Below are 51,478 nucleotides of genomic sequence, written 5' to 3' on the forward strand. Positions count from 1 at the left end.
CGGCGCTTCGTCGTTGCGGGGGGGGCGGGCGGCGCCGGGGCCGGGCGGTGGCGGCTGTGGCGGCGCCGAGCGGTGGCGCCGTCGCCGAGGTTGCACGACACGCCGCGCGTCGTGTGCCGAGAGTGCACTTCGTGCCGCTCAGGAACGCCGAGAGCGCCAGAAAGTGCGATCTCGCGAGCCCGCCCGCCCCGCGCCGCCCCCGCGCCCGTCAGCGCGCGGCGCGCCGCAACCGCCGCCGACGCAACCGGTTGATCCGGGTCGCCCAGGTCGGCCCCTCGTAGAGGAACGCCGTGTACCCCTGCACGAGCGTCGCCCCCGCGTCGATCCGGTCCTGCACGTCCTGCTCACTCGTGACGCCCCCGACCGCGATCACGCAGAAGTCCGACGGCACGGCTGCCCGCACCCGGCGCAGGACGTCGAGCGACCGCGCTGCCAGGGGTGCTCCGGAGAGACCGCCGGCACCCATCGCGGAGACCTCGTCCGGAGGGGTGGTCAGGCCGGACCGCGAGATCGTCGTGTTGTTCGCGATGATGCCCGAGAGGCCGAGCGAGACCGCGAGCTCGGCGATCGCGTCGATCTGCTCGTCGGTGAGGTCCGGGGCGATCTTCACGAGCACCGGTACCTTCCCCGCGGCGTCGCGGACGGCGGACAGCAGCGGCCGGAGTTGGTCGAGCTCCTGCAGGCCGCGCAGTCCGGGGGTGTTCGGCGAGCTGACGTTCACGGCCAGGTAGTCCGCGAAGGGCGCGAGCCGCTGGGTGGACTCAAGGTAGTCGTCCACGGCGTCGGCGACGTCGACGACCCGGCTCTTGCCGATGTTGACGCCGATGACCGGTCGGCCCGGGTTGCGCCGGGCGCGTTCCAGGCGTCGGGCTGCCGCGGCCGCACCGTGGTTGTTGAAGCCCATCCGGTTGATGAGCGCGCGGTCCGGGATGAGCCGGAAGAGCCTCGGGCGCTCGTTGCCGGGCTGCGGCTTGGCGGTGATCGTGCCGACCTCGACGTGTCCGAAGCCGAGCAGGCCGAGGCCGCCGATCCCCCGGGCGTCCTTGTCGAACCCGGCTGCGAGGCCGAACCGCGACGGGAAGTGGATGCCCATCGTGGTCACGCCGTCGAGGGCCGAGGGGCGCGAGTACCGCTCGACCAGTCGTCCGACGATCGGGACGTGCGGCAGGGCCTTGATCACCGCGAACGCGATGTGGTGCGCCCGCTCGGGTTCCATGTTCGCGAACACGGAACGGAAGACGACGGCGTACCCGCCGCGGACGATGCGCTCGGCGACCCCGCTCACGCGCCGGCCCCGGCCGGGGTGGTGGCGCCGGAGCCGTCGACCCCGTGGTGGTCGATGCGGAGCTGGGTGATGGCGTCCTCGAAGTCCTCGAGCGAGTCGAACGCCTGGTAGACGCTCGCGAAGCGCAGGAACGCGACCTCGTCCAGCTCGCGCAGGGGGTCGAGGATCGCGAGGCCGATGTCGTTCGCGTCGATCTGGCTGGAGCCCGACGACCGCACGGTCTCCTCGACGCGCTGCGCCAGGATCGCCAGGTCGCCGTCCGTCACGGGGCGCCCCTGGCACGCCTTGCGCACCCCGGACACGATCTTGTCGCGGCTGAACGGCTCGGTCACCCCGTTCCGCTTCACCACGTTGAGCGAGGCGGTCTCGGTGGTCGAGAAGCGGCGCCCGCAGTTCGGGCACTGGCGGCGGCGACGGATGGAGGTTCCGTCGTCGCTCGTCCGTGAGTCGACGACGCGGGAGTCCGGGTGGCGGCAGAAGGGGCAGAACATGGCGTCCCCAGGCTACCGGTTCGTGCGTTCCGTCACGGCGGCTCCGTGCGCGGGGAGCTGTTCCTCGGTCGAGAGCGCGACGATGTGCGGCGCGACCGCGGCGAGCGCGTCCGGCGAGTACCGGATGACCTGCTGCGGTCGCAGGAAGGTCGAGGCGGACAGCCCGGAGCCGAACCGCGCCTGTCCACCGGTGGGCAGCACGTGGTTCGACCCGGCCAGGTAGTCACCGAGGCTCACCGGCGTGCTCGGCCCGACGAACACCGCACCGGCGGCGTCGACCAGGGCGAGCACGGCGTCGTCGTCCGCGGTCTGGATCTCGAGGTGCTCGGGCCCGTACGCATTGCTCACGGTGGCCGCATCGGCGAGCGAGTCCACGAGCACGATCGCGGACTGCGGTCCGTCCAGGGCGGCCTGGAGGCGCGCAGCGGTCCCCAGGACGGCCGTCCGCTCCGGGATGGCGGCTTCCACCGCGTCGGCGAACGTCGCGGACGTGGTCACCAGGACGCTGCCGGCCTGTTCGTCGTGCTCGGCCTGGCTGATCAGGTCGGCGGCGACGTACCCGGCGTCGGCCGTGTCGTCGGCGATGACGAGGATCTCGGTGGCACCGGCCTCGGCGTCGATGCCGACGACCCCACGCACGAGGCGCTTCGCCGCGGCGACGTAGTTGTTGCCCGGCCCGGTGACGAGGTCGACCGGCTCGAGGCCGATCTCCGGGACGCCGTACGCGAGCGCACCGATCGCACCGGCGCCCCCCATGGCGTAGACCTCGTCGATGCCGAGCAGCCCGGCCGCGGCCAGGATCGTCGGGTGCACCGCTCCGCCGTGGTCCCGCTGCGGCGGTGACACGAGCGCGATCGACCCGACGCCGGCGACCTGTGCGGGCACGACGTTCATGACGACGCTCGACGGGTACACGGCCTTGCCACCCGGGACGTACAGACCGACCCGTCGCATGGGCTGCCACCGCTGGTGCACCTCGGCACCGTCCGCGAGGGTCGTGACCGATGCTGCGGGCACCTGGGCGGCGCTCGCTGCCCGGACGCGGCGGATCGCTTCGTCGAGCGCGGTCCGGAGCGCGGGGGTGAGCCCGGCGACGGCGGCGGCGATCTCGGCGGCGGGTACTCGGACGTGCTCCGGCGCTCCCCCGTCGAAGCGTTCCGCCTGGTCGTGCAGCGCCGACGTACCGTGCGTCCGGACCGCTTCGACGAGCTCGCGAGCGGCCTCGGCCGCGTGCGAGACGTCGCCGGCGGCGCGGGGCATGAGTCGGAGGAGTTCGGCGCGGGCGGGCAGTCCGCCACGGAGGTCGATTCGCTGCATCATCAGGTGCCCCAGCCTACCGAGCGAGGCCCAGCGGACGGTCGCCGTGCGCAGGGAGGCCGGCTCGACAGCGACGACGAGCACGGTCCTCCTGTGGATCGGTCGTCCCTCAGACGAGCGCCTCGACCACCGGGCGGTGACGTTCGGCGTCGCCGCTGTCCCAGGCGCCGAGCAGGTGCAGCGTCGCGATGCGGAACACGAGCGCACGGATGAGCAACTGGTGCCACTCGGAAGGGTCCGCGCCCGCGACCACGCCGAGCGCGCCGAGCCGTCGGACGGGGGTGCCGTGCCAGCACACCGCGTCGACGGCGGCGATCGCTGCTCCGGAGCCTGCGGGACGCCAGGAGGGCGGCCAGTCGATCACGGCGGGCGCGTGCCCGTCCTGGAAGAGGACGTTGCCGAGCAGGTCGCCGTGCACGAGCTGGGACGGCGAACGCACCGGGCGGAACGCGGCGCCGAGACGGTCGAGCACCCGGTCGCGCGGCAGCGGCGTCTCACCCCAGGCCATGCTGTCCGCGCGGCGCCACGGGTCGTCCTCCACACCGGAGCCGGCCCGCGCGTCGGCAGCGGGATCGAGGAACGGGGGGCGTTCGATGTGCGCGACCGCGCGGTGGAATGCTGCCCCGGCGAGGATCACGTCCTCGACGCGGGTCTCGTCGGCGGCACCGGCGACCCACTCCCACGCCTCCCACTCCCCCGCACGCCAGCTCCCGTCGGCCGCCGCGACGGGTCGGGGCGACCGGAACTCCGGGGTGTGTCGGAGCGCGGCGAGGACGTCCGCTCGCCAGTCCGTCACCGCGGGCCCGTCGTGCGGACGGAACACCACGTCGCCCGCCCGCCAGGTCAGCCCCCGGCCGCCGGGGAGGCGCTCGGCCGTCCGGTCCCCGACCCCGAAGGCCCGCAGGACCTCGGGTCCCGGTTCGCCGTCGGTCACGTGCTCCGGAGCACCTTCTTCATGGGCCGGCCCTTCGCGAGTTCGTCGACGAGCTTGTCCAGGTACCGGATCCGCTGCATGAGGGGGTCCTCGACGTCCTCCACCCGGACCCCGCACACCACCCCGGTGATGCCGGAGGCGCCGGGGTTCAGGGTCGCGGCGGCGAAGAAGTCGCGGAAGGTCGTCCCCGCGGCGAGGTGCCGGGCGAGCGTCGCGTCGTCGAACCCCGTGAGCCACGCGACGACCTCGTCCAGTTCCGCGCGGGTCCGGCCCTTGCGCTCGACCTTGGCGACGTACGCCGGGTAGACCGACGCGAACGGGGTGTCGAAGATGCGGTGTCCCACCGGGTGCTCCGTCGTCAGACCAGGCAGCGCGGCCCGAGAAGGCTCTTCAGCTCGCCGAACAGGTCGGGCGTCAGGTTCACCGGGAACGGCAGCTCGAACGTGCGCGCGACGTCGTCCTTGAGCAAGCGGAGCCGGACCTCGGTCTCGCCCTGGTGCCGGCTGAGGACGGCGGCGAGCTCGGTCACCGTCGACGTCGTCGCCTGCCGCTCGGGCAGGCTGAGCGTCAGCGGGCCCGAACCCATGGCGTCGCCGACGTTCGGCTGGAACATGCTCACGGCGTGCAGTGCCTTGCCGTCGTCGCGGACGTTGACCCGCCCACGCAGGACCACGATCGAGTCGGCCACGAGGGACGGCCCGAACTCCTGGTAGGTCTTGCCGAGGAACATGACGCCGATCTCGCCGCCGAAGTCCTCGATCTGGACGATGCCGTACGGGTTGCCGCTCGACTTCGCGACGCGGTGCTGCACGCTCGTCAGGAGCCCGGCGACCGTGACCGTCTCGCCCTCCACCGAGTCGTCGGCGGCGAGGAGGTCGGCGATGGTGATCGACTGGTGCTTCGCGAGCTCGATCTCGAGACCGGCCAGCGGGTGGTCGGACACGTACAGGCCGAGCATGTCGCGCTCGAACGCGAGCTTGTCGCGCTTCGACCACTCCGGGCGGTCCGGCACCTGCGACACCGCGGCCGCTGCTGCCGGGGACTCCTCGGCGACCTCGGCGAAGAGCGAGTCGAAGTCGAACCCGACGTTGCCGTGGGCTTCGTCGCGCTTGACCTTCACCGCACCTTCGACGGCAGATTCGTGGATCTCGACAAGTGCCCGGCGGGTGTCACCGAACTCGTCGAACGCACCGGCCTTGATGAGCGACTCCACCGTGCGCTTGTTCGCGGAGGAGATCGGGATCTTGCGGAGGAAGTCGTGGAAGGACTCGAACGCGCCCTTCTCGGTGCGGGCCTGCACGATGTCGTCGACGACGTTGAAGCCGACGTTCCGGATCGCGCCCATGCCGAAGCGGATGTCGTCCCCGACGGCCGCGAAGAACCCGATCGACTCGTTGACGTCCGGCGGCATGACCTTGATGCCCATGCGGCGGCACTCGTTGAGGTACAGGGCGAGCTTGTCGCGGGCGTCGCCGACGCTCGTCAGCAGCGCCGCCATGTACTCGGCCGGGTAGTGCGCCTTGAGGTAGGCCGTCCAGAACGACACCACGCCGTACGCGGCGGAGTGCGCCTTGTTGAACGCGTAGTCGGAGAACGGCAGCAGGATGTCCCACAGCGTCTTGATCGCCGCGTCGGAGTACCCGTTGTCCTTCATGCCCTGCTCGAAGCCGGCGTACTGCTTGTCCAGCTCGGACTTCTTCTTCTTGCCCATCGCGCGACGGAGGATGTCCGCCTGACCGAGCGAGAACCCGGCGACCTTCTGCGCGATGGCCATGACCTGCTCCTGGTAGATGATCAGACCGTAGGTCTGGTCCAGGATGTCCGCGAGCGGCTCGGCGAGCTCCGGGTGGATCGGCGTGATCGCCTGCTCGCCGTTCTTGCGGAGGGCGTAGTTCGTGTGCGAGTTCGCACCCATCGGCCCCGGTCGGTACAGGGCGATGAGCGCCGAGATGTCCTCGAAGTTGTCCGGCTTCATGAGCCGGAGCAGACCGCGCATCGGGCCGCCGTCCAGCTGGAAGACGCCGAGCGTGTCGCCGCGCTGCAGGAGCGCGTACGCCTCGGGGTCCTCGAGCCCCATGGTCTCGAGGTCGAGCTCGATCCCCCGGTTCGACTTGATGTTGTCGAGGGCGTCACTGATGATCGTGAGGTTCCGCAGGCCCAGGAAGTCCATCTTGATCAGGCCGAGCGACTCCGCTGCCGGGTAGTCGAACTGCGTGACGATCTGGCCGTCCTGCTCCCGCTTCATGATCGGGATGATGTCGATCAGCGGGTCGCTCGACATGATGACGCCGGCCGCGTGCACGCCCCACTGGCGCTTCAGCCCTTCGAGTCCGAGCGCGGTGTCGAAGACCGTCTTCGCCTCGGGGTCGGTCTCGACGACCGTGCGGACGTCGACGGCTTCCTTGTAGCGGGGGTGGTCCTTGTCGAAGATCCCGGTGAGCGGGATGTCCTTGCCCATCACGGGCGGCGGCATCGCCTTGGTGAGCTTCTCGCCCATGCCGAACGGGAAGCCGAGGACGCGCGAGGAGTCCTTGAGCGCCTGCTTCGCCTTGATCGTGCCGTACGTGACGATCTGCGCGACGCGCTCGGATCCGTACTTCTCGGTGACGTACTTGATCGCCTCACCGCGGCGCCGGTCGTCGAAGTCGACGTCGAAGTCGGGCATCGAGACGCGGTCGGGGTTGAGGAAGCGCTCGAAGATCAGGCCGTGCCGGATCGGGTCGAGGTCGGTGATGCGCATCGCGTACGCCACCATCGAGCCGGCACCGGAGCCACGGCCGGGCCCGACGCGGATCCCGTTGTTCTTCGACCAGTTGATGAAGTCCGCGACGACGAGGAAGTACCCCGGGAACCCCATCTGGTTGATGATGCCGACCTCGTAGTCGGCGCGCTCCTGCACCTCGGCGGGGATGCCGTCCGGGTAGCGGTACTGCAGCCCCTTCACGACCTCCTTCTCGAACCAGGAGTGCTCGGTCTCGCCCTCGGGGACGGGGAACTTCGGCATGTAGTTCGCCGCGGTGTCGAACTCGACGTTGCACCGTTCGGCGATGAGCAGCGTGTTGTCGCAGGCTTCCGGGTTGTCGCGGAAGACGTGCCGCATCTGCTGCGGTGTCTTGAGGTAGAACTCGTCGGCGTCGAACTTGAAGCGGTTCGGGTCGTTCAGCGTGGAGCCGGACTGGACGCAGAGCAGTGCCGCGTGCGACTTGGCGTCGTGCGAGTGCGTGTAGTGCAGGTCGTTCGTGCCGACGAGCGGGATGTCGAGGTCCTTCGCGAGGCGGATGAGGTCGCTCATGATCCGCCGCTCGATCTCGAGCCCGTGGTCCATCACCTCGGCGAAGTAGTTCTCCTTGCCGAAGATGTCGCGGTAGTCCGCCGCTGCCTGCCGGGCTTCCTCGTACTGGCCCAGGCGGAGACGGGTCTGGATCTCGCCGGAGGGACACCCGGTCGTCGCGATGATGCCCTCGTGGTACTGCTCGAGCAGTTCGATGTCCATGCGGGGCTTGAAGTAGTAGCCCTCGATCGACGCACGCGAGGACAACCGGAACAGGTTGTGCATGCCCGTGGTGTTCTCGGCGAACATCGTCATGTGGGTGTAGGCACCCGAACCGGAGACGTCGTCGCCGCCGCCGTCACCCCAGCGCACGCGGGTCTTGTCCGAGCGGTGCGTGCGGGGCGTGATGTACGCCTCTGTCCCGATGATCGGTTTCACGCCGCCGGCCTTCGCGGCCTTCCAGAACTCGAACGCGCCGAACATGTTGCCGTGGTCGGTCACCGCCACGGCCGGCATGCCCTGTGCGGCCGTCTCGGCCACGAGGTCGCCGAGCCTGGCGGCGCCGTCGAGCATCGAGTACTCGCTGTGCACGTGCAGGTGGACGAAGGAGTCGGAATCCGACACGGAACCTCCGGTTCGAAGGAGCTGCTGCAGGGTGGGAACAGCCTAACCGCGCCCACCCACATTCCCGGGCGCGTCGAGCGCGTCGTCCCGCTCAGCGCACGAGCGGCAGCCAGATGTCGTCGACGATCTCGACGATGCGCCGGTCCGGCAGCGCCTTGAGCGACATCACGAGGTCGTGCCGCACGAGGTCCGACGGGAGCGAGGCGACGCCGTCCGGCCAGTCCCGGGCGGGGATCTCCCCGCGTGCCACGGCCCGTTCGAGCATCACGCGGCCGATGGTGGAGCGCCCGCCGAGCAGGCGCTCCCGCAGGTCGGCCGGCGACAGCCCGGTCTCGGCGTTGATGCTCGCCATGTAGACGCTGATCGCGGCCATGAAGCCGGATCGGAAGGCGTTGAAGTCCCGCAGCGCCCGCAGGACGTCCCCGCGGAGCGACCCGGTGTCGACGAGCTCGCGCCGTGCGAACAGCCCTCCGTGCTGCAGCGCCGCCAGGACGAGGTCCACCTTCGCGGGCCAGCGACGGTACAGCACGGGCTTCGAGGTCCCCGCCCGGGCCGCCACCCCCTCGTACGTGAGCGCCGGGTACCCGACCTCCTGCAGCTCGGTCCAGGCGGCGTCGAGCAGCGCCTCCTCGAGTTCCGCGCCGCGTCGGCGCGTCTTCACAAGATCCACTTGCGTATCTTAACCGCTGGAGCTACGGTCGTGCTCGTTAAGAAACGAGCACGTATCCAAGGAGCACCGTGGACCGGAACACCACCAGACTCGCCATCGCCCTCGTCGTCGGCGCGATGGCGCCGCTGTTCGACTCGACCATCGTCAGCGTCGCCCTGCACACCCTCGGGCGGGACCTGCACGCCAGCGTCGACACCGTCCAGTGGATCAGCACCGGCTACCTCCTCGCGATGGGCGTCACCGTGCCGCTCGTCGGCTGGCTGCAGGACCGGATCGGCGGACGACGGCTCTGGATGGCCTCGCTCGTCGTCTTCCTCGTCGGCAGTGTCCTCTGCTCCCTCGCGTGGGACGTCACGAGCCTCATCGTCTTCCGAGTCGTCCAGGGCATCGGAGCCGGCGCGATGATGCCGTTGCTGACGACGTTGCTCATGCAGGCCGCCGGCGGACGGGACGTCGGGAAGCTCATGTCGATCGCATCGCTCCCCACCGCGCTCGGGCCGATCCTCGGGCCCGTCATCGGCGGTGTGATCCTCGGGGCCGGCAGTTGGCCGTGGCTGTTCTGGGTGAACGTGCCGTTCGCCGCGGCGGGGCTGCTGCTCGCGTGGCGGTTCATCCCCGCCGACGGGCCGACCGGCACCGCCCGCCTCGACACCGTCGGCCTGGTGCTCCTGTCCCCCGCCGTCGTCGGTGTCCTGTTCGGCCTGAGCAACGCGAGCCGCACGGACGGCTTCGCCCGGCCCGATGTCTGGGTGCCGCTCGTCGCGGGCGTCCTGCTCCTCGTCGCGTTCGCCCTCCGGGGCACACGCCGGCGTGGTGACGCCCTCGTCGACGTCGCTCTGCTCCGGCACCGTCCGCTCGCCGCTGCGGCCACCCTGATGTTCTTGATGGGCGCTGCGCTCTACGGCGGCATGCTGCTCCTCCCGCTGTCCTTCCAGGACCTGCGGGGCTCGGACGCGCTCGGCGCGGGACTCCTGCTCATCCCGCAGGGCGTCGGGTCGCTGCTGAGCCGGTCACTGGCCGGACGGCTCACCGACCGGATCGGCGCCCGCTCGGTCGCGATCGTCGGGTTCGGGGTCGTGCTCCTGGCGACCGTCCCGTTCGCCTTCGCGGACGGCTCCACGAGCCCGTGGTGGATCGGGCTCGTCCTGGTGGTCCGCGGTCTGGGTCTCGGCGCGGTGATGATCCCGGTGATGGCCGTGGGCTTCGTCGGACTGGAGCGCCGCGAGATGCCGCACGCGAGCACGATCACGCGCCTGGCGCAGCAGCTCGGCGGAGCGTTCGGCACCGCCGTCCTCGCGGTCGTGCTGGCCGGTGCAGCAGCCGGGAGCGACCCTGCCGGCGCGTTCCAGCAGGCCTTCTGGTGGGCGATCGGCATCACGGCGTTCGCGACGGCGATGGCGGCGCTCCTCCCCGGCCGACGGCCCGAGCCGTCGGCCGGCGCTCCCAGCGCTGCCGAGCCGGTGCGGGCGGCCTCCCGCTGATCGCGCGGTCGCGGACGGCGGACGGGAGGCGCGGGGCGGCGACGCACCGCGCCTCCCGTCCGCCACGAGTGGGCAGGACCCGCCGTGTGCGAGTCCGCCAACGGGCAGGACGTGCCGCTGCGCGGCCGCGAGTGTGACGTTCGCCGCACACTCGACGGACGGGGCGACGGGCACGCGCGGTGTACGGGCGCGCCCGGGGCCGGCCCTGGCCCGGCACCGCTACGCGGCGCGGATGCGGTCCAGCGCGAGCTGCAGGTCGTCCGGGTACGCGGCCCGGAACTCCACCCACTCGCCGGTGCGCGGGTGCTCGAACCCGAGCCGCACCGCGTCGAGCCACTGCCGCGTCAGACCGAGCTCGTTCGCGAGCACCGGGTCCGCGCCGTACATCGTGTCGCCTACGAGCGGGTGTCGTGTGGCCGCCATGTGCACGCGGATCTGGTGCGTGCGGCCGGTCTCGAGGTGGACCTCGAGCAGCGTCGCCGAGCGGAACGCCTCGAGCGTCTCGTAGTGCGTGACGCTCGGCTTGCCGTCCGCCGTGACCGCGAACTTCCAGTCGCTGGAGGGGTGCCGACCGATCGGCGCGTCGATCGTGCCGGAGGTCGGGTCCGGGTGGCCCTGCGCGAGGGCGTGGTAGACCTTGTCGACCGTGCGCTCCTTGAACGCGCGCTTGAGGTGCGTGTACGCGAGCTCCGTCTTCGCGACGACCATCAGCCCCGAGGTGCCCACGTCGAGCCGGTGCACGATGCCGGCGCGCTCGGCGGCGCCGGACGTGGCGATGGTGAAGCCCGCGGCCGCGAGTCCGCCCGGGACCGTCGGGCCGTCCCACCCGGGCGAGGGGTGCGCCGCGACCCCGACCGGCTTGTCCACGACGACGATGTCCTCGTCGTCGTGCACGACCGTCATGCCGGGCACCGCGACGGGGACGATGCGCGGGGCCTCCTTCGGGGTCCACTCGACCTCGAGCCACGAGTCGGCGTGCAGCCGGTCGGACTTGTCGACGACGGCGCCGTCGACCCGGACACCGCCCGCGGCCACGACGTCCGCCGCGAACGAACGGCTGAACCCGAGGAGCTTGGCGATGGCGGCGTCCACGCGCTCACCGGCGAGCCCGTCGGGGACGGGCAGGGAACGGCTCTCGGTCACGTCGCGTCGTGCCCGAGCGGGTCGCGTCCGTCCCGCGGAGCGCGCGGGTCGTCGGCCGGGGTCCGGGAGGCGCGGTGCTCGTCCGGCAGGGAGGCGCCGGTGGACGGGCCGGCCGCGGCCTCGGCGGCGCGCTGCTGCTTCGCGGACAGGGCACGCGAACCGTCGAGGTTGACGCCGAAGATCACGAGCAGGACGAAGATCACCATGCTGACGCAGATGAACGAGTCGGCGATGTTGTAGATCGCCGGCATCATCCAGGGCGTGGAGATGAAGTCCACCACGTGCCCGCGCCCGAAGCCGGGCTCACGGAAGAGCCGGTCGAGCAGGTTGCCCAGCGCGCCCCCCAGGAGCATGCCGAGCACGAGCGCCCACCACATCGAGCGGATCCGCCGTGCGAAGACGATGATCGCCACCACCACGGCCGTCGACACGATCGAGAACACCCACGTCATGTTCACCGCGAACGAGAACGCGGCGCCGGGGTTCCGGACGTAGATGAACTGCAGGGCGTCGCCGAGCACGCGGACGGGCGTGCCGTACGGCAGGTGCGCCACGACGAGGGCCTTCACACCCTGGTCGAGCGCCACCACGACGACAGCGGCGAAGGCCAGTGCCGCGATCGCGCGGACACTGACCTTCGCTCGTGATGCTGGTCGCGACAACGTCAGTTGCCGAAGCCCTGCGCCGAAGCCGGCGCCGGGGTGAGACCGGACTGCTCGGAGCCCGAGCCGTCCAGCTCAGCGAGCTGACCCTGGATGTAGCTCTTCAGCTGGGCGCGGTAGTCACGCTCGAACGTGCGGAGCTCGTCGATCTTGCCCTCGAGCTGGCGCTGCTCCTGCTCGAGCACCGCGACACGCTGACGGTTCGTGTTCTCGGTGTCGGCGATGATCTGGCGCTGCTTGGCCTCGGCCTCGGACACGAGGCGGGCGGCCTGCGCGGTGCCCTCGGCGATGAGGGCGTCGCGCTTCTCGATGCCTTCGCGCACGTGCTCCTCGTGGAGGCGACGAGCGAGCGTGAGGAGGTTCGTGGTGCCCTCGGTGTCCTCGTCCGCGGGGACCGTGGTGGCCGGCGCTGCGGCGGCGACCGGGGCGGGCTCGGGGGCCGCTGCCACGGGGGCGGGCTCCGGCTCGGGCTCGGGCGTCGGCGCGGACTGCTCGGCCTGGGCCGGCTTCGGAGCCGATTCAGCGGCCTGCAGGCGCTGACGGAGCTCGTCGTTCTCCGCGGTCAGGCGACGCAGCTCGACCACGACCTCGTCGAGGAAGTCGTCGACCTCGTCCTGGTCGTAGCCCTCGCGGAACTTCGTCGGCTGGAACCGCTTGTTGACTACGTCTTCCGGCGTCAAAGCCATTGCCGTCACCTCAATAGAACTGCTGAACGTGTGGAACCGTCTCCGTCGCGACCGAATGTACCAGTCGCGCCGGACGGTGCGGATGCCGCGCCGGAGCGGGCATCGATCCCGACCACCGTACACCGACGGCGACCGGGAACCGTGACCATGCCCTGGGCGTGGCGCGTGTCGCGGCTGACCGCGACCTAGACGAAGTACCGGACGACCGTCATCGCGATGATCACCACGAGCATCACGATCGTCCATCCGAAGTCGAGCGCGACCGGCCCCATCCGCAGCGGCGGGAGCGCCCGGCGGACGGCCCGGATCGGCGGATCGGTCACGGTGTAGACGATCTCGGACACCACGAGCAGGCCGCCGGTGGGACGCCACGACCGGTTGTACGCCTGCACGATGTCGAGCGCGAACCGGCCCCACATCACGAAGAAGTAGAGCAGCAGGAGGAAGTACAGGATCGTGAAGATCGCGGACACGTTGGGGCTCGCTCGGCTCGGGTGGACGTCGTCACGTGACGACGCTCACGGGGCGGGTGGGCCTGAGGGACTCAGGACTGGGCGAAGAAGGACGCCTCGATGTCGGACTCTACCTCAGGCGCCTCACCGCTCACGGCGACGTGGGCGGGCGAGAGCAGGAAGACCTTGTTGGTGACGCGCTCGATCTTGCCGTACAGGCCGAGCGACAGCCCCGAGGCGAAGTCGATCATGCGGCGGGCGTCCGCCTCGGTCATCTGCGAGAGGTTGATGATGACGGGGATGCCGTCGCGGAAGCTCTCGGCGATGGACTGGGCGTCCTTGTACTCGCGCGGGTGGACGGTGAGGATCTCGTTCATTTCCTGGACCGGTGCTGCCTTCTGTGCGGTCGTGTGCGAGCGGCGGAGCGGGGTGACCTGGGCGCCGCGCTGGTGGGTGTGCGTCTTGGTCTCGGTCGCGACGGGCGCCACCGGTGCCGCGGCGGGCGCGGGCGTCTCCTGCGCGGCCGGGGCCGGCGCGGGAGCAGGGGCGGGTGCCGGAGCGGACTGCTGACGAGCCGGCTGCTGCTGCGGCTGCTCGTCCTCGTACTCGAGTTCCTCGTCGGCGAGGCCCAGGTAGACCATCGTCTTCTTCAGCGGGTTGGCCATGGTTCCTCCGGAGGTGTCTGCTCGTGGATGCCCTTGGAACGAGGCTAGGGCGCGACCGGGCGATTTCCGGTGATTGCGGTCCCGATCCGGAGGTGTGTCGCACCCTCGAGCACGGCCTCGGCGTAGTCGCCGCTCATGCCGGCCGAGATGTCGGTCGCGGTCGGCTCGAGGGCCACGACCCGGTCGGAGACGGACCGGAGCCGGGCGAACGCGGCACGCGGTTCCTCGTCGAGCGGCGCGACCGCCATGACGCCCCGCAGCCGGATGGTGCCGGTCGCGAGGACGCGCTCCGCCATGGCCTCGACGTCGTCCGGGCGCACGCCGCCGCGGCCCGGGTCGTCCGTCAGGTTGACCTGCACGAAGCCGTCGATGACCGGCGGCTCCGGCTCGGCCTCCGTCGGTGCGAAGGCGTGGACCACGGACGCGCGGTCGAGCGACTGGACCACGTGCGCGTACCGGCGGACCTGCCGGGCCTTCTTCGACTGCAGCTGCCCGACGAAGTGCCAGGTCAACGACAGGTCGGCGAGTTCGGCGGCCTTGGCCTGCGCCTCCTGGTGACGGTTCTCCCCCACGTCGGTGACACCGAGTGCCGCGAGGTCCCGGACGAGCTGCGCCGGGTGGAACTTCGTGACGACGACCAGGGTCAACTCGTCCGCACCGCGCCCTGCGGCCCGCGCCGCGTCCGCGATGCCGGACCGGACGGACGCGAGACGCGCCTCCAGTCCGCCGTCCTGGGACGGGATGGACGGGAGGCGCGGATCGCTTGCCACCGGCGCGTTACTTCAGGAAGTCGGGGACGTCGAGCTCGTCGTCGTCATCGTCGAACGCCGGGTCGGCAGCACGCTGGGCAGGAGCCTCGTGTTCGTGCGACGCCCACGACGGAGCGGAGGCGTGCGAGTCCTCGATGGCACCGGTGCCCGCCGAGGCGACCGGGACCGTCGCGCCGGCCTCGGGGTCGACCCAGCTCGAGCGGCGTTCCTTCTGCTGCGAGGTCGGCTCGCCGCCGTCGAAACCCGCGGCGATGACGGTCACCCGGACCTCGTCGCCGAGGGTGTCGTCGATCACGGCACCGAAGATGATGTTGGCCTCGGGGTGGACGGCTTCCTGCACGAGGCGTGCGGCGTCGTTGATCTCGAAGATGCCGAGGTTCGACCCACCCTGGATCGAGAGCAGCACACCGTGCGCGCCGTCGATCGAGGCCTCGAGGAGCGGGCTCGCGACGGCCAGCTCGGCCGCCTTGATCGCCCGGTCCGCCCCGCGCGAGGAGCCGATGCCCATGAGCGCTGAACCCGCACCCTGCATGACGCTCTTCACGTCCGCGAAGTCGAGGTTGATCAGGCCCGGGGTGGTGATGAGGTCGGTGATGCCCTGCACGCCGGCGAGCAGCACCTGGTCGGCGGTGGCGAACGCCTCGACCATGGAGATGCCGCGGTCGCTGATCTCGAGCAGGCGGTCGTTCGGCACGACGATGAGCGTGTCGACCTCGTCCTTGAGGGACGCGACGCCGTTCTCGGCCTGGGACTGACGGCGCTTGCCCTCGAAGCTGAACGGCTTCGTGACGACGCCGATGGTGAGGGCGCCGATCGACTTCGCGATGCGCGCGACGACGGGCGCACCACCCGTGCCGGTACCGCCACCTTCACCGGCGGTGACGAAGACCATGTCGGCGCCGGCGAGGGCTTCCTCGATCTCCTCCGCGTGGTCCTCGGCGGCGCGACGACCGACCTCGGGGTCGGCTCCGGCGCCGAGCCCGCGGGTGATCTCACGACCCACGTCGAGCTTGACGTCGGCGTCGCTCAGCAGCAGTGCCTGCGCGTCGGTGTTGATGGCGATGAACTCGACACCGCGGAGTCCGAGTTCGATCATGCGGTTCACGGCGTTCACGCCGCCGCCGCCGACACCGACGACCTTGATGACGGCGAGGTAGTTGTGGTTCGTGGTCACGTCAGTCGGGCCTCCGGTCGAACCCTCAACCTCTACTTGAAGTTCAGGGGCAATGCTGGTAGATGTGGTGCTCGCATCGACGCTACGGGTGCCGTCCGTACGGTGTCGCCCCGCCACGCCGCGTGTCGCCGATCGTGTCCGGCAATTCTGCCACCGGGCGCCATCACGGAGCAGCCGCGGGACTACGACTTGGCGCGGATGATCCCGTTGTCCGGCGCGCTGACGTCGTACTCGACGACCGCACCGGGGTTCCGCGCGGCGTGGTCCTTCACGAGCGACGCCAGCAGCGCGGCCTTCGCGTCCGACTGCTCCGGGTTGCCCCAGACGACGCTCGACCCGTCCTTGAGGGTCAGCGTGACGTCGTCCGAGGTCGACGCCGCGACGCTGGTCACCTGCGCCCGCACGGTGGACGGCAACGCGAGGACCACCTCGGTCATGGTGCGGAACACCGGTGACCCGAGCTTCGTCCGCCCGATGTCCGCGAGGGGCATGTTCGCCGGCTGCTTCGGCGAGGACTGGACGACGATGCCGGCCGGGTCGACGAGGTCGAACGATGATCCGGACCGGACCGCCACCACGGGCGTGCGCTCGGTCACGGTGACGACGAGCGTGTGCGGCGGCGCCTCCTCGGTGACGTAGCTCTCGATGAGCGGGAAGCCCGCGATGTCACGCTTGATCGCGCCGAAGTCGAGCCGGGCGAGCGGCGTCCCGATCTGGTCCGAGAGCGCCTGGCGGAGCTGGGTCTCGTCGACGCGGTTCGTGCCCTTGATCTCGATCGTCTGCAGGGCCATGAGCGGCGAGAACACCGCGACGAGGATCGAGACGCCGAACACGACGACGATGCCCGCGGCGGTGATCCACGCCGCACGACGGTGTCGGCTCCGGCGGGTGAACCGTCGCACCTCCGCGCGTTCCAGCAGCCTGCGGCGGCGCTTCGCCACGCGTGCCTCGCGCGCGGTCTCCGCAGCGCGGACACCGGCGCCGATGGGCGTGGTGTGCGTGTCCGTGTCGCCGAGGCCCCCACGGGAGGCGCGGTGCGGCTCGAGCACGTCGGTGACGGTGACGTCCGGGTCCGGTCCGTACAGGTCGTCGTGGTCGGCGTCCGTCGGGGCGTCGGACCGCGTCCGCGACCCCGGGTGGTCCTCGTCGGGGGTGTACTCGCGCAGGCGGTCGGCGACCGTCGACCAGCCCGCGCCCAGACGGCGCCCGGCTGCTCGGGCGAGGGCGCCCGTGCGCTCGCGCTGGCTCGCGTTCGCGCCCTCCTGCGGACGGCGCACCCCGTCGTGCGGCGGCGCGACGTCCGTGGCGGGGTGGGCAGCGGCGGTCGACGGGAGGGCGTCGTCGTCGCGCGCCGACGAGACGGGCTCGGACCGCGCCTCCAGGCCGTCCGACGTCCGCCGCGTGGAGCGCTGGGGCAGACGCGGGCCACGACGCTGCCGCGGCGCCGGGGCGTCCTCGGCCGTGGCGTCCGGCTGGGCCGGGCGCTCGTCGAAGCCCTCGGGACGCTTCACCGGCCGAGCGCCTCGAGCACCTGCGGGATGATCCGGTACACGTCGCCGCAGCTGAGGGTCATGATGATGTCCCCCTCGCGGGCGACCGCGGCGGCCCGGGCGGAGGCCTCGGCCCAGTCGGGCAGGAACTCCACACGGGACTGGTCGGCGAACCGCTCCTGGACGAGGGCACCGGTGACGCCGGGTTCCGGGTCCTCCCGCGCGCCGTACACGTCGAGCACGACGGTGTGGTCGGCGAGCTCCTCGTAGACCTTCGCGAAGTCGCCCGCCATCATCCGGGTGCGGGAGTACAGGTGCGGCTGGTGGATGGCGATGATCCGGCCGTCGCCGACGACGTTCCGGGCCGCCTTGAGCGCGGCCGCGACCTCGGTCGGGTGGTGGGCGTAGTCGTCGTAGACGGAGACGCCCCGCTCGACGCCGTGGAGCTCGAAGCGGCGCTGCGTGCCGCCGAACGCCTCGATGCCGCGGATCGCGTCCTCGGGTGCGACGCCGAGCCCGGTCAGGACGGCGAAGGCACCGACGGCGTTGATCGCGTTGTGACGCCCGGGCACGCGGAGCGTCAGGTGGTACGCCTGGCCGCCGGACCGGAAGTCGACCTCGACGCCCGCGGACTCGGTGATCGCCTCGATGCGCACGTCGGCGTCGACGGCCTCGCCGAAGGTCACGACCTCCGGAGCGTCCGCACGCTGCCGGATGCCGGCCGTGACCGTCTTCGCGCCGGCGTCGTCGCTCGAGATGACGACCCGCTCGGAGGCCTTCGCGGCGAACTCGACGAACGCCTCGATGAAGGCCTCCTCGCTGCCGTAGTGGTCGAGGTGGTCCGCGTCGACGTTCGTGACGAGTGCCACCGCGACGTCGTAGAGCAGGAACGAGCCGTCCGACTCGTCCGCCTCGACGACGAAGAGGTCGCTCGACCCCGGAGCGGAGCTCGTGCCGAGCGACTGGATGACACCGCCGTTGACGAAGCTCGGGTCGAGCCCGAGCTCGACGAGCGCGGTGATGATCATGCCGGTCGACGTGGTCTTGCCGTGGGCGCCGGCGACCGCGACGAGGCGGTGGTCGGCGATGAGCGCGGCCAGGGCCTGGGAGCGGTGCAGGACCGGCAGGCCACGGCGTTCCGCCTCGAGCAGCTCCGGGTTGTCCGGCCAGAGCGCGCTCGTCACGACCACGGTGTCGGCGTCGCCGACGTTCGCCGCGTCGTGCCCGATGTGCACCTCGGCACCCAGCTCGCGCATGGTCCCGGTGGTGGCCGTCTCGCGCGAGTCGCTGCCCGTCACGCGGTGGCCCTCGGCGAGGAACATCCGGGCGATCCCGCTCATGCCGGAGCCACCGATGCCCACGAAGTGCACCGTGCCGAGGTCGTCCGGGATCGGCTGCGTCAGGTCCGGCTTGATGGTCATGGTTCCTCCGTGGTGCTGCTCGCGCGCTTCGCGGCGTCGAGGACGAGGTCGGTCATCCGGTCGGCGCCGTCGCGGTGGCCGACGCTGCCGGCACGGACCGTCATGTCCGCGATCCGGGCACGGTCCTGCAGGATGCTCAGGAGCTGGAACGTCACCCAGTCCTGGTCGAATTCCGCGTCCGCCACGAGGACCGCTCCCCCGGCGCCGACGACGTCCTTCGCGTTGTGCCGCTGCTCGCCGTTGCCGACAGGGTACGGCACCAGGACGCTCGGCAGCCCCACGGCGGTGAGCTCGCACACCATGCCCGCACCGGAGCGCGAGACCACGAAGTCGCTCGCGGCGTAGGCGAGGTCCATCCGGTCGCAGTAGGGCAGCACGTGGTAGCCCTCGAGGTCGCCCGGGCCGATGTCCGACTTCGCGCCCACGACGTGCAGGACCTGCCAGCCCGCGCCGACGATCGACGCCGCCGAACGGTTCACGGTGCGGTTGATGCTCCGAGCCCCCGAGGAGCCGCCGGTCACGAGGAGCACCGGGCGCTCGGGGTCGAGGCCGAACTCGGCCAGCCCCTCGGCACGGCTCGCACGGCGGTCCAGCGTCTCGATCTCGCGACGGAGCGGCATGCCGACGACCCGGCCGTGGCGCAGGCGCGTGTTCGAGAAGGTCACGCCGACGTGGTCGGTGAGGAGGGCGGCCAGGCGGTTCGCCAGCCCCGGCTTCGCGTTCTGCTCGTGCACGACGATCGGCGTGCCGGTGCGTCGGGCGGCGATGTACGCCGGCGCGGCCGCGTACCCGCCGACGCCGAGGACGACCTCGATCTCGTGCTCGCGGATGAGCTGCTCGGTGCGCTGCACCGCTCGGAGGAACGCGCCGGGGAAGCGGAGCGCGGCGGCGTTCGGCTTCCGGGGGAACGGCAGGCGCGGGATCGTCAGCAGCTCGTAGCCGCGCATCGGCACGAGCCGGGACTCCAGTCCTTCGGCGGTGCCCAGCACGAGCACCTCCGCGTCCGGCTCGCGCTCGGTCAGACGGTCCGCGACCGCGAGCAGGGGGTTGACGTGGCCGGCGGTGCCGCCACCGGCGAAGAGGTACTTGCTCACCGGAGAGATCCGTTCGTGGTGCTGCGGCCGGTCGGGCCGTTCTTGCCGGGGAGCTCACGCGCGAACGACAGCACGACGCCGATGGCGACGAGGGTCATGATGAGCGCGGAGCCACCTGCCGAGATGAGTGGGAGGGGGACGCCGAGGACCGGCAGCAGACCGAGGACCACGGCGATGTTGACGAGCGCCTGGCCGATGATCCAGGCGAGCACGCCACCGGTGACGGTCTTGACGAACGGGTCGTCCGACTGCCGGATGATCTTGACCATGCTGATCGCGAGCACCACGAAGAGCGCGAGCACGACGACGGCGCCGACGAGGCCGAGCTCCTCGCCGATGATCGCGAAGATGTAGTCGTTGTCGGCCTCGGGCAGCCAGGACCACTTGGCCTTCGAGTTGCCGAGGCCGACGCCGAACACGCCGCCCGACGCCAGCGCCCACATGCCGTGGACCGGCTGCCAGCAGAGGTCCTGGTACTGGCTCGTGTCCGAGCAGCCCGAGAGCCATGCGCTGATGCGGGACTGCCGGGAGCTCGAGGCCATGGTGACGAACGGCAGCAGCACGCCGAGGCCGACCACCCCGACGAGCAGGTGCTTCGCGCGGGCCCCGCCGACGTAGAGCGCGCCGAACACCAGGATGAGCATGATCATCGCCGTGCCCTGGTCACCGCCGACGAGCACGAGGCCGATCGACCCGAGGGCCGCGATCCCGATCGGGACGAAGACCTCTTTCCAGTCGTCGAGCTTGTCGCGCTTGACGTACATGATCGCGCCGATGCCGAGCACGAGCGCGAGCTTGAGGATCTCGGACGGCTGCGCGGTGAACGAGCCGATGCGGATCCAGTTCCGGTTGCCCTGGATCGAGTAGCCGAGCGGGGTCAGGACGACGAGTGCCTGCACGACGAGTCCGACGCCGACGATCCACATCGCCCACCTGCGCCAGAAGCGTGCGGGCAGGCGGCTCGCGAGGAGCATGAGCGGCACACCGAGGACCGCGTACAGGCCCTGGCGGGACGCGGCGCCGAAGAAGTCGTGCGTCGCCGCGTACTGCTCGACGCTCGACGACGACAGGACCATGACGACGCCGAACACGACGAGGAAGAGGGTCACGCCGAGGATCGTGTAGAACGTGCTCGACTCCGCGACGAACACGTTCTTCACCGCGACGACGGCGCCGTGGTGCCGGCGGTTCGTCCGGACGCTGCCGCCGGGCTGGCGTGCGGTCGTCGGACCGCCGCTACGGCCGTTCGCCGGGAAGTCCGTCGGTGTCGCCATCGGCGTTGCCTCCCAGGTGCTCGTGGACCGCTGCCGCGAAGCGTTCGCCCCGGTCCGCGTAGGAGCCGAACTGGTCGAACGACGCGGCGGCCGGGGCGAGGAGGACCGTGTCGCCCGGTCTCGCGACCGATGCGGCATGCCGGACCGCCTCGGGCATGACCCCATCAGTGTCCGCTGCTTCCACCTGCAGGACGGGCACCCCGGGCGCGTGTCGCGCGAATGCCTCGAGCACCGGGGCGCGATCCGTCCCGATCACCACGACGCCGCGGACGTCCGGGCCGAACCGCTCGACGAGCCCGTCGATGTCGACGCCCTTGAACAGGCCGCCGACGATCCAGACGACCTTGTCGAAGGCGCCCAGGGACGCCGTCGCCGCGTGCGGGTTCGTCGCCTTGGAGTCGTCCACCCACGTCACGCCGTCGGCGCTCGCGACGAACTCCGTCCGGTGGTGGTCCGCGCGGAACCCCTGCACCGCCGACCGGATCGCGCTCGGCGGCACCGAGGCGGCACGGGCGAGGGCCGCTGCGGCGAGGACGTTCATCGTCATGTGCGGGCTGGCGAGCCCGGAGGCCTCGAGGTCTGCGACGGTGGCGAGTTCGAGCGCGCTGCTCCGGCGGTCCTCGGTGAACGCCCGGTCGCAGAGGACGTCCTCGACCACGCCGACGTCCCCGGGCGCCGGGATGCCGGGCGTGAACCCGACGGCGCGGCAGCCCTCGACGACGTCGGCCTCCTCGACCATGTGCCGGGTGACCTCGTCGGTGACGTTGTAGACGCACGCCATGACGGTGCGCTCGTAGACCTTGGCCTTCGCCGCGCGGTACGCCTCCGCCGAACCGTGCCACTCGAGGTGGTCGTCGGCGATGTTGAGGCACGCGCTCGCGAGCGGCACCACGGCGCCGTCGCCGGTCGTCGGCATGTAGTGCAGCTGGTGGCTGGAGAGTTCGACGACGAGGACGTCGAACCCGTCCGGGTCGCGCACGACGTCGAGCACGGGGACCCCGATGTTGCCGCACGACACCGCCCGGAGGCCACCGGCCTCGAACATCGCCGTCGTGAGCTGCGTGGTCGTCGTCTTGCCGTTGGTGCCCGTGATGGTCACCCACGGCGCGGCGACCGGACCGCGCACGACCTTGTCGCGCACACGCCAGGCGAGCTCGATGTCGCCCCAGACCGTGCTGTGCTCGACCGACCAGCGGACCGAGGCGTTGTGCGGCGGCAGCCCGGGCGAGACGACGACGACGTCCGGTGCCTGCTGCTCGAGGGCCGCCGGGACGGTGTCGAGCGACGTGCGCTCGAACCGGGCGCCGATCACGTCGAGGAGTTCGACGGTGTCGGCGGGGCCGTCCGGCGCGTACACCGTCACGTCACTGCCGAGTTCCACGAGGGTGTCGGCGACCGAGAACCCCGTCGAGCCGAGCCCGAGCACCGCGACCCGCAGTCCCTTCCAGCCCTCGGCGTACCAGCTGTCCAGGGCGGCGAGACGGTCAGCCGACACGGGCGATCCACTCCAGGTAGAAGAGTCCGACGCCGGCCGCGACGCAGAGCCCCGCGATGATCCAGAACCGGACGACGACCGTCACCTCGGCCCACCCCTTCAGCTCGAAGTGGTGGTGCAGGGGGCTCATCCGGAAGATGCGCTTGCCGTGGGTGATCTTGAAGTACGCCCGCTGCAGGATGACCGAGCCGGTGACGATGAAGAACAGGCCGCCGATGACGATGAGCAGGAGCTCCGTGCGGCTGAGGATCGCGAGGCCGGCGAGGGCGCCACCGAGGCCGAGCGAGCCGGTGTCGCCGAGGAAGATCTGCGCCGGGGAGGTGTTGTACCAGAGGAACCCGATGAGGCCGCCGCAGACCGCGGCCGCGACGACGGCGAGGTCGAGCGGGTTCGTCACGGTGTAGCAGGCGTGCTCGGTGCTCGCGTCGAGGCGTGCCCCGCCGCACATCTGGTTCGACTGCCAGAAGCCGATGATCACGTACGAGCCGATCGCGAGGATGCTCGACCCGGTCGCCAGCCCGTCGAGGCCGTCCGCCACGTTCACGCCGTTCGACGTCGAGACGGTCAGCAGGACGATCCAGGCCAGGAACAGGATCGTCCCGATCACGGTGCCGAGTGCCATGAAGTCGAGCCACGGCACGTCGCGGATCGCGGAGATCATCGTCGACGCCGGCGGCTTGCCGTTCGACGTCGGGACGACGAGCGCCACCGTGGCGAAGATCACGCCGACGATGACCTGCCCGAGGACCTTCGCCCAGCCGCCGAGCCCCAGACTGCGCTGACGTCGGACCTTGAGGAAGTCGTCGATGAACCCGACGAAGCCGAGCCCGACCATGAGGAACAGCACGAGGAGGCCGGACAGGGTGACCGAGTCACGACCGACCAGGTGCCCGACGAAGTAGCCGAGCACCGCGCCGATGATGAGGACGATGCCGCCCATCGTCGCCGTGCCGCGCTTGGTGTGGTGGGACTGCGGGCCGTCATCGCGGATGAACTGTCCCCAGCCGAGGCGGTGGAACAGCTTGATGAACATGGGCGTGAGCAGCAGTGTGAACACCAGCGACACGGCGCCGGCGATCAGGAGCGCGATCATTCGGTGACACCTCCGAGGCGGTCGCCGAGGAATCGCAGTTCGGCGGACTTCGAGGACTTGACGAGGACCACGTCGCCGGGGCGGAGCATGTCCTGCAGTGAGCGGACGGCGTCGTCGACGTCCTCGATGTACACGGACTCGCCGTCCCACGATCCCTCGAGGGTGGCGGCCTGGTGGATCGGCAGGGCGCCGCGGCCGACGACCACGAGCTGTCCGATGCCGAGACGGACGACGAGCCGGCCGATGCGGTCGTGCTCCTCCGTCGAGAACTCGCCGAGCTCGGCCATCTCGCCGAGCACCGCGACGGTGCGCTCCCCCGGACGCACGATCTGCGCGAGCGTCCGCAGCGCGGCCGCGGTGGAGTCAGGCGACGCGTTGTACGCGTCGTTGATGACCGTCACGCCCTCCGGGCCGCCCTGGAGGAGCTCCATGCGCCAGCGCTCGGCCCGCGTCATCGACGCGAGCGCCTCGGCGCCGGTGGCGAGCGGCACACCCCACAGGTGTGCCACCGTGAGCGCCGCGGACGCGTTCATCGCGTGGTGCTCGCCCAGGATGGTGAGCCGCACGTCGACCTGCTCCGCGCCTCCTGGACCGTCGGGCGCGGTGAGCGTGAAGCGGGTGCCGCTCCGGTCCGTCGCGATGCCGGAGATGCGGTAGTCCGCCCCATCGGACGTGCCGAACCCGACCACGCGCGCGGCCGTGAGTGCACGCATCGACGCGACGCGGTCGTCGTCGACGTTGAGGAGCGCGGTCGCGGTCGGCGGGAGGTCCGTGACCATCTCGGACTTGGCCTTCTGCGTCGCCTCGATGCCGCCGAACTCACCGGCGTGCGCGAGGCCGACCTTGAGCACCACCCCGACGTCCGGCTCCGCGATGGAGACGAGCTTGGCGATGTGGCCCTTGCCGCTCGCACCCATCTCGACCACCAGGAAGCGGGTGTCGTGCGTGATCCGGAGCATCGAGATCGGCGCGCCGACGTGGTTGTTGAACGATCCCTGCGGCGCGACGGTCTCGCCGTGCTGCTCGAGGATCGTCCGGAGCATGTTCTTCGTGCTCGTCTTGCCGTTCGACCCCGTGATGCCGACCACCCGGAGCGGCGCCGGGCGCCCGTCGGCGTCGACCCGGTCGGCGCTCGACATGCGGACCCGGGTGACGACCTCGTGCGCGAGCGCGGCGAGGGCCGCGTACCCGTCGGCGACGACGATCTGCGGGGCCGTCGTCTCGACGCGCTCCGGCGTGATGACGAGCGCGGCACCGGCCTCGGTCGCCGCCGGGACGAACCGTCGGCCGTCGGTGACCTCGCCCGGGAGCGCGAAGAAGACGCTGCCCGGGCGGACCAGACGGGAATCCGTCTCGACCGAGCCGTCGACCACGAGGTCGGCCTGGTCCGCCACGTCCGTCGCCTGGGCACCGGCGATGAGCTCGCCGTCGACCGCGGTGGCGATCTCGGCGAGGGTCAGCGCGATCATCGGACTTCCTCGGCGGGACCGGTGTTGGGCTCCCAGCCGGCCTCGCGCAGCGCCTGACGGGCTTCGTCGCGGGCCGAGTACGGCGTGCGGACGCCCTGGATGTCGCGGTAGTCCTGGTGCCCCGGGCCGGCCCAGAGGATCGAGTCCCCCTCGCCGACCAGGCTCACGGCCTTCCGGATCGCCGCCTCGGGCGGGCTGACCTCGTAGAGCTCGTGCTCCGGGTACGCGGCGCGGGCGGCGTCCACGAGGGTCTTGCGGATGGACGCGGCGTCCTCGAAGCGGGGGTGGTGGTCGGTGATCACGAGGATGTCGGAGCCCTCGGCCGCGACCCGCGCCATGTCGCCGCGCTTGGTCTTGTCGCGGTCGCCGTCGGCGCCGAACAGCATGAGGACCCGGCCCGGGGTGAACTGGCGCACCGCGGCGAGGGTGTTCTCGAACGCGTCGGCACTGTGCCCGAAGTCGACGTAGACGCTGGGGCCACGGTCACCGGAGACGCGCTCGGTCCGACCCGGGAGGTAGCACTCGATGGCGCTGACGGGCTGGCCGTCGGTCTCGTCGGCGTACCGGCGGTGGTTCGTCTCGAGGGCCTGGGCGATCGCGCCCAGCTCGAAGCCGCCCTCGACGAGCATGACGATCGCGAGCGCGGCGTTCGCGGCCATGTGCCACCCGATGAGCGGCACACGGGTGGTGAGCTCCCGACCCTCGGGTCCGGTGAGCCGGAACTCGGTGTAGGCGGCGTGCGCCTCGACGATGTCGACGTGCCACTCCGCCTCGACGTCGGGGTGGACCGTGATGGTCGTCACCGGGATGCGGGAGTCCTGCACGACGCGGTGGCCCCAGTCGGTGTCGAGCGACACGACGCCGCGTCGGGCGTGCTCGGGCTCGAACAGCGGGAGCTTCGCGTGGTAGTACTCCTCCATGTCGGCGTAGTCGTCGAGGTGGTCGTGCGACAGGTTCGTGAACCCGGCGACGTCGAACACGATGCCGTCGACGCGGTGGCGGCTGAGCGCCTGCGCGCTGACCTCGACGGCGACGGCGCGGACCTCGCTCTCGCGCATCCGGGCGAGGAGCGCGTGCATCTCGCTGGCCTCGGGCGTGGTGAGCCGGCTGGTCACGCTGAGGGTGCCGATGTGGCGCTCCGCGGTCGAGCTGAGGCCGGACACGAGGCCGAGCTGCTTGAGGATGCCCTCGAGGATGTACGACGTGCTCGTCTTGCCGTTCGTCCCGGTGACGGCGAAGAGCTGTGGCAGGTCGGTGGCCTCGTCGGGGTGCGTGCGGTACACCCATGCCGAGACGTCGCCGAGCGCGGCCCGGGGGTCGTCCACCACGAGCACCGGGAGCCCCGCCGCGGTCGCGGCGTCGACACCGTCGGCGTCGGTCAGGACGGCGACGGCACCGCGTTCCGCGGCCTCGGCCGAGAACTCCGCGCCGTGCCGGTTCGCACCGTGCACGCCGACGAAGAGGTCACCCGGCTGCACTTCGGCGGCGCTCAGGGTGACACCGGTCGTCTCGACGGCGTCGACCGAGCCGACGACACGCAGACCGAACGCGTTGGCGAGTTCGGCCACGGGCCTCGGGGTCGGGTGTTCGGGTCGGAGGACCGGGGGGATCCGTGCGGACAAGTGCTCCTTCTTCCTCACCACGTGGACGGGTAGGTCTTCGCCTGCGTCGTGGAGGGGGCTACTCGGTACTTCTCGAGCACCTGGGACATGAGAGTGCGGAACGCCGGAGCCGCTCCACTGGACCACTTGTTGGCCTGCGGCTTCGTGAACGTCACCGTGACAACATACTGGGGGTCCTCGGCGGGTGCCATTCCGGCCACCGACGTGATGCGCTGCGAGCCGTAGCCCTTCGACCCCTCGGCAACCTCGGCGGTACCCGTCTTCGCGGCGATGTTGTAGCCCGAGATCGGCTGCATGCCGACCAACGTGCCGCCGGTGACCACGCTCTGCAGCATGTCCGTCACCTGCGTCGCCGCGTTCGCCGACACGACACGCGTGCCCTGCACGTCGGGCGCGTCGATCGTCTTGCCGTCGGCCGTCTTGCAGCCCTTGACGAAGTGCAGCGGGATCCGGACACCGTCGTTCGCCAGCGTCTGGTAGATGCTCGCGACCTGGATCGCCGTCGTCGAGATGCCCTGACCGAACATCGAGTTGATGTTCGTCTGGTCGTCCCACTTCGGGCTGGTGCCGTAGTCCATCGACGGCTGCCCCGGGTAGTCGATGGCCGACTCGGGCTCGAACAGCCCGAACTTCTTCATGTAGTCGTACCGCTGCTGCGCGGTCAGGCGGGCGCCGAGCTCGGTGATGCCGACGTTCGACGAGTCGCGGAGGATGCCGGTCAGCGTGAGGTTCTCGGTCTGGTGGAACTCGGAGTCGTGGATCGTGCCGCCCCAGGGGAAGGTGCGCGAGTACGGCACGACGGCCTGGTCCGTGGGGCTCGACCTGCCCTGGTCGATGAGCGCGGCGGCGATCGCGGCCTTGATCGTGGACCCGGGCTCGTAGGTGGCGGTCAGCGCCCGCGAGCCGAATGCACCCTTGTCCGTCGTGGCGTCCACGTTGTTCGGGTCGACGGTCGGGTAGTCCGCCACGGCGAGGAGCTCGCCGGTCTTCACGTTCGTGACGGTCGCGGTCGCGGACTCCGCCTGCAGCTGCTTCGCCGCGGACGCGATCGTCTGGTCCGCCATGTACTGCAGGTCGCTGTCGATCGTGGTCTCGAGCGTGCCGCCGTCCTTGGCCTGCTTCGTCGTCACGGTGCTGCCGGGGAGCTGGACCCCGTCGGAGCCGCGTTCGTACGTCTGGGAGCCGTTCGAGCCCGCCAGGCACTGGTCGTACGCGTACTCGAGTCCGGCCTGGGCGCCGTCCGTCCCCATGAAGCCGGTGAGGTTGCCCGTGGCCGCACCCGTCGGGTACACGCGGGAGGCCTGCTGCTCCTTGTAGATCCACGGGATGCCGAGCGCCGTCACCGCCTCGTAGTGCTGCACGTCGAGACCCTTCACCAGGTAGGCGAAGTCCGACTTCGGGTTGGCGGCGATGTTCTTCCGCATGGTGGCGACGTCACCGCCGGACGCCTTCGCCAGGGCGGTGAGCGCCTGGTCGACGGTGACGTCCTTGACGCGCGTCCCGCCGAGCTTTCCCTCGAAGTCCTTCACCAGGCGCGGGGCGGTGGTGATGTTGTACCGGGTGACGCTGTCGGCCAGTTCCGTGCCGTTGCGGTCGACGATGGAACCGCGCGTCCCGTAGATCGTGACCGGGATGCTCCGCTTCTCCTTCGAGAGCTCGTTGAGCGAGGCTGCCTGGACGACCTGGATGTCGACGAGGCGGATCACGAACACCGCCACGAGGGCGATCACGGCGATCATCACGACGCTGTAGCGCAGTCGTCGGCTGCGGGTCGACTTCGTCACGCGGTGCGGTCCTTCCCGGGTGGTGCGTCAGGGGTGTCCCGACCCGCAGGTCACCGGGTGGCGGGTGCCTGGAGCTGGTTCGGGTCGGACTCTACGTCGGCCTTCGGGGATGCCCCGTCCGACGCGCTGGCGCCTGTGGTCTTCCCAGCGTCGGCGGACTTCGCGTCACTGCCCGTCGTCGAGCCGCTCTCCTTGCTGGTGGACGTGTCGCCCTGCGAGGCGGCGAGCGGCACGCCGTCCAGCAGCGAGTTCGGCACCTGGTTCTCGGTGCTCGCCGTGGCCTGGTCCGCCACGGCGGGCTTCGGCGTGCCGTACACCCGACCGGTCTTCGGGTCGAGGTACACCGGCGTCGTGTTCGCGATCATCCCGAGCGACTGGGCGTTGCGCGCCAGGTTCTGCGGCGAGTCCAGCACCCGCAGCCGCTCCGACAGCGACTGCTGGGTCCGCGCGAGGTTCGTCTGCTCGGCGCTCAGGGAGTCGAGCGTGTACGCGCCCTGGCTGAGCACCATGCTGATGCCGAGCTGCGCCAGGAGCAGGATGCCGAGCGCGGCGACCGCCACCACCGCGTAGGCGATGCGGGGACGAGCGCGGCGCTGGGCCTTGGTCGGGGTGACCTCGACGAGCTCGGGCCGTTCCCGCGTCGGTCGCGGGGCACGGGACGGGACGACGGCGGGGTCGACGAGTGCGAGGTTCGTGCTCATGTCACTTCCGGATCCGCTCGGCCGCGCGCAGGCGCACGGGGGTTGCTCGTGGGTTGGCGGCGCGTTCGGCCTCGTCGGCCAGTTCCGCGCCCTTGACGATCAGGGCGTAGGTGGGGGCGTGCTCGGGCAGCTCGACCGGCAGCCCGGCCGGCGCACTCGACTTCGTGCGCTCGGCGAGGGCGCGCTTGACGATGCGGTCCTCGAGCGACTGGTACGACTCGACGACGATCCGGCCGCCGACCGCGATCGCGTCCAGCGCCGCCGGGATCGCCCGCTCGAGGACGCTCAGCTCGGCGTTGACCTCGATCCGGAGCGCCTGGAAGACGCGCTTGGCGGGGTGCCCCTGGCGCTGGATCGCGACGGGGGTGGCGTCGTGGAGCACCTGCACGAGGTCGCCCGACATCGCGAACGGCCGCTCGGCGCGGCGCTCGACGATGGCGCGGGCGTAGCGTCCGGCGAGCTTCTCCTCGCCGTAGCGCTGGAAGATCCGGCGCAGCTCGCCCTCGTCGTAGGTGGCGAGCACGTCGGCGGCCGTCTGCCCCTCGGTGCGGTCCATCCGCATGTCGAGCGGTGCGTCCTGGCTGTACGCGAAGCCGCGCTCGGCTCGGTCGAGCTGCAGCGAGCTGACACCGAGGTCGAAGAGCACGCCGTCCACCTCGTCGAAGCCCTCGCCCGAGATGGCGTCCGCGATGCCGTCGTACACGGTGTGCACGAGCCGCACGCGGTCGCCGAAGCGGGCGAGGCGCTCCCCCGCGATGCCGAGCGCGTCGGTGTCGCGGTCGAGTCCGATGAGCGTCAGCTCCGGGAAGCGCTCGAGCAGCCCTTCGGAGTGGCCGCCCATCCCGAGCGTCGCGTCGACCACGACCTTGCCCGGTCCGTCGAGCGTGGGCGTGAAGAGGTCCACGATGCGTTCGAGCATCACCGGCGTGTGGGGGAACCTCGGGGTCTCGTCGTCGGCCATGTGCAGCCCCTCGTCTCCTGGGCCACGGGTCCGGATCCCCATCCATGCGACCTGACACCGGGGAAGGTGTGTCAGGGCTTCACGGCTGGGAGTCCCGATCCGCGGATCAGAAGATGCCCGGGATCACCTCCTCGTCGTTGTCGGCGAAGCCCTCTTCGACCTCGGCGTAGTAGGCCTCCCACGCGGGGGTGGACCAGATCTCGGCACGGTCACCGCTGCCGATGACCGTCAGGTCCCGCTCGAGCCCCGCGTACTCGCGGAGGTTCTGCGGGATCGTGACGCGGTTCTGCTTGTCGGGCTGCTCTGCGCTCGCTCCGGAGAGGAACAGGCGCATGTAGTCCCGGGTGCGCTTCGAGGTCATCGGAGCGGTGCGGATCCGTTCGTGCAGTTGCTCGAACGTCTCCGCGCTGAAGACGACGACGCAGCGCTCCTGCCCGCGGGTCATCACGAGCCCCCCGGACAGTTCGTCCCGGAACTTGGCGGGGAGGATCACGCGACCCTTCTCGTCGAGCTTCGGGGCATGGGTACCGAGCAGCACGTCGGGCCTCCCCTCCGCTCCACCGGACCGTTGTGTGCCCCACTTTACTCCACTCCCCTCCCCTGGCCCAGGAAAACCCTCCCGGAAACGCCCACGTGACCCGTTTTGGGGCACGTCCAGGCCCAGATCTGCCGACGGCGCAGCCTCACAAGCCCGGAAACACGGGGGCGTGGAGGGAAGTGGGGCACGTGGAGGAAAGTGGAGGACTTCCACAGGCCCAGCGCGTCACGGGCGCGCGTCGAGGCACGGGAGGCGCGGTGCGGCCCCGCTCCGCGCCTCCTGTCCGCCTCCGGGCACACGACAACGGGGCCGGCCCCGAAGGACCGGCCCCGTGTGGAGGAGTGTGGAGGGTGTCTAGCCCTGCTGGTCGTTCCGCTTGTCCCAGCGGTCGTTCATGCGGTCCATGAAGGAGCCGCCACCGGCACCCGGACGCGATGCTCCGCCGGTCGACGACCGACCGGTGCGGGGCGTCTTCGCCTTGGGCGCTCGCAGGCCCGGCCGCAGCGCGAACAGGACGCCGGCGAGCATCACCACGAAGCCGACGATCCCGATGACCGGCGCCTTGAACACCAGTCCGAGGATGACCACGGCGACGCCCACGAGAGCACCGAGGACCCCGAGCGTGATCGACGTGTAGGTCGGGCGACCCTGGCGGCGTGTGACGCGCGCCACGAAGTCGGAGTCGTTCTGGTAGAGGCTCCGCTCCATCTCTTCGAGGAGTCGCTGCTCTTGCTCCGAGAGTGGCATCTTTGTTCCCTCTGTTCCTGGGATCGACGCGTGGTTGAGGTGGACCGAGTCTACGACCCGACCGCTCCACTAGGGTAGGGAGTGTGGCTGAGAGTACGCGATTAGTGGACCTCGTGTCGGCGCGGATCGATCGGGCGCTCGACGAGCAGCGCGAGCGTCTCGCCGCGATCAGTCCGGACCTCGCTCCGTTCGACACGTACGCCCGTGACCTCCTGTCCGGCGGCAAGCGTTTCCGGGCGCTGTTCTGCTACTGGGGATGGCAGTCCGTCGCCGGGCGTTCGGGCTCGTTCGACCCGCTGGCCGAGGGGTCCCGGCAGACCACGGCCGAGGCCATCGTCACGGTCGCGGCCGCGCTCGAGGTCTTCCACGCGGCAGCCCTCGTCCACGACGACATCATGGACCGGTCGGACACCCGTCGGGGCCGTCCGGCGGCCCACCGTCGGTTCGAGTCCCTGCACGAGGAGTCCGGCTGGGTCGGCGACCGGGCGCTGTACGGCACGAACGCCGCACTCCTGCTCGGCGACCTGCTGCTGTCCCTGAGCGACGCCGTGTTCGACGAGGGGCTCGCACTCCTCGATCCCGCCCGGGCCCGCATCGTCCGGCAGGAGTTCCACACCATGCGGCTCGACGTCACGGCGGGGCAGTACCTCGACGTGCACGAGGAGACCGCCTGGCCGTCGATCGACGAGTCCGAACACCTCGTCCGTGCGCAGCGCGTCATCGTCTTCAAGTCCGCGAAGTACTCGGTCGAGGCACCGCTCGTCATCGGCGCGCTCGTCGCCGGAGCATCCGACGCCCAGCTCGAGGGGCTCCGGGCGTTCGGACTCCCCCTGGGCGTGGCCTACCAGCTCCGCGACGACGTGCTCGGGGTGTTCGGCGACCCCGAGGTCACCGGCAAGCCCGCCGGGGACGACCTCCGCGAAGGCAAGCGCACCGTCCTCATCGCATCGGCGCGCAAGGCGCTGCCGAGCGGACCGCGGCAGCTCCTCGACGAGCTCCTGGGCGACCCCGACCTCGACGAGGCGCAGGTGCAGATGCTCCGTGCGACCCTCACCGAGTCCGGCGCGGTCGCCGCGGTCGAGCGTTCTATCGACCGGCACGTACAGCGCGCGAAGGCCGCGATCGAGGCGGCGCCGCTCACCCCCTCCGCCCGCGAGCAGCTGGTCGCGCTGGCGGACACGGTCAGCCGTCGCGTCGCCTGACGGTCCCTACTGGAGGCGCGGGGCGGGCCCGCACCGCGCCTCCCGTCCGACGGCGTCGACCGTCTACAGCAGGGACTGGGCGACGCGACGCACCTCGGCCTTGCGGCCGGCGCGCAGCGCGGCGATCGGCGACGTGCCGATCGCGTCGTCGACCGAGAGCATCCAGCGCACGGCCTCGTCGTCGCTGAACCCGTTGTCCGAGAGCACGATGAGCGTGCCGCGCAGCTCGGGCAGCGGCTCGGCGCCGTCGAGGAACTCGATCGGCACGCGGAGCACGCCGTCGACGCGCGCCGGCAGCAGCGTCTTCTGCTCGAAGAGGCGGTGGATGCGACCGGGGGTCACCCCGATGAGTTCCACCAGGTCGGGGACGGTCAGCCATCGCTCGGAAAGGGTCGTGTCGTCGATGGGTGCAGCACTCACAGGCCCCATGTTGCCAGAGGGGCCGAGCGCCGCACACCGTCTCGTTCGTCACATCGGTCACATGCGCAACATCCGACTCTCTGGTTGACTTGGGAATCACGCCATGCCAGCGTGGCAGTACCTGTGAGTGCGCACGCGCGCACGGTCGACCGCAAGGACAGGAGAATCCCGTGGACAACGCTGCAGACGAAGCCGCGCGGCGCAACCGTTCCGCTCGGTTCGCGACCATGCCGATCGTCCTCGCGGGGACGATCGCCGTGACCGCCGGCCTGACCGGCCCGGTCGCCCACGCCGAACCCCACCACGAGGACGACAACGCCAACAAGCGCCACGTCGACCAGGACCGCAACGTCGGGGACCGTCCCGTGTTCGGCACCGCGGTCGCCCGGCCGTCGCAGACCACCGTGCGCACCGTCGCCGCGGTCACGAAGGCCCCCACGACCTACACCGTGCGCCAGGGGGACACCGTCTCGGGCATCGCCGCCCGCTTCGGCCTCTCCGCGCAGGAGGTCCTCGTGCGCAACGGCCTCGGCTGGAACACGATCATCCACCCGGGCCAGACGCTCCACCTCGCGTCGACCCCGGCCGTCACGACCGCCGCGGCGACGAGGAGTTCGACCACGTCGACCACCGGCAGCTACCACGTCAAGCAGGGCGACACGGTGTCGGGCATCGCGTCCCGCGTCGGTGTGTCCACCACGGCACTGCTCAGTGCCAACAAGCTGTCCAAGCGGTCGGTCATCTACCCCGGCCAGACGCTGCGCGTGCCCGGAGCGACGGGGGCCGCGTCGGCCGCTCCCGTGTCGACGGTCACCCCCGCGCGGACCTCGGCCGCGTCCACCCGCACCGGGACCGTGACGATCGGCACCGGCGACACCATCGCCTCCATCGCGGCCGGGCACGGCGTGTCCGTGTCCGCCCTGCTCTCCGCGAACGGCCTCACGTACACGAGCACGATCTACGCGGGCAAGACGCTCGTCCTGCCGTCCTCCGGGCCCTCGCTCTCCGCCGAGCAGCGGGGCAACGCGGCCACGATCGTGGCGGTGGGCCGCTCGCTCGGTGTGCCGGACCGCGGCATCGTGGTCGCCCTCGCCGCCGCGATGCAGGAGTCGAGCCTGCGCAACCTGTCACACGGCGACCGTGACTCGGTCGGGCTGTTCCAGCAGCGCCCGAGCCAGGGCTGGGGCTCCGCCGAGTCGCTGCGGGACCCGGCCACCGCCGCGAAGCGCTTCTTCACGGGCAACCCCGGCCACACCCGCGGGCTGCTCGACATCGCCGGGTGGTCCTCGATGAGCGTCACCTCGGCGGCGCAGTCCGTGCAGGTCTCCGCGTACCCGAAGGCGTACGCGCAGTGGGAGACGACGGCGCGGCACCTGCTCGCATCGCTCTGACGGCGACGGGCGGGGGACGGAGCGTGGACGCGGGGGGCGTCGCTGAGACGGGCGTGGGCGCGTGCACGGGCGGGCGTGATCGCGCGTGCGCGGTCCGTCGACTGTCCGTGCGGCGGAGTCGAGTCATCCGCAAGATCGAGATTCGGTCACGGCCGGTGCGTCAGTGCGGGTCCGTGCAGCCCCGATTCGTAGAATGCCGCCGATGACCACCAACGCCGCAACGGACCCGATGATCGGTCGCATGATCGATCACCGGTACCGCGTGCGCTCCCGCATCGCGCGCGGGGGCATGGCGACGGTGTACCTCGCGACGGACGTGCGTCTCGAGCGCCGCGTCGCGATCAAGATCATGCACGGCCACCTCGCCGACGACCAGGCCTTCCGGGAACGCTTCATCCAAGAGGCCCGCTCCGCCGCCCGGCTCTCCCACCCCAACCTCGTCGGCGTGTACGACCAGGGCGCCGAGGACGACACGGCCTACATCGTGATGGAGTACATCCCGGGCATCACGCTCCGGGACCTCCTGCAGGAGCACCACGCCCTCACGCCCGAGCAGGCCACCGACATCCTGCGCGCCGTGCTCGCCGGTCTCGCGTCCGCACACCGGGCCGGCATCGTGCACCGAGACCTCAAGCCCGAGAACGTCCTGCTCGCCGACGACGGCCGGATCAAGCTCGGTGACTTCGGGCTCGCACGGGCCACCACGGCGAACACCGCGACCGGGGCAGCGCTCCTCGGCACGATCGCGTACCTCTCCCCCGAGCTCGTCACGCGCGGCGCCGCCGACTCCCGCAGCGACATCTACGCGCTCGGCATCATGCTCTACGAGATGCTCACCGGCGAGCAGCCGTACAAGGGCGACCAGCCCATGCAGATCGCGTACCAGCACGCGAACGACTCGGTCCCCGCGCCGAGCGCCGCCGTGCCGGGCGTCCCGCCGGAACTCGACGACCTCGTCGCGTGGGCCACCGCCCGGAACCCGGACGACCGGCCGCGCGACGCCCGCGAGATGCTCGACCACATGGCCGGCAACCAGCAGCGCGCCACCGGCCAGTACCGGACGGCCGTGCTCCGCCCCGAGAACGCGACCGCGGTCCTCCCGGCCGGCGCTGCCACGCCCTCGTCCGCCGACTCGGGCGACGCGACCACCATCCTCGACCCGACGCCCCAGCGTCAGGCACCCCGCGCCGGCCGCAACACGCCGGGCCCCCGACGGACCGGATCGCAGCCCGGGGCGCTCTCCCCCGCCGGACAGCGCCTCGCCGACAAGTCCGCGAAGCGCCGGAAGCGCGGCTGGATCGTGTTCGGCGTCGTGCTCGTCCTCATCGCCATCGGTGCCGGCGTCGGTTGGGCGCTCGGCCCCGGTCCGTGGGGCAACGTGCGCATCCCCGAGGTCGCCGGCAAGTCGGTGTCCCAGGCACGGCAGCTGCTCGAGGCGCAGGGGCTCCACACGGCCTCCGCCACCGCGACCCGCTTCGACGCCGTCATCGCGAAGGGCGAGGTCTCCACGACGAAACCCGCCGCGAAGCGCGAGGTCCGCAAGGGCACCTCGGTGCAGATCATCGTGTCGAACGGACCGCGGATGATCACCCTGCCGGCGATCGTCGGCCAGCCGGTCTCCACCGTCACGGCGGCACTCGACCACGACTTCGCCCTGCAGGACGACCAGTACCAGTTCTCGGACAAGGCACCGAAGGACACCGTCGTCGCGGCCACCGGCCTCGGCACCGACGGCAACTCGATCGACCTCAGCACCGTGAAGGCCTACGGCCAGCGCGGCCCCGTCACGCTCACCGTGTCGCTCGGCCCCGTCCCCGACGTCGTCGGCAAGACCGTCGACGAGGCGACCGCTGCCCTCGACGCGGTCGACCTCACGCTCGGTTCGCAGGACGGCAAGTACAGCGACGAGGTGCCCGAGGGGCAGATCATCTCCGCCAAGGCCCACGACGACCCGGCGGTGAAGGGCACCGCGGTCGACGTGGTCGTGTCGAAGGGCCCGGCACCCATCACGCTGCCCGACGTGCACGGCAAGACGATCAACGAGGCGACCTCCACGCTCGACGCGCTCGGGCTCAAGGTGTCCGTGCCCGACTGCACGAACATCCTGTGCGGCTTCTACGACTGGAAGTCCTCGCTGCCGGTGTCCGGCACCGACCCCGCGGCGGGCAGCACCGTGCACCGGGGCGACACCGTGACGCTGGCCTACGAGCAGTAGCGCGCTGCGCGGGGCGGCGCCGGGGGCGAGTCTCGGCCCACGCGACACTCCTCGCACCCCCGCGCGCGAGGAGTGTCGCCTGACCCGAGTCTCGCGGCGCCACGGCTGGCGGGAGGCGCGAGGCCAGCCGTCGTTTCGCGCTGGGCGACAGTTCACGCGGCCGGCAGGCCGTGAACTGTCCGTCGGCGCGTGAAGTCGCGCCGCCCTGTCGGACGGGAGGCGCGGTGCCAGCCCGCACCGCGCCTCCCGGCCGCCCGTGCCGCGAGCCTCGGCGTGCGCGACAGTTCTCGTGCCTGTGCGCGCGAGGACTGACGCGAGTCTCACGGGGCCCCGGCGGGCCGGCGGCGCGAGGCCGTCCGACCTTTCGCGCTGAGCGACAGTTCACGCGGCCGGCGGGCCGTGAACTGTCGGCCAGCGCGTGAAGTCGCGTCTCCGAGGCGTGCCCACGCGGCGAGTCTCGGCCTGCGCGACAGTTCTCGCGCCTCCGCGCGCGAGAAGTGTCGCCAGACGCGAGTCTCGCGGCGCCTGGCGGCGCCGCGCTACGCGCGCACGTGCGGGTGCGCGCTCAGCTCCTCCGCGACGAGGAACGCCAGCTCGAGCGACTGCATGTGGTTCAGCCGCGGGTCGCACAGGGACTCGTAGCGGGTCGCCAGCGTGGCCTCGTCGATCTGCTCGGAGCCGCCCAGGCACTCCGTGACGTCGTCGCCGGTGAGCTCGACGTGCATGCCGCCCGGGTAGGTGCCGACCTCGCGGTGGGCCTCGAAGAACCCGAGGACCTCGTCCACGACGTCGTCGAAGCGGCGCGTCTTGTACCCGGTGGGGGTGGTCAGGCCGTTGCCGTGCATCGGGTCGGTGACCCAGAGCGGGTTCGCGTCCATGCCCTTGATGGCCTCGAGGAGCTTCGGGAGCTCGTCGCGGATCTTTCCGGCGCCCATGCGGGTGATGAACGTGAGGCGACCGGGCTCGCGGTTCGGGTCGAGCTTGTCGACCAGGGCCTTCATGTCGTCGACCGAGGTGGTCGGGCCGAGCTTCACGCCGATCGGGTTGCGGACGCGCGACAGGAAGTCGACGTGTGCGCCGTCGATGTCACGGGTGCGCTCACCGATCCAGATGAAGTGCCCGGAGGTGTCGTACGCCAGACCGGACCGCGAGTCGATGCGGGTCATCGGTCGCTCGTAGTCCATGAGCAGGCCCTCGTGCGAGGCGTAGAACTCGACGTGCTTCAGCTCGTCGAAGTCCGCTCCGCAGGCGTCCATGAACCGGATCGCACGGTCGATCTCCTTCGCGAGGTGCTCGTACCGGGCGTTCGCCGGGTTCGACGCGAAGCCCTTGTTCCAGGAGTGCACCTGGCGCAGGTCGGCGAAGCCCCCCTGGGTGAAGGCACGGACGAGGTTCAGGGTGGAGGCAGCCGTGTGGTACCCCTGCACGAGGCGGCGGGGGTCGGCCTGGCGGCTCTCCGGGGTGAAGTCGTAGCCGTTCACGATGTCGCCGCGGTAGGCCGGCAGCGTGACATCGCCGCGCGTCTCGAAGTCGCTCGAGCGGGGCTTGGCGAACTGACCCGCCATCCGGCCCATCTTGATGACGGGCATCGAGGCACCGTACGTCAGCACGACGGCCATCTGGAGGATCGTCTTCACGCGGTCGCGGATCGAGTCGGCGGTGGCACCGGCGAAGGTCTCGGCGCAGTCACCGCCCTGGAGCAGGAAAGCACGCCCCTGGGCTGCCTGGGCGAGCCGCTCGCGGAGCTTGTCGACCTCGCCGGCGAACACGAGCGGGGGCAGCGTGGCGATCTCCGCCGAGGCTGCCTCGGCAGCGGCGGGGTCCGGCCACGTCGGCTGCTGCTTGATCGGGAGCGTCCGCCAGTAGTCGAGGCCCTCGATCACGTCCGGATCCTGCAGGGCGACGAAGTCGGTCGACTCGAACAAGGGCGTTACCTCGGTGTTCTGGTGGAGAGGGCCACGAGGGCCGTACCGGCGGGTTGCCGGGACCATCGAATCCTAACGTGCGGACGTGCCGCGCCCATTCCGTGTGACCTTGCCCCGGAGGACCTGCTCGCGGGCGGTGCTCGCACGTTCCTTGACGCTCGTCGCGTACACGTCGACGTACTCCTGGCGGCTCAGACCGGCCAGCTCGTGCATGACCTCGTCGGTGACGCTGCGGAGGATGAAGCGGTCCGTCTCCAGCCCCTCGAAGCGCGAGAAGTCGAGCGGCTTGCCGAAGACGACACCGACGCGCTTGAACTTCGGGATGCGCTGCCCGATCTGCTGGACCTCGCGCGTGCCGACCATGGCGACGGGGACGACGGTGACGCGGCCCTCGAGGATCATCCGGGCGATGCCGGTCCGCCCGCGGTAGAGCTTGCCGTCCGGGCTGCGGGTGCCCTCGGGGTAGATGCCGAGCTGCTCGCCCCGCGCCAGCACCTGGAGCCCGGCCCGGAGCGACGCCTCGGACGCCTTGCCGCCGGAGCGGTCGATCGGCAGCTGGCCGATGGCGTTGAAGAACGTCTTCGTCGCCCAGCCCTTCAGCCCTCGACCGGTGAAGTAGTCGCTCTTGGCGAGGAACGACACCCGACGGTCGAGCACGGCGGGCAGGATAACGGAGTCGATGAACGAGATGTGGTTCGACGCGAAGATCACCGGCCCCTTGGTGGGGACGTTCTCGCGTCCGACCACCCACGGCCGGAAGAGCGTGAGGATGAGCGGACCGAGCAGGAAGTTCTTCAGCAGCCAGTAGGTCATCGACGACTCCGAGACAGTGAGGTGCCCGACGCTACGCCGTACGGGCGTGGATCCGTGCCAGGTCCGCTGCGCCGACCACGCCGGCGTCGTTGACCAGTTCGGCGATGACGAAGTCGGGCTCCGGGTGGTAGCCGCGCGCCGGCAGGTTCGACAGGTACGCCTGCTTGATCGGGTCGAGCAGTCGGTCCCCCGCGCTCGCGACGCCGCCGCCGAACACGAACAGCTGCGGGTCGAGCACCGCGGACAGGGACGCGCACGCCTCGCCGAGGTGGCGGCCGAGGCGACGCAGCGCCGCGAGGGCACCCGGGTCGTCGGCGAGGATCAGGTCGCCGACGATGGCGCCGTCGAGCTGTCCGCCGTTGTCGGCACGCGCGTCCGCCAGCGCCTGGCCGATGCCGCCGGCGTCCGCGACGTCGTTCGCCATCCGCTGCAGCGCACGACCCGAGCCGTACTGCTCGATGCAGCCGCGGGCGCCGCACCCGCAGGGCAGGCCGTTCGGGACGATCCGCAGGTGCCCGATCTCGCCGCCGGTGCCGAACCCGCCGCGGAACAGGCGGTCCTCGGTCACGATCGCTCCGCCGACGCCGGTGCCGATCGTCAGCATGGTCATGTCGGACACGAGCCGTCCGGCGCCGAACCGGAACTCGGCCCACCCCGCGGCGTTCGCGTCGTTGTCGACGGTGATGTGCAGGTCGCCGATCCGCTGCTGGAGCTTCTGCCGGAGCGGTTCGTTCCGCCACCGGATGTTCGGCGTGTAGTAGACGATCGACTGCGAGGCGTCGATGAAGCCCGGGGCGGCGACGCCGACGGCGCTGACGTCGTGGGAGGTCCGCAGTCGCGAGACCATCGCGACGACGTCGTCGAGCATGGCGTCCGGGTCCGCAGCGTTCGTGGCCACCCGGTCCTCGGCGAGGATCTCGCCCAGTTCCGTGACGACCGCTCCCGCGATCTTGGTGCCCCCGATGTCGATTCCGATGGCGTGCACGAACATCGAGCCTACCGGTTCGCCGCGACCACGCGGAACGCGCGGTGACGACGGTCCGCACACGGAACGCCGGGGAAGTCGTCATATGCTGACGGTGTCGCCTCGACGCTGAGGCACACTCGATTCGAACCGGCCGACAAGGGAGTCACCGTGAACGATCAGCGGCACCCAACCTCCATCACCGCACCCGACCACGGCTCCGCCGCACGCCTGCTCTCGGAGCGGGCGCGGAAGACGCCGGACCGCCCGATCCTCGCGGAACGGCACGGTGACACCTGGACGCCGATCACCGCCGGCGAGACCCTCGCACGGGTCCGCGGCATCGCGAAGGGTTTCATCGCCGCCGGTCTCGCGCCCGGTGCGCACGTCGCGATCCTCTCGCGGACGCGCCTGGAGTGGACGCTCGTCGACTTCGCGATCTGGACCGCCGGACTCGTGTCCGTCCCGGTCTACGAGACCAGCTCCCCCGACCAGGTGCGCTGGATCCTGTCGGACTCCGAGGCGGTCGCCATCGTCGTCGAGCAGGAGGAGCACGCACGCCGCGTCGCGTCGATCGCGCCGGACCTGCCGCACCTCGGCCAGCACTGGACGATCGACGGCGGCGGCCTCGACGACCTCACGCGGCTGGGCGAGGACGTCACGGACGCCGAGCTCGACGCCCGCACGGCCGACGTGCACGGCCACGACGACGCGACGATCATCTACACGTCGGGCACCACCGGTCGGCCGAAGGGGTGCGTGCTGCGGCACGACAACTTCACGGCGACCGTCGAGGGCGCGTCCGAGGCGATGCCCGAGGTCGTCGCCGACGACGCCTCCACGCTGCTGTTCATCCCGATGGCCCACGTGTTCGCGCGCTTCATCGCGGCGATGAGCGTCTCCGCCGGGGTGCTCGTCGGCCACGAGCCGGACACGAAGGACCTCATGCACGCGGTCTCGACGTTCAAGCCGTCGTTCCTGCTCGCGGTCCCGCGGGTGTTCGAGAAGATCTACAACTCGGCCGAGCAGAAGGCCGACCTCGCCGGCAACGGCCGGGTGTTCCGCGCTGCCGCCCGCACCGCGGTCGCCCACTCCGAGGCCCTCACCGCCGGCAGGGTGCCGTTCGGCCTCGCGCTGCGCTTCAAGCTGTTCGACAAGCTCGTGTACGCCAAGCTCCGCGACGCGATGGGCGGCCGAGTCCGGTACGCCGTCAGCGGCTCGGCGCCGCTGTCGCCCCGCCTGTCCCACTTCTTCCGCTCGATCGGGGTGCTCATCCTCGAGGGCTACGGGCTCACCGAGACGACCGCACCGGCGACCGTGAACCGCGCCGGCGAGCTCAGCATCGGGAGCGTCGGCCGCGCACTGCCCGGCGTCGAGATCCGGATCGCCGACGACGACGAGATCCTCATCCGCGGCGTCGACGTCTTCGACCGGTACTGGCACAACGAGGAGGCGACCGAGAAGGCCCTCCTCGACGGCTGGTTCCGCACGGGCGACCTCGGCCGTCTGGACGCGGACGGCGTCCTCACGGTGACCGGTCGTGCGAAGGAGCTCATCGTGACGGCGAGCGGCAAGAACGTCGCACCGGCGCCGCTGGAGGACGGCATCCGCGAGCACCCGCTCGTCGGCCAGGTCGTCGTGGTCGGCGAGGGCAAGCCGTTCGTCGCAGCGCTCGTCACGCTCGACCGCGAGATGCTCGCCGGCTGGTGCGAGTCGCGCGGCATCTCCCCCGCGCTCTCGCCGCACGAGGCCGCGTACGACGAACGCGTGCACCAGGCCGTCCAGGAGGCGATCGACGCGGCCAACCAGCGCGTCTCCCGCGCCGAGTCGGTGCGGTCGTTCACCATCCTCGACACCGAGCTCACGGAGGCGTCCGGTCACCTCACGCCGAAGCTCACGATCAAACGTCCGGTGATCCTCCGCGACTTCGCCGCCGACGTGGAGCACATCTACTCGGGGTCGAAGGTCCAGACCACCGCGCCTCCTGTGCGTCAGCCTGCGCGCGGGGCGCGAACCGCTGCCGCCGGGTCAGCGCTCCTGCGGCTGCTCCGCGTCCGGGGCGTCCAGGACGGCAGTCGAGGAGGTGGTCGCCGGGGCCTCCGACGGGCGGCGGTTCGTGCGGGTGCGGTGCGAGCTGAGCTCGTCGTTCTGGATGGTCATCGCGGGTCCTGGGGGTGTGGGGAACGGCGTCGGTGGGAAGCCGACCGCAGTACCGTACCTCGCCGTCAGGACGGAACGACAATCCCGCGTTGGGGTGTCACGTCAGCCCCGCATCACGATCGGGGACGCCGAGTAGGACGTCGACGTGGTGCCGTTCGGATGGGTGAGGGTGACCCGGACCCAGTACCGGCCGGCCGCCATCGATCCCAGGCGGAACGGGACGGTGTTGGACCCGTTCGCCACGGCGACGTTCTTCGCGATCGCGACGTAGCCGTGGCTGCCCGGACGCTGGGTACCGACGGCGACCTCGGCCGTCGTCCCGGCGACCCACGCGGCGTCGTGGAACCGCACCGAGGTGGAGCCGGTCGCGGTCGGGTCGGCGCGCAGGTGGAGCGACTTCATGTGCCAGACCGCGGCACCCGGGTCCTCGTTCGGGTCGAAACGGAGGCTCGTGATCGTGCGGCCCGCCCAGCCGAGCTTCGGGGACAGCGCGTTCTCGTCGAGCGGGTTGCGCGCCGTGAGGTCGAGCGTGACCTCCGCCTGGTTGCCGGAGTCGTACGTGAGGATGTCGTTGCCGATCTGCGGCGTACCGGATCCGGACGCGGTCCAGATCACGCGCGCCAACTTGCCGCCCCCGGGCTTGTCGGACAGGTCGAACTTGCCGTCGTAGGACATGTCGAACTGCAGGTAGTGCCACGTGTCCCCCTTGAAGGCGGACACCGGGAAGGCGATCCGTGGGTCGTTCTGCTTCGGCGGCGCGTTCCGTGCCGTCAGCCCACGCGAGTCGCGCGTGATCTGGGTGAGGTTCTGGTACCGCATCCCCGTGGTCGCGGGGCCGGAGCTGAACTCCCACGAGCGACCGCGCTGCACCGCAGCCAGGTCAGCGCCCTGCGACGGGTTCGGCGAGTCCACCACCGTCTGCGGCTTCGGCGTGATGGTCGTCGTGCCGTACGTCCCCGGCGGCAGCGCGGCGTGCGGGTGCGCGGCGTCCTGCGCGGTGTGCAGCCGGATCCAGTCGATGGTGGCGGTCCCGCCGGAGCCCTCGCTCGACCGGATCACGACCGGGTCGAGGCGCAGGACGACCATCTTCGCGGACTTCCACGGGACCTTGCCGAGCAGCGTGGACGACGCGGCGAGGTCGATGTCGTACACCTGCTTGCCCTGCGTCGTCGGGAAGGAGACGCCACCGCCGCACGCAGCGGTCTGCTCGCGGCACGTGAACCAGTAGATCGCCCCGATGCGCGACGCCATCGGCTGGTTCATCGAGAACGACAGCCGGGTGTACTTGGAGGTGTCGACGGGCTGGAGGGCACCGTCACGGCCGAACGGGAGGCTGCCGGAGATCGAGTGCACGAGGAAGAGCTGGTCGCCGTGGACGAGACTCACGTGCAGCGCACCGCCGGACACCGACGCGGCGCCGGACGTGAAGCTGGTGTTGAGGTCGGCCGCGTTCGAGAAGTCCCACGCGTCGTCGTAGACGTCGGTCGCGTAGTCGCCCCCCTCGGGCTCGGAAGCAGCCGCTGCGGCTGGTGCCGATGTCGCTGCCGACGCGGTCGGCGGCGAGGACACCCCGATCGCTCCGGCCGCGACGACGGTCAGCGCCGCGAGCGTGGTCGCGAGCAGGCGTTGCGTCCTGCGGTGTGTGGTCCTGGTCCTCTGGTGCACGTCGGTCCTCCCTGTAGGACACGATCGGCTCGTCGGTGGGTCGAGCCAGCAGTGTGTCGACGGGTACCCTACGTGGCGCCGGGCCCGGTGGCGACCCCCGTGATCGAGTGACCGCAGGAGTGCGCACAACGGACTGAGCCCGGCCGGGACGTCAGTGGAACCAGTCCTGCGAGCGGATGTCGCGGAGCGCCTGCCGACGGACCTCCGGGTCGAGGGTCATCACGTACACGGTGCCGTCGAGGTGGTCGACCTCGTGCTGCAGCGCCTCGGCCATCAGACCGGTGCCCTCGAGCACCACCTCGGCCCCGTCGACGTCGACACCACGCACCTTCGCGTACGGGTACCGACGGGTCGGGTACGACAGGCCGGGGACGGACAGGCACCCCTCGTCCATGAGTTCCGGCTCCCCGGAGACCTCGACGATCTCGGGGTTGAGCACGTAGCCGACCTCGCCGTCGACGTTGTAGGAGAACGCTCGCATGCCGACGCCGATCTGCGGGGCGGCGACACCGGCGCGACCGGGCTCCTTGACGGTGTCGACGAGGTCCTGCACGAGGTCGCGGATGCCGGGGGTCCCCAGCGCGTCGGGGCGGACGGGATCGGCCGGCGAACGGAGCACCGGGTCGCCGAACAGGCGGATGGGACGGACGGTCACGTTACTGCAGCACCACCAGGAGGTCGCCGGCGTCCACCTGCTGGGTCACCGGGATCGCGAGACGGCCGACGGTGCCCGCGACGGGTGCCGTGATGGCCGCTTCCATCTTCATCGCCTCGATGCTCGCCACGGCCTGACCGGCCTCGACGACGTCACCGACGGCGACCTTGAGCGTCACCACGCCGGAGAACGGCGCCGCGACGTGCTTCGGGTCGGACTTGTCCGCCTTCTCGGCGGCCTTCGTCTCGACCTCGATCGAACGGTCCCGGACCGACACCGGGCGGAGCTGCCCGTTGAGGGTCGCCATGACCGTGCGGATGCCCCGCTCGTCGGCCTCACCGATCGCCTCGAGTCCGACGAACAGGTTGACGCCCTTCCCGAGCGGCACGATGTGCTCCTGCCCGGGCCGCAGTCCGTAGAGGTAGTCGACGGTCGGCACGACGGACAGGTCGCCGTACTGCTCGCGGACCGTCTGGAACTGGCGCGTCGGCTGGGGGAAGAGCAGCCGGTTGAGCGCCTGCTGACGCTCCGGCCCCGGCTCGTCCAGGTGCCGGCGCTCGGCCTCCGGCACGGGGGTGATCGACGTCGTGACGTCACGCCCGGCCAACACCTTCGACCGGAACGGTTCCGGCCAGCCGCCGGGCAGGTCACCGAGCTCACCGGCCATGAAGCCGACGACGGAGTCCGGGATGTCGTACTTCTGCGGGTTCTGCTCGAAGTCGACCGGGTCGGCGTCGACCGCCGCGAGCTGCAGCGCCAGGTCGCCGACGACCTTCGACGACGGGGTGACCTTCGTCGGACGACCGAGGATCCGGTTCGCCTCGGCGTACCAGTCCTCGACCTGCTCGAACCGGTCGCCGAGCCCCAGCGCGATGGCCTGCTGTCGGAGGTTCGACAGCTGCCCGCCCGGGATCTCGTGCTTGTAGACGCGACCGGTCGGTCCGGGCAGGCCGGACTCGAACGGGGCGTAGGCGCGACGCACCGCCTCCCAGTAGGGCTCGAGGTCGCCGACCGCGTCGAGGGACAGGCCCGTGTCGCGCTCGGTGTGCGCCAGGGCGGCCACCAGCGCCGACATGCTCGGCTGGCTCGTCGTGCCGGCCATCGGCGCGGCTGCGACGTCGACGGCGTCCGCGCCGGCGCGGGCCGCGGCGAGGAGCGTCGCGAGCTGACCGCCGGCGGTGTCGTGGGTGTGCACGTGCACGGGTTGGTCGAACCGTTCCCGCAGGGCACCGACGAGCTTCTCCGCCGCGCCGGCGCGGAGCAGCCCCGCCATGTCCTTGATGCCGATGACGTGTGCACCGGCCTCGACCATCTGCTCCGCGAGGCGGAGGTAGTAGTCGAGCGTGTAGAGGTCCTCCGACGGGTCGAGGAGGTCGGCGGTGTAGCAGAGCGCCGCCTCGGCGACGGCCGTGTCGGTGGCGAGCACCGCCTCCAGGGCCGGACGCAGCTGGCTGACGTCGTTCAACGCGTCGAACACGCGGAAGACGTCGACGCCCGTGGCGGCGGCCTCGGCGACGAACGCGTCCGTCACCTCGGTGGGGTACGGGGTGTAGCCGACCGTGTTGCGGCCGCGCAGCAGCATCTGGATCGGGATGTTCGGCATCGCCTCGCGCAGTGACGCCAGACGCTCCCACGGGTCCTCGCCGAGGAACCGGAGCGCCACGTCGTACGTCGCACCGCCCCACGCTTCCATGCTGAGCAGCTGCGGGGTGAGCCGGGCGACGTGCGGTGCCACGGCCACGAGGTCCTTCGTCCGGACGCGGGTGGCGAGGAGCGACTGGTGCGCGTCGCGCATCGTGGTCTCGGTGACCGCGAGCTCGGTCTGCTCACGGAGCGCCTTCGCCCACTCGACCGGTCCCAGCAGGCGCAGGCGGTCGCGCTGCCCCTCGGGGACGGGCGTGCCGAGGTCGACGGCCGGGAGCTTCTCGCTCGGCTCGACCGTCTGCGGGCGGCGGTCACCGTTCGGCTTGTTCACGGTGACGTCGGCGAGCCAGTTCAGGACCTTCGTGCCGCGGTCCTTCGAGACGTGGCCGCCGAACAGCTGCGGACGCTCCTCGATGAACTTCGTGGAGATGTCGCCGCGGTCGAAGTCGGGGTCCTCGAGGACCGCCTGGAGGAACGGGATGTTCGTCGACACACCACGGATGCGGAACTCGGCGAGGGCTCGCTTCGCCCGGGCGACGGCGGCCGGGAAGTCCCGGCCGCGGCACGTCATCTTCGCGAGCATCGAGTCGAAGTGCGGGCTGATCTGCGCACCCGTGGCGACCGTGCCGCCGTCGAGGCGCACGCCCGCGCCGCCCGGGCTGCGGTAGGTCGTGATCCGGCCGGTGTCGGGACGGAAGCCCTGCGTCGGGTCCTCGGTGGTGATGCGGGTCTGGAGCGCGGCGCCGTGGACGCGCACGGATTCCTGCGACAGGCCGAGGTCGGCGAGCGTCTGCCCGGCGGCGATGCGCATCTGCGACTGCACGAGGTCGACGTCGGTGACCTCCTCCGTCACGGTGTGCTCGACCTGGATGCGCGGGTTCATCTCGATGAAGACGTGCTGCCCCTCGCGCTCGCCCTCGGTGTCGAGGAGGAACTCGACGGTGCCGGCGTTGACGTACCCGATCGACCGCGCGAACGCCACGGCGTCCCGGTGCAGCGCGGCCGCGATCGACGGGTCGAGGTTCGGCGCCGGCGCGATCTCGACGACCTTCTGGTTCCGTCGCTGCACCGAGCAGTCGCGCTCGAACAGGTGGATCGTGCCCGCGTCGCTGCCGGTGGCGTCGGCGAGGATCTGCACCTCGATGTGCCGCGGCCGGATGACCGCCTGCTCGAGGAACATCGTCGGGTCCCCGAAGGCGCTGTCGGCCTCGCGCATCGCCTCCTCGAGGGCGCCGCGCAGCTCGGCCTTCGTCTCCACCCGACGCATGCCGCGACCGCCACCACCGGCGACGGCCTTCGCGAACACCGGGAAGCCGATCTCGTCCGCGCCCCGCAGGAGTTCCTCGATGTCGCGGCTCGCCGGCGTGCTCGCGAGGACCGGGACCCCGGCCGCGATCGCGTGCTCCTTCGCGGTGACCTTGTTGCCCGCCATCTCGAGGACGTGCTCGCCGGGGCCGATGAACGTGATCCCGTTCGCCGCCGCGGCCGCCGCCAACTCCGGGTTCTCCGACAGGAAGCCGTACCCCGGGTAGATCGCGTCGGCGCCGGACTCGAGCGCCACGCGGATGATCTCCGAGACGTCGAGGTACGCCCGGACGGGGTGGCCGCGCTCCCCGATGATGTAGGCCTCGTCCGCCTTGAGGCGGTGCAGGGAGTTGCGGTCCTCGTACGGGTAGACGGCGACGGTCTTCGCCCCCAGCTCGTACGCGGCCCGGAATGCACGGATGGCGATCTCGCCACGGTTGGCGACCAGGATCTTGCTGAACACGAGGTCCCTTTCAGCCCGGGTTGAGGTGACACAACCCTACTGGCGGTAACGTTGCTCACCGTGCATGTACTCAGCGTGAGCTCCCTCAAGGGTGGTGTCGGCAAGACGACGGTGACGCTCGGCCTGACTTCGGCCGCGTTCGCCAAGGGACTGCGCACGCTGGTGGTGGATCTCGACCCGCAGTCGGACGTCTCGACCGGACTCGACATCGACATCTCCGGACACCTCAACGTCGCGGACGTGCTCGAGAACCCGAAGGAGAAGATCGTCCGTCAGGCGATCGCCCCGTCCGGTTGGACGAAGGGCTCCCAGGGCAAGATCGACGTCATGGTCGGCTCCCCCTCGGCCATCAACTTCGACGGTCCGCACCCCTCCATCCGGGACATCTGGAAGCTCGAAGAGGCCCTCGCCAACGTCGAGCAGGACTACGAGCTCGTCCTCATCGACTGCGCACCGTCCCTGAACGCCCTCACCCGCACTGCGTGGGCCGCGTCCGACCGCGTGACGGTCGTCACCGAGCCGGGGCTGTTCTCGGTCGCCGCCGCCGACCGCGCTCTCCGCGCGATCGAGGAGATCCGCCGCGGGCTCTCCCCCCGCCTGCAGCCGCTCGGCATCATCGTGAACCGGGCCCGCGTGCAGTCGCTCGAGCACCAGTTCCGCATCAAGGAGCTCCGGGACATGTTCGGCCCGCTCGTGCTCTCGCCGCAGCTGCCCGAGCGGACGTCGCTGCAGCAGGCGCAGGGTGCGGCGAAGCCCCTGCACGTGTGGCCCGGCGAGTCGGCGCAGGAGATGGCGAAGAACTTCGACCAGCTGCTCGAGCGGATCATGCGCACGGGCAAGATCGGCCCCTACGCCGAGGGCGGCGCCGCCTAGGCCGCCGCTCCGCGGCTGCCCGCCGAGTGGGCAACATCTGTCACGGTCGGTGCGGCGAGGCGACCATTGGTGCGCTCGCGGTGTGCGCCGCACGGCGTGTCGTGCACCCTCGGCGTGCGCTGATCGCGGGCCTGGAGGCACGGCTCCATTCCGGCCGTCGGCCCGGCGCTGCTGCTGGTCACCCCGCGGGCCCGGGACACGCGTCTCCCGCGAGGCTCATCGCCGTGAGGTGGCATCGACGTCGCGACGCCGAATGCGCAGGACACGCCACGCGGCGAGCGGCGAGGGGCAAGAACGGCCGTCCGAGCGCGTCGAGAGTGACGGATGTTGCACGCTCGCGGGACGCGGGGCGGGACGGCTCAGGACGCGGCAGGGCGGCCCCGGCGGGACTAGGACGCGCGGGAAGCGCGGCGCGCGGCGAGCTCGTCGTCCGGGTCGGCCGCGGGCGTCGCGTCGAGCTCGACGAGCGAGGACTCGACCTCACGCAGGACCTTGCCCACCGCGATGCCGAACACGCCCTGCCCGCGGGACACCAGGTCGATGACCTCGTCGTCCGAGGTGCACAGGTACACCGAGGCGCCGTCCGACATCAGGGTCGTCTGCGCCAGGTCGGAGACACCGGACTCCCGGAGCTGGTTCACCGCGGTGCGGATCTGCTGCAGGGAGATGCCGGTGTCGAGGAGTCGCTTCACGAGCTTCAGCACGAGGATGTCCCGGAAGCCGTACAGCCGCTGCGACCCGGAACCCGCTGCCCCGCGGATCGTCGGCTCGACGAGTTCGGTACGGGCCCAGTAGTCGAGCTGGCGGTAGGAGATGCCGGCTGCCCGGGCGGCGACGGTGCCGCGGTAGCCGTTCTGCTCGTCGTGCTCGGGCAGGCCGTCGGTGAAGAGCAACCCGAGGTCGTACCGGGTCATCTCCGACTCGGTGCCGGGGGTGTCGTTCCCACTCATCAGGCTGCCTTCCACGACGATCGAGCTCTCATCTGAACGTTCAATGACGGGTTGAGAGTTGTTCCGAGGTCCACGGTAGCGACTCGGACCGCTCCGGCGCGGGACATCCGACTCGGCGCGTCCGGCGTGTCGAGGATACGCCCCGACCCCCGACGAACGACAGGGCCTGCCATCCATCCGACCCGGCGTCCGATCATGCGTCGAGGCGCCCGATCGCGGCGCGGATCAGGTTCGAGCGGATGATCTCGAGGTGGCCGGCGATCTCGCGCGCGAGTTCCGCTGCCTTCGCCCGCGAGGTCGCATCGCCCCGCCGGGAGACGGGCATGAGCGCCGACTCGATGAGACCGACCTCGCGCTCGGCGACACTGCGCATCGTGCGGAGGTGCCGCGGCTCGATGCCGGTCCGCTGGAGTTCGACCAGGGCGCGCAGCACCGCGACGCCGTCGTCCCCGTAGGTGTCGGCCGCGGGCAGCAGCGACGCGGACACGGCGTCCGACAGCAGCATCGGCGTGGCTCCCGCTGCCCGGACGGTCTCGTCGCGCGTGTACCGGCGCTCCCGCCCCAGGATCGAGGGCTTGGGGGCGTCTCCCCCGCCGGGCAGCACCGGTTCGCGCCCGGCGTCGAGGTCGGCGAGGTACTCCTTGATGACCTTGAGCGGCAGGTAGTGGTCACGCTGCAGGCCGAGCACGACCCGCAGCCGCTCGACGTCCGCCGCCGAGAACTTGCGGTACCCGCTCGCTGTACGCACCGGGGTCACGAGCTCGCGCTCCTCGAGGAAGCGGAGCTTGGAGCTCGACAGGTCGGGGAACTCCGGCTTCAACCGCGCGAGGACCTGCCCGATCGTGAGCAGGTCCGGTACCGCGGCCCCGGCTCGGGCCGCGGACGACCGCGCGGCCACTACGCGTTCGCCAGGCGCGCCAGGTCGACCCGGGATGCGTAGAACGTCAGGCGGAACTTGCCGACCTGGACCTCGGACCCGTCGGTGAGGAGGGCCTCGTCGATCCGGACGCCGTCGAAGTACGTGCCGTTGAGCGAGCCGTTGTCCTTCACGCTGAAGCTCGTGCCGTGCCGGAGGAACTCGGCGTGCTTGCGCGACACCGTCACGTCGTCCAGGAAGATGTCGGCATCGGGGTGCCGCCCGGCGGTGGTGACGTCGGAGTCCAACAGGAACCGGGCACCGACGTTCGGGCCGCGACGGACCACGAGCAGCGCCGAACCGGAGGGCAGGGCGTTGATCGCCTCGCGCTCCTCGGCGGAGACACCGGACTCTGCGGTGAGCGCAGCGCCCATGTCCATGCTGAAGGTCAGTGTGGTGTCGACCAGCCGCTGCTCCGGGGTCTTCTGACCGTCCGGCTGCGGGACCACTGGATCTGGCATCGTGGACCTCCTCCTCTTGGCGCACCAGCGTATCGGAAACGGGTGACTCCGCGGGAGCCCCGAACGGGGCTGGGGACAACTCACCAGTGCGCGCACAGCGAACGTCCCGGCGACGCACGGCAGACGGACTGGAGGCGCGGTG

43 protein-coding genes and 1 pseudogene are annotated in these 51,478 nt (G+C 71.1%); 6 read left to right on the top strand and 38 right to left on the bottom strand.

Translation table 11 applies throughout. From position 1 onward, the window contains the following. Positions 1-208: 208 nt before the first annotated feature. From ACTJKO_RS12355 to ACTJKO_RS12385, 7 genes are all read right to left on the bottom strand, one after another. Positions 209-1,285: a quinone-dependent dihydroorotate dehydrogenase gene (locus ACTJKO_RS12355; RefSeq protein WP_440689097.1), complete on the bottom strand. Its 1,077-nt coding sequence runs from the start codon at positions 1,283-1,285 to the stop codon at positions 209-211. After that, a complete protein-coding gene (nrdR, locus tag ACTJKO_RS12360; protein WP_440689099.1) occupies positions 1,282-1,776 on the bottom strand; it encodes a transcriptional regulator NrdR in 495 nt (164 codons plus the stop codon). The genes ACTJKO_RS12355 and nrdR overlap by 4 nt, the downstream gene beginning before the upstream one ends. 12 nt (positions 1,777-1,788) lie before the next feature. Continuing rightward, the gene (gene hisD / locus ACTJKO_RS12365) at positions 1,789-3,096 is read right to left on the bottom strand and encodes a histidinol dehydrogenase (protein WP_440689101.1); all 1,308 of its coding nucleotides are present in this window, start codon (positions 3,094-3,096) and stop codon (positions 1,789-1,791) included. A 106-nt stretch (positions 3,097-3,202) separates the two neighbouring features. Then, positions 3,203-4,027 carry a hypothetical protein gene (locus ACTJKO_RS12370; RefSeq protein WP_440689103.1) on the bottom strand — a complete coding sequence of 275 codons (825 nt, stop codon included), beginning with the start codon at positions 4,025-4,027 and terminating at the stop codon, positions 3,203-3,205. Further along, positions 4,024-4,371, bottom strand: coding sequence for a DUF2200 domain-containing protein (locus ACTJKO_RS12375; RefSeq protein WP_440689105.1), 348 nt, complete (start codon positions 4,369-4,371; stop codon positions 4,024-4,026). Before ACTJKO_RS12375 ends, ACTJKO_RS12370 begins: the two co-directional genes overlap by 4 nt. A 14-nt stretch (positions 4,372-4,385) precedes the next feature. Then, positions 4,386-7,871, bottom strand: coding sequence for a DNA polymerase III subunit alpha (dnaE, locus tag ACTJKO_RS12380; protein ID WP_440689360.1), 3,486 nt, complete (start codon positions 7,869-7,871; stop codon positions 4,386-4,388). 142 nt (positions 7,872-8,013) lie between these two features. Then, positions 8,014-8,592: a TetR/AcrR family transcriptional regulator gene (locus ACTJKO_RS12385; protein ID WP_440689107.1), complete on the bottom strand. Its 579-nt coding sequence runs from the start codon at positions 8,590-8,592 to the stop codon at positions 8,014-8,016. Positions 8,593-8,660: 68 nt separating this feature from the next. Here ACTJKO_RS12385 and ACTJKO_RS12390 point away from each other — a divergent pair, with 68 nt between their 5' ends. Beyond that, positions 8,661-10,073, top strand: a complete 1,413-nt coding sequence (locus tag ACTJKO_RS12390; RefSeq protein ID WP_440689109.1) for an MDR family MFS transporter — start codon at positions 8,661-8,663, stop codon at positions 10,071-10,073. Between the two features lie 219 nt (positions 10,074-10,292). Here the strand turns inward: ACTJKO_RS12390 and ACTJKO_RS12395 are convergent, their stop codons facing one another. From ACTJKO_RS12395 to ACTJKO_RS12490, 20 genes are all read right to left on the bottom strand, one after another. Then, positions 10,293-11,216: an RluA family pseudouridine synthase gene (locus tag ACTJKO_RS12395; protein ID WP_440689111.1), complete on the bottom strand. Its 924-nt coding sequence runs from the start codon at positions 11,214-11,216 to the stop codon at positions 10,293-10,295. Continuing rightward, positions 11,213-11,878, bottom strand: a complete 666-nt coding sequence (gene lspA, locus ACTJKO_RS12400) for a signal peptidase II (protein WP_440689113.1) — start codon at positions 11,876-11,878, stop codon at positions 11,213-11,215. Before lspA ends, ACTJKO_RS12395 begins: the two co-directional genes overlap by 4 nt. Positions 11,879-11,880: 2 nt before the next feature. After that, complete coding sequence (locus ACTJKO_RS12405) at positions 11,881-12,564, bottom strand: DivIVA domain-containing protein (protein ID WP_440689115.1); 684 nt, start codon at positions 12,562-12,564, stop codon at positions 11,881-11,883. Positions 12,565-12,749: 185 nt separating this feature from the next. Then, positions 12,750-13,037 (bottom strand): YggT family protein, encoded by a 288-nt coding sequence (locus ACTJKO_RS12410; RefSeq protein ID WP_440689117.1) that lies wholly within the window; start codon positions 13,035-13,037, stop codon positions 12,750-12,752. Positions 13,038-13,108: 71 nt separating this feature from the next. Beyond that, positions 13,109-13,681 carry a cell division protein SepF gene (locus tag ACTJKO_RS12415; protein ID WP_440689119.1) on the bottom strand — a complete coding sequence of 191 codons (573 nt, stop codon included), beginning with the start codon at positions 13,679-13,681 and terminating at the stop codon, positions 13,109-13,111. Between the two features lie 44 nt (positions 13,682-13,725). Beyond that, on the bottom strand, positions 13,726-14,451 hold the full coding sequence (locus ACTJKO_RS12420) for a YggS family pyridoxal phosphate-dependent enzyme (RefSeq protein ID WP_440689121.1): 726 nt from the start codon (positions 14,449-14,451) through the stop codon (positions 13,726-13,728). Between the two features lie 7 nt (positions 14,452-14,458). Next, positions 14,459-15,625: a cell division protein FtsZ gene (ftsZ, locus tag ACTJKO_RS12425; RefSeq protein ID WP_440689123.1), complete on the bottom strand. Its 1,167-nt coding sequence runs from the start codon at positions 15,623-15,625 to the stop codon at positions 14,459-14,461. 182 nt (positions 15,626-15,807) lie between these two features. Next, a complete protein-coding gene (locus ACTJKO_RS12430) occupies positions 15,808-17,136 on the bottom strand; it encodes an FtsQ-type POTRA domain-containing protein (protein ID WP_440689125.1) in 1,329 nt (442 codons plus the stop codon). Continuing rightward, positions 17,133-18,536, bottom strand: a complete 1,404-nt coding sequence (murC, locus tag ACTJKO_RS12435) for a UDP-N-acetylmuramate--L-alanine ligase (protein ID WP_440689127.1) — start codon at positions 18,534-18,536, stop codon at positions 17,133-17,135. Before murC ends, ACTJKO_RS12430 begins: the two co-directional genes overlap by 4 nt. Further along, positions 18,533-19,630, bottom strand: a complete 1,098-nt coding sequence (gene murG / locus ACTJKO_RS12440) for an undecaprenyldiphospho-muramoylpentapeptide beta-N-acetylglucosaminyltransferase (RefSeq protein ID WP_440689129.1) — start codon at positions 19,628-19,630, stop codon at positions 18,533-18,535. Before murG ends, murC begins: the two co-directional genes overlap by 4 nt. Next, positions 19,627-20,904, bottom strand: coding sequence for a putative lipid II flippase FtsW (gene ftsW / locus ACTJKO_RS12445; RefSeq protein ID WP_440689131.1), 1,278 nt, complete (start codon positions 20,902-20,904; stop codon positions 19,627-19,629). Before ftsW ends, murG begins: the two co-directional genes overlap by 4 nt. After that, complete coding sequence (gene murD, locus ACTJKO_RS12450; protein ID WP_440689133.1) at positions 20,867-22,399, bottom strand: UDP-N-acetylmuramoyl-L-alanine--D-glutamate ligase; 1,533 nt, start codon at positions 22,397-22,399, stop codon at positions 20,867-20,869. The genes ftsW and murD overlap by 38 nt, the downstream gene beginning before the upstream one ends. After that, positions 22,389-23,492 (bottom strand): phospho-N-acetylmuramoyl-pentapeptide-transferase, encoded by a 1,104-nt coding sequence (gene mraY / locus ACTJKO_RS12455; protein WP_440689135.1) that lies wholly within the window; start codon positions 23,490-23,492, stop codon positions 22,389-22,391. Before mraY ends, murD begins: the two co-directional genes overlap by 11 nt. Beyond that, positions 23,489-24,961, bottom strand: a complete 1,473-nt coding sequence (locus ACTJKO_RS12460) for a UDP-N-acetylmuramoyl-tripeptide--D-alanyl-D-alanine ligase (protein WP_440689137.1) — start codon at positions 24,959-24,961, stop codon at positions 23,489-23,491. Before ACTJKO_RS12460 ends, mraY begins: the two co-directional genes overlap by 4 nt. Then, complete coding sequence (locus ACTJKO_RS12465; RefSeq protein ID WP_440689139.1) at positions 24,958-26,583, bottom strand: Mur ligase family protein; 1,626 nt, start codon at positions 26,581-26,583, stop codon at positions 24,958-24,960. The genes ACTJKO_RS12460 and ACTJKO_RS12465 overlap by 4 nt, the downstream gene beginning before the upstream one ends. Positions 26,584-26,597: 14 nt before the next feature. Beyond that, complete coding sequence (locus ACTJKO_RS12470) at positions 26,598-28,367, bottom strand: peptidoglycan D,D-transpeptidase FtsI family protein (protein WP_440689141.1); 1,770 nt, start codon at positions 28,365-28,367, stop codon at positions 26,598-26,600. 50 nt (positions 28,368-28,417) lie between these two features. Continuing rightward, positions 28,418-29,068 (bottom strand): hypothetical protein, encoded by a 651-nt coding sequence (locus ACTJKO_RS12475; protein WP_440689143.1) that lies wholly within the window; start codon positions 29,066-29,068, stop codon positions 28,418-28,420. 1 nt (position 29,069) lies between these two features. Next, on the bottom strand, positions 29,070-30,029 hold the full coding sequence (gene rsmH, locus ACTJKO_RS12480; RefSeq protein WP_440689145.1) for a 16S rRNA (cytosine(1402)-N(4))-methyltransferase RsmH: 960 nt from the start codon (positions 30,027-30,029) through the stop codon (positions 29,070-29,072). A gap of 106 nt (positions 30,030-30,135) precedes the next feature. Beyond that, positions 30,136-30,567: a division/cell wall cluster transcriptional repressor MraZ gene (mraZ, locus tag ACTJKO_RS12485; protein WP_440689147.1), complete on the bottom strand. Its 432-nt coding sequence runs from the start codon at positions 30,565-30,567 to the stop codon at positions 30,136-30,138. A gap of 354 nt (positions 30,568-30,921) precedes the next feature. Further along, the gene (locus ACTJKO_RS12490) at positions 30,922-31,314 is read right to left on the bottom strand and encodes a DUF3040 domain-containing protein (RefSeq protein ID WP_440689149.1); all 393 of its coding nucleotides are present in this window, start codon (positions 31,312-31,314) and stop codon (positions 30,922-30,924) included. 83 nt (positions 31,315-31,397) lie between these two features. Here ACTJKO_RS12490 and ACTJKO_RS12495 point away from each other — a divergent pair, with 83 nt between their 5' ends. After that, positions 31,398-32,516 (top strand): polyprenyl synthetase family protein, encoded by a 1,119-nt coding sequence (locus ACTJKO_RS12495; RefSeq protein ID WP_440689151.1) that lies wholly within the window; start codon positions 31,398-31,400, stop codon positions 32,514-32,516. A gap of 63 nt (positions 32,517-32,579) precedes the next feature. Here the strand turns inward: ACTJKO_RS12495 and ACTJKO_RS12500 are convergent, their stop codons facing one another. Further along, on the bottom strand, positions 32,580-32,936 hold the full coding sequence (locus ACTJKO_RS12500) for an Rv2175c family DNA-binding protein (RefSeq protein ID WP_440689153.1): 357 nt from the start codon (positions 32,934-32,936) through the stop codon (positions 32,580-32,582). Positions 32,937-33,106: 170 nt separating this feature from the next. Here ACTJKO_RS12500 and ACTJKO_RS12505 point away from each other — a divergent pair, with 170 nt between their 5' ends. Together ACTJKO_RS12505 and pknB are read left to right on the top strand one after the other, a co-directional pair. Further along, positions 33,107-34,327 (top strand): LysM peptidoglycan-binding domain-containing protein, encoded by a 1,221-nt coding sequence (locus ACTJKO_RS12505; RefSeq protein ID WP_440689155.1) that lies wholly within the window; start codon positions 33,107-33,109, stop codon positions 34,325-34,327. 202 nt (positions 34,328-34,529) lie between these two features. Further along, entirely contained in the window at positions 34,530-36,542 is a 2,013-nt protein-coding gene (gene pknB, locus ACTJKO_RS12510) for a Stk1 family PASTA domain-containing Ser/Thr kinase (protein ID WP_440689157.1), read from the top strand. A 539-nt stretch (positions 36,543-37,081) separates the two neighbouring features. Here pknB and ACTJKO_RS12515 read toward each other — a convergent pair. The 3 genes from ACTJKO_RS12515 to ACTJKO_RS12525 form a co-directional block, all read right to left on the bottom strand. After that, positions 37,082-38,425, bottom strand: coding sequence for a class II 3-deoxy-7-phosphoheptulonate synthase (locus ACTJKO_RS12515; protein ID WP_440689362.1), 1,344 nt, complete (start codon positions 38,423-38,425; stop codon positions 37,082-37,084). Between the two features lie 114 nt (positions 38,426-38,539). Further along, positions 38,540-39,280 carry a lysophospholipid acyltransferase family protein gene (locus tag ACTJKO_RS12520; protein ID WP_440689159.1) on the bottom strand — a complete coding sequence of 247 codons (741 nt, stop codon included), beginning with the start codon at positions 39,278-39,280 and terminating at the stop codon, positions 38,540-38,542. 31 nt (positions 39,281-39,311) lie between these two features. Continuing rightward, positions 39,312-40,265, bottom strand: a complete 954-nt coding sequence (locus ACTJKO_RS12525; RefSeq protein WP_440689161.1) for an ROK family glucokinase — start codon at positions 40,263-40,265, stop codon at positions 39,312-39,314. A gap of 150 nt (positions 40,266-40,415) precedes the next feature. Between ACTJKO_RS12525 and ACTJKO_RS12530 the strand changes: the two are divergent. Next, positions 40,416-42,143: pseudogene (locus ACTJKO_RS12530) on the top strand (AMP-dependent synthetase/ligase); the annotation flags it as partial. Positions 42,144-42,272: 129 nt separating this feature from the next. Here the strand turns inward: ACTJKO_RS12530 and ACTJKO_RS12535 are convergent. The 4 genes from ACTJKO_RS12535 to ACTJKO_RS12550 form a co-directional block, all read right to left on the bottom strand. Continuing rightward, a complete protein-coding gene (locus ACTJKO_RS12535) occupies positions 42,273-42,404 on the bottom strand; it encodes a hypothetical protein (RefSeq protein WP_440689163.1) in 132 nt (43 codons plus the stop codon). A 102-nt stretch (positions 42,405-42,506) separates the two neighbouring features. Continuing rightward, positions 42,507-44,069, bottom strand: coding sequence for a hypothetical protein (locus tag ACTJKO_RS12540; protein WP_440689165.1), 1,563 nt, complete (start codon positions 44,067-44,069; stop codon positions 42,507-42,509). 151 nt (positions 44,070-44,220) lie between these two features. Beyond that, positions 44,221-44,724, bottom strand: coding sequence for a peptide deformylase (locus ACTJKO_RS12545; protein ID WP_440689167.1), 504 nt, complete (start codon positions 44,722-44,724; stop codon positions 44,221-44,223). Position 44,725: 1 nt separating this feature from the next. Then, positions 44,726-48,136 (bottom strand): pyruvate carboxylase, encoded by a 3,411-nt coding sequence (locus ACTJKO_RS12550; protein ID WP_440689169.1) that lies wholly within the window; start codon positions 48,134-48,136, stop codon positions 44,726-44,728. Between the two features lie 60 nt (positions 48,137-48,196). Here ACTJKO_RS12550 and ACTJKO_RS12555 point away from each other — a divergent pair, with 60 nt between their 5' ends. After that, the gene (locus ACTJKO_RS12555; protein WP_440689171.1) at positions 48,197-49,009 is read left to right on the top strand and encodes a ParA family protein; all 813 of its coding nucleotides are present in this window, start codon (positions 48,197-48,199) and stop codon (positions 49,007-49,009) included. A 389-nt stretch (positions 49,010-49,398) separates the two neighbouring features. On the opposite strand, the gene ACTJKO_RS12560 is transcribed toward ACTJKO_RS12555, so the two are convergent. The 3 genes from ACTJKO_RS12560 to ACTJKO_RS12570 form a co-directional block, all read right to left on the bottom strand. Next, positions 49,399-49,959: a MerR family transcriptional regulator gene (locus ACTJKO_RS12560; RefSeq protein WP_070418635.1), complete on the bottom strand. Its 561-nt coding sequence runs from the start codon at positions 49,957-49,959 to the stop codon at positions 49,399-49,401. A gap of 193 nt (positions 49,960-50,152) precedes the next feature. Then, entirely contained in the window at positions 50,153-50,857 is a 705-nt protein-coding gene (ftsR, locus tag ACTJKO_RS12565; protein WP_440689174.1) for a transcriptional regulator FtsR, read from the bottom strand. Then, positions 50,857-51,336, bottom strand: coding sequence for an FHA domain-containing protein (locus ACTJKO_RS12570; protein WP_440689176.1), 480 nt, complete (start codon positions 51,334-51,336; stop codon positions 50,857-50,859). The genes ftsR and ACTJKO_RS12570 overlap by 1 nt, the downstream gene beginning before the upstream one ends. Positions 51,337-51,478 lie beyond the last annotated feature (142 nt).

The sequence above is a fragment of the Curtobacterium sp. 22159 genome (genome assembly GCF_052045775.1).
Taxonomy (GTDB): domain Bacteria; phylum Actinomycetota; class Actinomycetes; order Actinomycetales; family Microbacteriaceae; genus Curtobacterium.

Excerpts from the sequence above, each read along its gene's own strand:
- dnaE (WP_440689360.1), bottom strand. The coding sequence starts at position 7,871 with ATGCTCGACGGCGCCGCCAGGCTCGGCGACCTCGTGGCCGAGACGGCC.
- hisD (WP_440689101.1), bottom strand. The coding sequence starts at position 3,096 with ATGATGCAGCGAATCGACCTCCGTGGCGGACTGCCCGCCCGCGCCGAA.
- ACTJKO_RS12490 (WP_440689149.1), bottom strand. The coding sequence starts at position 31,314 with ATGCCACTCTCGGAGCAAGAGCAGCGACTCCTCGAAGAGATGGAGCGG.
- ACTJKO_RS12460 (WP_440689137.1), bottom strand. The coding sequence starts at position 24,961 with ATGATCGCGCTGACCCTCGCCGAGATCGCCACCGCGGTCGACGGCGAG.
- ACTJKO_RS12475 (WP_440689143.1), bottom strand. The coding sequence starts at position 29,068 with ATGAGCACGAACCTCGCACTCGTCGACCCCGCCGTCGTCCCGTCCCGT.
- ftsW (WP_440689131.1), bottom strand. The coding sequence starts at position 20,904 with ATGGCGACACCGACGGACTTCCCGGCGAACGGCCGTAGCGGCGGTCCG.
- nrdR (WP_440689099.1), bottom strand. The coding sequence starts at position 1,776 with ATGTTCTGCCCCTTCTGCCGCCACCCGGACTCCCGCGTCGTCGACTCA.
- murC (WP_440689127.1), bottom strand. The coding sequence starts at position 18,536 with ATGACCATCAAGCCGGACCTGACGCAGCCGATCCCGGACGACCTCGGC.
- mraY (WP_440689135.1), bottom strand. The coding sequence starts at position 23,492 with ATGATCGCGCTCCTGATCGCCGGCGCCGTGTCGCTGGTGTTCACACTG.
- ACTJKO_RS12560 (WP_070418635.1), bottom strand. The coding sequence starts at position 49,959 with ATGAGTGGGAACGACACCCCCGGCACCGAGTCGGAGATGACCCGGTAC.
- ACTJKO_RS12535 (WP_440689163.1), bottom strand. The coding sequence starts at position 42,404 with ATGACCATCCAGAACGACGAGCTCAGCTCGCACCGCACCCGCACGAAC.
- ACTJKO_RS12570 (WP_440689176.1), bottom strand. The coding sequence starts at position 51,336 with ATGCCAGATCCAGTGGTCCCGCAGCCGGACGGTCAGAAGACCCCGGAG.
- ACTJKO_RS12520 (WP_440689159.1), bottom strand. The coding sequence starts at position 39,280 with ATGACCTACTGGCTGCTGAAGAACTTCCTGCTCGGTCCGCTCATCCTC.
- rsmH (WP_440689145.1), bottom strand. The coding sequence starts at position 30,029 with ATGGCCGACGACGAGACCCCGAGGTTCCCCCACACGCCGGTGATGCTC.
- ACTJKO_RS12415 (WP_440689119.1), bottom strand. The coding sequence starts at position 13,681 with ATGGCCAACCCGCTGAAGAAGACGATGGTCTACCTGGGCCTCGCCGAC.
- ACTJKO_RS12405 (WP_440689115.1), bottom strand. The coding sequence starts at position 12,564 with ATGGCTTTGACGCCGGAAGACGTAGTCAACAAGCGGTTCCAGCCGACG.
- pknB (WP_440689157.1), top strand. The coding sequence starts at position 34,530 with ATGACCACCAACGCCGCAACGGACCCGATGATCGGTCGCATGATCGAT.